This is a genomic window from Bradyrhizobium erythrophlei, assembly GCF_042430365.1.
Classification (GTDB): domain Bacteria; phylum Pseudomonadota; class Alphaproteobacteria; order Rhizobiales; family Xanthobacteraceae; genus Bradyrhizobium; species Bradyrhizobium erythrophlei.
In genome coordinates, this window is sequence record NZ_JBHMET010000229.1 from 298,824 (window position 1) to 353,237 (window position 54,414).

General features: G+C 60.8%; 50 protein-coding genes and 8 pseudogenes. 29 read left to right on the forward strand and 29 right to left on the reverse strand.

What is annotated here, in order from left to right:
• From ACFFWD_RS33890 to ACFFWD_RS33945, 12 genes and pseudogenes are all read left to right on the forward strand, one after another.
• Positions 1-326 (forward strand): annotated as a pseudogene (locus ACFFWD_RS33890) (NAD(P)/FAD-dependent oxidoreductase); the annotation flags it as partial.
• A 95-nt stretch (positions 327-421) separates the two neighbouring features.
• Positions 422-1,345: an MBL fold metallo-hydrolase gene (locus tag ACFFWD_RS33895; RefSeq protein ID WP_376972930.1), complete on the forward strand. Its 924-nt coding sequence runs from the start codon at positions 422-424 to the stop codon at positions 1,343-1,345.
• Between the two features lie 119 nt (positions 1,346-1,464).
• On the forward strand, positions 1,465-2,265 hold the full coding sequence (locus ACFFWD_RS33900; protein WP_376972932.1) for an acetoacetate decarboxylase: 801 nt from the start codon (positions 1,465-1,467) through the stop codon (positions 2,263-2,265).
• 31 nt (positions 2,266-2,296) lie between these two features.
• Positions 2,297-3,475 (forward strand): DUF3734 domain-containing protein, encoded by a 1,179-nt coding sequence (locus tag ACFFWD_RS33905; protein ID WP_376972934.1) that lies wholly within the window; start codon positions 2,297-2,299, stop codon positions 3,473-3,475.
• Between the two features lie 29 nt (positions 3,476-3,504).
• On the forward strand, positions 3,505-3,861 hold the full coding sequence (locus tag ACFFWD_RS33910) for a hypothetical protein (RefSeq protein ID WP_376972936.1): 357 nt from the start codon (positions 3,505-3,507) through the stop codon (positions 3,859-3,861).
• Positions 3,862-3,927: 66 nt separating this feature from the next.
• Positions 3,928-4,710, forward strand: coding sequence for a 3-hydroxybutyrate dehydrogenase (locus ACFFWD_RS33915; protein ID WP_376972938.1), 783 nt, complete (start codon positions 3,928-3,930; stop codon positions 4,708-4,710).
• A 52-nt stretch (positions 4,711-4,762) separates the two neighbouring features.
• The gene (locus ACFFWD_RS33920; RefSeq protein WP_376972940.1) at positions 4,763-5,794 is read left to right on the forward strand and encodes an HlyD family secretion protein; all 1,032 of its coding nucleotides are present in this window, start codon (positions 4,763-4,765) and stop codon (positions 5,792-5,794) included.
• Positions 5,791-7,568 (forward strand): annotated as a pseudogene (locus ACFFWD_RS33925) (DHA2 family efflux MFS transporter permease subunit). Before ACFFWD_RS33920 ends, ACFFWD_RS33925 begins: the two are co-directional and overlap by 4 nt.
• Before the next feature lie 737 nt (positions 7,569-8,305).
• Positions 8,306-9,136 (forward strand): alpha/beta fold hydrolase, encoded by an 831-nt coding sequence (locus tag ACFFWD_RS33930; RefSeq protein ID WP_376972942.1) that lies wholly within the window; start codon positions 8,306-8,308, stop codon positions 9,134-9,136.
• A gap of 43 nt (positions 9,137-9,179) precedes the next feature.
• Entirely contained in the window at positions 9,180-9,992 is an 813-nt protein-coding gene (locus tag ACFFWD_RS33935) for an isochorismatase family protein (RefSeq protein WP_376972944.1), read from the forward strand.
• Between the two features lie 271 nt (positions 9,993-10,263).
• Positions 10,264-10,395 (forward strand): annotated as a pseudogene (locus ACFFWD_RS33940) (alpha/beta fold hydrolase); the annotation flags it as partial.
• Positions 10,396-10,409: 14 nt separating this feature from the next.
• Positions 10,410-10,922, forward strand: coding sequence for a hypothetical protein (locus ACFFWD_RS33945; RefSeq protein ID WP_376972946.1), 513 nt, complete (start codon positions 10,410-10,412; stop codon positions 10,920-10,922).
• A 136-nt stretch (positions 10,923-11,058) separates the two neighbouring features.
• Here ACFFWD_RS33945 and ACFFWD_RS33950 read toward each other — a convergent pair whose 3' ends face one another.
• The 5 genes and pseudogenes from ACFFWD_RS33950 to ACFFWD_RS33970 form a co-directional block, all read right to left on the reverse strand.
• Entirely contained in the window at positions 11,059-11,757 is a 699-nt protein-coding gene (locus ACFFWD_RS33950; protein ID WP_376972948.1) for an IS110 family RNA-guided transposase, read from the reverse strand.
• Positions 11,758-12,023: 266 nt separating this feature from the next.
• Entirely contained in the window at positions 12,024-13,805 is a 1,782-nt protein-coding gene (locus ACFFWD_RS33955; protein WP_376972950.1) for an adenylate/guanylate cyclase domain-containing protein, read from the reverse strand.
• A 521-nt stretch (positions 13,806-14,326) separates the two neighbouring features.
• Positions 14,327-15,037 carry an SDR family NAD(P)-dependent oxidoreductase gene (locus ACFFWD_RS33960; RefSeq protein ID WP_376972952.1) on the reverse strand — a complete coding sequence of 237 codons (711 nt, stop codon included), beginning with the start codon at positions 15,035-15,037 and terminating at the stop codon, positions 14,327-14,329.
• Positions 15,038-15,143: 106 nt separating this feature from the next.
• Positions 15,144-15,317: pseudogene (locus tag ACFFWD_RS33965) on the reverse strand (thioesterase family protein); the annotation flags it as partial.
• A gap of 234 nt (positions 15,318-15,551) precedes the next feature.
• Positions 15,552-16,304 (reverse strand): SDR family oxidoreductase, encoded by a 753-nt coding sequence (locus ACFFWD_RS33970; protein ID WP_376972954.1) that lies wholly within the window; start codon positions 16,302-16,304, stop codon positions 15,552-15,554.
• Positions 16,305-16,475: 171 nt separating this feature from the next.
• On the opposite strand from ACFFWD_RS33970, the gene ACFFWD_RS33975 reads away from it, so the two are divergent.
• Entirely contained in the window at positions 16,476-16,685 is a 210-nt protein-coding gene (locus ACFFWD_RS33975) for a hypothetical protein (RefSeq protein ID WP_376972956.1), read from the forward strand.
• Here ACFFWD_RS33975 and ACFFWD_RS33980 read toward each other — a convergent pair.
• The 8 genes and pseudogenes from ACFFWD_RS33980 to ACFFWD_RS34015 form a co-directional block, all read right to left on the reverse strand.
• Entirely contained in the window at positions 16,682-17,836 is a 1,155-nt protein-coding gene (locus ACFFWD_RS33980) for a DUF3734 domain-containing protein (protein WP_376973080.1), read from the reverse strand. The genes ACFFWD_RS33975 and ACFFWD_RS33980 overlap by 4 nt on opposite strands.
• A gap of 844 nt (positions 17,837-18,680) precedes the next feature.
• The gene (locus ACFFWD_RS33985; protein WP_376972958.1) at positions 18,681-18,914 is read right to left on the reverse strand and encodes an HNH endonuclease; all 234 of its coding nucleotides are present in this window, start codon (positions 18,912-18,914) and stop codon (positions 18,681-18,683) included.
• A 23-nt stretch (positions 18,915-18,937) separates the two neighbouring features.
• Positions 18,938-20,242 carry an HlyD family secretion protein gene (locus ACFFWD_RS33990; protein ID WP_376972960.1) on the reverse strand — a complete coding sequence of 435 codons (1,305 nt, stop codon included), beginning with the start codon at positions 20,240-20,242 and terminating at the stop codon, positions 18,938-18,940.
• Positions 20,243-20,252: 10 nt separating this feature from the next.
• A complete protein-coding gene (locus ACFFWD_RS33995; protein ID WP_376972962.1) occupies positions 20,253-21,806 on the reverse strand; it encodes an MFS transporter in 1,554 nt (517 codons plus the stop codon).
• Between the two features lie 330 nt (positions 21,807-22,136).
• Positions 22,137-22,526: a cupin domain-containing protein gene (locus ACFFWD_RS34000; RefSeq protein ID WP_376972964.1), complete on the reverse strand. Its 390-nt coding sequence runs from the start codon at positions 22,524-22,526 to the stop codon at positions 22,137-22,139.
• Between the two features lie 66 nt (positions 22,527-22,592).
• A complete protein-coding gene (locus tag ACFFWD_RS34005) occupies positions 22,593-23,342 on the reverse strand; it encodes an SDR family oxidoreductase (protein WP_376972966.1) in 750 nt (249 codons plus the stop codon).
• 29 nt (positions 23,343-23,371) lie between these two features.
• A complete protein-coding gene (locus ACFFWD_RS34010; protein WP_376972968.1) occupies positions 23,372-23,584 on the reverse strand; it encodes a hypothetical protein in 213 nt (70 codons plus the stop codon).
• A gap of 100 nt (positions 23,585-23,684) precedes the next feature.
• Positions 23,685-23,894: pseudogene (locus ACFFWD_RS34015) on the reverse strand (helix-turn-helix transcriptional regulator); the annotation flags it as partial.
• Between ACFFWD_RS34015 and ACFFWD_RS34020 the strand changes: the two are divergent.
• Positions 23,888-24,247, forward strand: a pseudogene (locus ACFFWD_RS34020) (IS3 family transposase); the annotation flags it as partial. The pseudogenes ACFFWD_RS34015 and ACFFWD_RS34020 overlap by 7 nt on opposite strands.
• Positions 24,248-24,435: 188 nt before the next feature.
• Here the strand turns inward: ACFFWD_RS34020 and ACFFWD_RS34025 are convergent.
• Positions 24,436-25,017, reverse strand: coding sequence for a sigma-70 family RNA polymerase sigma factor (locus ACFFWD_RS34025; protein WP_376973082.1), 582 nt, complete (start codon positions 25,015-25,017; stop codon positions 24,436-24,438).
• Positions 25,018-25,976: 959 nt separating this feature from the next.
• Here ACFFWD_RS34025 and ACFFWD_RS34030 point away from each other — a divergent pair.
• Together ACFFWD_RS34030 and ACFFWD_RS34035 are read left to right on the forward strand one after the other, a co-directional pair.
• Entirely contained in the window at positions 25,977-26,639 is a 663-nt protein-coding gene (locus tag ACFFWD_RS34030) for a response regulator transcription factor (RefSeq protein ID WP_376973084.1), read from the forward strand.
• 267 nt (positions 26,640-26,906) lie between these two features.
• Entirely contained in the window at positions 26,907-29,024 is a 2,118-nt protein-coding gene (locus ACFFWD_RS34035; protein ID WP_376972970.1) for an ATP-binding protein, read from the forward strand.
• 208 nt (positions 29,025-29,232) lie between these two features.
• On the opposite strand, the gene ACFFWD_RS34040 is transcribed toward ACFFWD_RS34035, so the two are convergent.
• The gene (locus ACFFWD_RS34040; RefSeq protein ID WP_376972972.1) at positions 29,233-30,927 is read right to left on the reverse strand and encodes a sensor histidine kinase; all 1,695 of its coding nucleotides are present in this window, start codon (positions 30,925-30,927) and stop codon (positions 29,233-29,235) included.
• A gap of 232 nt (positions 30,928-31,159) precedes the next feature.
• Between ACFFWD_RS34040 and tnpA the strand changes: the two genes are divergently transcribed.
• From tnpA to tnpC (ACFFWD_RS34055), 3 genes are read left to right on the forward strand one after another with little or no spacing between them, the layout of a single operon-like run.
• The gene (gene tnpA / locus ACFFWD_RS34045; RefSeq protein ID WP_376972974.1) at positions 31,160-31,561 is read left to right on the forward strand and encodes an IS66-like element accessory protein TnpA; all 402 of its coding nucleotides are present in this window, start codon (positions 31,160-31,162) and stop codon (positions 31,559-31,561) included.
• Positions 31,558-31,905 (forward strand): IS66 family insertion sequence element accessory protein TnpB, encoded by a 348-nt coding sequence (gene tnpB / locus ACFFWD_RS34050; protein WP_050421752.1) that lies wholly within the window; start codon positions 31,558-31,560, stop codon positions 31,903-31,905. The genes tnpA and tnpB overlap by 4 nt, the downstream gene beginning before the upstream one ends.
• Positions 31,906-31,949: 44 nt before the next feature.
• The gene (gene tnpC / locus ACFFWD_RS34055; protein WP_376972976.1) at positions 31,950-33,590 is read left to right on the forward strand and encodes an IS66 family transposase; all 1,641 of its coding nucleotides are present in this window, start codon (positions 31,950-31,952) and stop codon (positions 33,588-33,590) included.
• Between the two features lie 94 nt (positions 33,591-33,684).
• Here tnpC (ACFFWD_RS34055) and ACFFWD_RS34060 read toward each other — a convergent pair whose 3' ends face one another.
• Together ACFFWD_RS34060 and ACFFWD_RS34065 are read right to left on the reverse strand one after the other, a co-directional pair.
• The gene (locus tag ACFFWD_RS34060; protein WP_050421751.1) at positions 33,685-34,122 is read right to left on the reverse strand and encodes a hypothetical protein; all 438 of its coding nucleotides are present in this window, start codon (positions 34,120-34,122) and stop codon (positions 33,685-33,687) included.
• A 181-nt stretch (positions 34,123-34,303) separates the two neighbouring features.
• Positions 34,304-34,735: a response regulator transcription factor gene (locus ACFFWD_RS34065; protein WP_376972978.1), complete on the reverse strand. Its 432-nt coding sequence runs from the start codon at positions 34,733-34,735 to the stop codon at positions 34,304-34,306.
• Between the two features lie 537 nt (positions 34,736-35,272).
• Here ACFFWD_RS34065 and ACFFWD_RS34070 point away from each other — a divergent pair.
• From ACFFWD_RS34070 to ACFFWD_RS34085, 4 genes are all read left to right on the forward strand, one after another.
• Entirely contained in the window at positions 35,273-36,277 is a 1,005-nt protein-coding gene (locus ACFFWD_RS34070) for a helix-turn-helix domain-containing protein (RefSeq protein ID WP_376972980.1), read from the forward strand.
• Between the two features lie 481 nt (positions 36,278-36,758).
• The gene (locus tag ACFFWD_RS34075; protein WP_376972982.1) at positions 36,759-37,976 is read left to right on the forward strand and encodes an NAD(P)/FAD-dependent oxidoreductase; all 1,218 of its coding nucleotides are present in this window, start codon (positions 36,759-36,761) and stop codon (positions 37,974-37,976) included.
• A gap of 71 nt (positions 37,977-38,047) precedes the next feature.
• A complete protein-coding gene (locus tag ACFFWD_RS34080) occupies positions 38,048-38,188 on the forward strand; it encodes a hypothetical protein (RefSeq protein ID WP_376972984.1) in 141 nt (46 codons plus the stop codon).
• Between the two features lie 42 nt (positions 38,189-38,230).
• Positions 38,231-38,362, forward strand: coding sequence for a hypothetical protein (locus tag ACFFWD_RS34085; protein ID WP_376972986.1), 132 nt, complete (start codon positions 38,231-38,233; stop codon positions 38,360-38,362).
• A 402-nt stretch (positions 38,363-38,764) separates the two neighbouring features.
• Here the strand turns inward: ACFFWD_RS34085 and ACFFWD_RS34090 are convergent, their stop codons facing one another.
• The 4 genes from ACFFWD_RS34090 to ACFFWD_RS34105 all read right to left on the reverse strand — a co-directional run bounded on the left by ACFFWD_RS34090 (position 38,765) and on the right by ACFFWD_RS34105 (position 43,246).
• Entirely contained in the window at positions 38,765-39,694 is a 930-nt protein-coding gene (locus tag ACFFWD_RS34090; RefSeq protein ID WP_376972988.1) for an AraC family transcriptional regulator, read from the reverse strand.
• A gap of 284 nt (positions 39,695-39,978) precedes the next feature.
• A complete protein-coding gene (locus ACFFWD_RS34095) occupies positions 39,979-40,212 on the reverse strand; it encodes a hypothetical protein (protein ID WP_376972990.1) in 234 nt (77 codons plus the stop codon).
• 222 nt (positions 40,213-40,434) lie between these two features.
• Positions 40,435-41,967, reverse strand: a complete 1,533-nt coding sequence (locus ACFFWD_RS34100; protein WP_376972992.1) for a DHA2 family efflux MFS transporter permease subunit — start codon at positions 41,965-41,967, stop codon at positions 40,435-40,437.
• Position 41,968: 1 nt separating this feature from the next.
• A complete protein-coding gene (locus ACFFWD_RS34105; RefSeq protein ID WP_376972994.1) occupies positions 41,969-43,246 on the reverse strand; it encodes an HlyD family secretion protein in 1,278 nt (425 codons plus the stop codon).
• Positions 43,247-43,463: 217 nt separating this feature from the next.
• On the opposite strand from ACFFWD_RS34105, the gene ACFFWD_RS34110 reads away from it, so the two are divergent.
• Positions 43,464-43,790, forward strand: coding sequence for a hypothetical protein (locus ACFFWD_RS34110; RefSeq protein WP_376973086.1), 327 nt, complete (start codon positions 43,464-43,466; stop codon positions 43,788-43,790).
• A pseudogene (locus ACFFWD_RS34115) lies at positions 43,705-43,881 on the forward strand (TetR/AcrR family transcriptional regulator C-terminal domain-containing protein); the annotation flags it as partial. The gene ACFFWD_RS34110 and the pseudogene ACFFWD_RS34115, both read left to right, overlap by 86 nt.
• A 298-nt stretch (positions 43,882-44,179) precedes the next feature.
• Here ACFFWD_RS34115 and ACFFWD_RS34120 read toward each other — a convergent pair.
• Positions 44,180-44,518, reverse strand: a complete 339-nt coding sequence (locus ACFFWD_RS34120) for a hypothetical protein (protein WP_376973101.1) — start codon at positions 44,516-44,518, stop codon at positions 44,180-44,182.
• 821 nt (positions 44,519-45,339) lie between these two features.
• Between ACFFWD_RS34120 and ACFFWD_RS34125 the strand changes: the two genes are divergently transcribed.
• A complete protein-coding gene (locus ACFFWD_RS34125; protein WP_376972996.1) occupies positions 45,340-45,978 on the forward strand; it encodes a TetR/AcrR family transcriptional regulator in 639 nt (212 codons plus the stop codon).
• 174 nt (positions 45,979-46,152) lie between these two features.
• Here ACFFWD_RS34125 and ACFFWD_RS34130 read toward each other — a convergent pair whose 3' ends face one another.
• Together ACFFWD_RS34130 and ACFFWD_RS34135 are read right to left on the reverse strand one after the other, a co-directional pair.
• Complete coding sequence (locus tag ACFFWD_RS34130) at positions 46,153-47,121, reverse strand: adenylate/guanylate cyclase domain-containing protein (RefSeq protein WP_376973088.1); 969 nt, start codon at positions 47,119-47,121, stop codon at positions 46,153-46,155.
• A 61-nt stretch (positions 47,122-47,182) separates the two neighbouring features.
• Entirely contained in the window at positions 47,183-47,539 is a 357-nt protein-coding gene (locus tag ACFFWD_RS34135; RefSeq protein ID WP_376972998.1) for a hypothetical protein, read from the reverse strand.
• A gap of 219 nt (positions 47,540-47,758) precedes the next feature.
• Here ACFFWD_RS34135 and ACFFWD_RS34140 point away from each other — a divergent pair, with 219 nt between their 5' ends.
• A complete protein-coding gene (locus ACFFWD_RS34140) occupies positions 47,759-47,938 on the forward strand; it encodes a hypothetical protein (protein ID WP_376973000.1) in 180 nt (59 codons plus the stop codon).
• Positions 47,939-48,143: 205 nt separating this feature from the next.
• Complete coding sequence (locus ACFFWD_RS34145) at positions 48,144-48,770, forward strand: antibiotic biosynthesis monooxygenase family protein (RefSeq protein ID WP_376973002.1); 627 nt, start codon at positions 48,144-48,146, stop codon at positions 48,768-48,770.
• 273 nt (positions 48,771-49,043) lie between these two features.
• Here ACFFWD_RS34145 and ACFFWD_RS34150 read toward each other — a convergent pair whose 3' ends face one another.
• The 4 genes and pseudogenes from ACFFWD_RS34150 to ACFFWD_RS34165 all read right to left on the reverse strand — a co-directional run bounded on the left by ACFFWD_RS34150 (position 49,044) and on the right by ACFFWD_RS34165 (position 52,183).
• Positions 49,044-49,403, reverse strand: a complete 360-nt coding sequence (locus ACFFWD_RS34150) for a CobW C-terminal domain-containing protein (RefSeq protein WP_376973004.1) — start codon at positions 49,401-49,403, stop codon at positions 49,044-49,046.
• A 41-nt stretch (positions 49,404-49,444) separates the two neighbouring features.
• A complete protein-coding gene (locus ACFFWD_RS34155; RefSeq protein WP_376973006.1) occupies positions 49,445-50,605 on the reverse strand; it encodes an adenylate/guanylate cyclase domain-containing protein in 1,161 nt (386 codons plus the stop codon).
• Between the two features lie 284 nt (positions 50,606-50,889).
• Entirely contained in the window at positions 50,890-51,495 is a 606-nt protein-coding gene (locus ACFFWD_RS34160) for a TetR/AcrR family transcriptional regulator (protein ID WP_376973008.1), read from the reverse strand.
• A 509-nt stretch (positions 51,496-52,004) separates the two neighbouring features.
• Positions 52,005-52,183, reverse strand: a pseudogene (locus ACFFWD_RS34165) (DUF2798 domain-containing protein).
• 144 nt (positions 52,184-52,327) lie between these two features.
• Between ACFFWD_RS34165 and ACFFWD_RS34170 the strand changes: the two are divergent.
• Entirely contained in the window at positions 52,328-52,828 is a 501-nt protein-coding gene (locus tag ACFFWD_RS34170; protein WP_376973010.1) for a hypothetical protein, read from the forward strand.
• A gap of 409 nt (positions 52,829-53,237) precedes the next feature.
• On the opposite strand, the gene tnpC (ACFFWD_RS34175) is transcribed toward ACFFWD_RS34170, so the two are convergent.
• Positions 53,238-54,414: IS66 family transposase (gene tnpC, locus ACFFWD_RS34175; protein WP_376973012.1), on the reverse strand; the 1,177-nt coding region annotated here is incomplete at its 5' end.

Genomic DNA, 54,414 nt, shown 5'->3' on the forward strand with positions numbered 1-54,414 from the left:
ACAATGTCGGCAACTATGCGCTGATGTCGTGCCAGCACGCCACGCGAATGGGCGCCTTTGCCGGCAACAACGCCGCCGCCGAGTTGATTGGCGTTCCGACCAAACCGTACCACCAGAAGGGTTACGTCACCTGCCTCGACCTTGGAGAAGCCGGCGCGCTGTTCACGCGCGGCTGGGAGCGCGAGGTGGCGATGGTCGGCGACGTCGCCAAGAAGACCAAGCAGGAGATCAACACCGTCTGGATCTATCCGCCGCGGGCCGAGCGTGCCGCCGCGCTGGCCTCGGCCGATCCGGAGCGTGTGACTGATGTGACTGGCTTCTTCTAGAAAGTTCACGCGAAACGGGCCGCGCTCTGCGCTGGCTACGCGGCCTGCTCAACCGAGACCAGCTAGGAGCCTTTACCGTGAAACAGGAGACAAACATGAGCCAAGAAATCTCACACACCTCACAACCAGGTCGGCCGAGGCCCGACGAGTTGGTTCCGTCGCGCTACGCGCTGCGGGTCGGCGAGATTGACGTGCTGGTGGTCAGCGATGGCGTGCTACCGCTGCCAACCGCAATGTTGGCACACAACGTCGACCCGACCCTCCGGGCGGCCTGGCTGGACGAGATGTTCTTGCCGCCGGACGCGTTCGATTGGGCGCTGAACGTGGTCGTGGTGCGTAGCGGCGGTCAGACCATACTCGTCGACGCTGGGCTAGGGTGCGACCCGGACTTGCACTTGCCGCGAGCCGGTCAGTTGATCAAGCGACTGGAGGCCGCCGGCATCGATCTCGCATCCGTGACCGACGTGGTGCTGACCCACATGCACATGGACCACATTGGCGGGCTGCTCGTGGACGGGGTGAAGGATCAACTGCGTCCGGACCTGCGGATTCACGTGGCGGCCGCCGAGGTCAAGTTCTGGGAGGCGCCCGATTTCTCCCACGTCTCCATGCCGCCGGGGTTCCCGGACGCGCTTCGGTCGGCCGCCAAGCGGTTTATGAAAGAGTACCGCAGCCATCTGCGGCCGTTCGAGGAGGAGTGCGAGGTGGCGCCGGGGGTGGTCGCCTCGCGCACCGGCGGCCACACCCCCGGGCACAGCGTGGTCCGCGTGGCCTCCGGCGGCGACCGGCTGACATTCGCCGGGGACCTCGTGTTCCAGGTCGGGTTCGAACACCCCGAGTGGTACAACGGCTTCGAACACGACCCCGAGGAGGCGGCCCGCGTCCGGGTCCGTCTTTTGCGGGAGCTGGCGGCGACCGGCGGCCTGCTGGTGGCTACTCACCTGCCGTTCCCATCCGTCGGCCATGTGGCGGTCGACGGCGACGCCTTTCGTTGGGTACCGGCCATCTGGGACTACTGACCGCTTGTTGGGTTAGGGCCGAACCAGGGCGCGCAGTAAGCACGTCATCCGATACGGGCCGCGTTTCCTGCGCCGGAGCGCGGTCCACTCATCCAGAACTCTTTTGGAGCTCGACCTCGATGAAACACGAGACCGTGCGGACGAGCGCGTTCGCCATGCCGCTGACAAACCCGGCCTTTCCCGCCGGCCCCTATCGCTTCGTCAACCGCGAATACTTCATCATCCAGTACCGGACCGATCCCGACGCGCTGCGCCGCATCGTGCCGGAGCCGCTCGCGATCACCGAGCCCGTGGTGAACTACGAGTTCATCCGCATGCCCGACTCGACGGGCTTCGGCGACTACACCGAAAGCGGCCAGGTCATCCCGGTGAGCTACCAGGGCCAGGCCGGCAGCTTCGTCCACCAAATGTACCTCAACGATCATCCGCCGATCGCCGGCGGGCGCGAGCTGTGGGGCTTTCCCAAGAAGCTGGCGCAGCCCAAGCTGGCGGTCGAGATCGACACGCTGGTCGGTACCCTGAACTACGGGTCGGTGCGCATCGCAACCGGCACCATGGGCTACAAGCACCGCGCCCTCGATGCGGCCGCCGAAGCAAGAAAGCTCGCCGCGCCGAATTTCCTGCTCAAGATCATCCCCCATGTCGATGGCACGGCGCGCATCTGCGAGCTGGTGCGCTTCCATTGCGAGGACATCACCGTGAAAGGGGCGTGGACCGGGCCGGCTGCGCTCGACCTCTACTCGCACGCGCTCGCTCCCGTCGCCGAGCTTCCGGTGCTGCAGGTGCTGTCGGCCAAGCATGTCGTTGCCGACCTGACCCTCGGGCTAGGCATGGTGGTGCACGACTATCTGTGCCCGGCGACGGCCGCACGATGGCGCGGGGCCGGTTCCGAAATCCTGATCGAAGCCAACGCCGGTTGATCGGATCAGCCGCCATGCAGGGAGTTAGGCAATGTTGAACGTGATGCGCGAGCAGACCAGTCCCGTGCTTCAGCAAACCAAGCCACTGCCATACGATGTCGTCGCCCTGGTGCTGCAGGGCGGCGGAGCGCTCGGTGCCTATCAGGCCGGAGTCTATGAGGGCCTGCACGAAGCCGGCATTCGGCCGAACTGGCTGGCCGGCATTTCGATCGGCGCGCTCAACGCCGCGATTATCGCCGGCTCGCCCGAAGACAAGCGCGTGGACCGGCTGCGCGAGTTCTGGGAGACGATCTGTGCATATTCGATAGAGTGGCCCGCCGGCGAAGGGTTGGCCAATGCCCTGCCCTTTGCCTTCGACATCAAATCGATCCGCAACGTGCTGGCGGCGATGCGGGCGCTGGTCCAGGGCCAGCCGGGTTTCTTCAAGCCGCGCCTTCCGTCGCCGCTCTGGTCGCCGTTCTCGGGCGATTTCGCGACCAGCTTCTACGACACGGCACCGTTGCACCGGACCCTGGAGCGGCTCGTCGATTTCGACCGGCTCAATTCGGGCGACGTACGCGTTTCCGTCGGCGCGGTCAACGTCCGCACCGGCAACCTGACTTATTTCGACACCGCCGAACGCCGGCTGGGACCGAAGCACTTCATGGCTTCAGGCGCCCTGCCGCCGGGATTCCCTGCCGTCGAAATCGAAGGCGAGCACTACTGGGATGGCGGCGTGGTCTCGAACACGCCTCTTTCCCGCGTGCTGTCCGACGAACCGCGCGACACCCTGACATTCCAGATCGATCTCTGGTCGGCGAAGGGCCGCGTTCCCTACGACATGATGGAAGTGTCGAGCCGCCAGAAGGACATTCAATATTCAAGCCGCACGCGCGCCGTCACCGACCAGGCGCTGCGGATGCAGAAGATGCGCCAGGCGCTGCAGCGGACGCTCGACAAGCTGCCGGAAAGTGCGAAGGCGGATCCGGAAATCCGCGCCATCGCGGATTTGGCCCGCCATCGCTCCTACAACATCATCCACCTGATCTATCAGACCAAGCTCCACGAGGGCCAGTCGAGGGATTACGAGTTCGGGCTGAGCGCGATGCGCGCGCATTGGCAAAGCGGGCTGGAAGACATCCGCCGCACGCTGGCCGACGGGCGGCGCCTCGACCCGCCGGCGCCCGAGGTCGGCATCGTCACCCATGACATCCACCGCCGCCGCGATTGAGCTTTAGCCAACAGCATTCGGAGAATGCCATGCCGACCCTTTCTCATGCTCCTGAGCAGAAAGCCAAAACCAGCCTTCGTCCATCGCATCAGCCATCTGCGCCGGCCCGTCTCGGCGCCGGCTCATGGATGATCATCTTCGTGCTCCTTTTGCTCCTGGCGGCGACTGGCTTCGTTGCCTACCTCGGCTGGACACTTGCGGACGGGATTGAGGTTTCGACAGCCGGCTACGTCGCGATGGCTGCCGGCGTGCTCTTCTCGCTCATCGTCGGGTGCGGCCTCATGGCCCTCATCTTCTACAGCAGCCGAAGCGGGTACGACGAACCACCCGTGCTGATCACGTCGGAAACGAACCCGAAGCGAGCGGATCGTCCTCCGAGCGATTGAAATCACAGGCCAAGCCTCAAACTTCGAGAACTTCCTGCAAGACCACCTACGTTGAAAGGAACTGCCATGTTGAAGGGCAAGGTAGCCAACGTCACCGGATCGACCAGCGGTATTGGGCTCGGCATCGCCAACGAGCTTGCCAAGCTCGGTGCCGACATCGTTCTGAACGGTTTTGGTGATACGGGCGAAATCGAGAGAATCCGCAGCGGCATCGAACGCGAATACGGCGTGCGCGTCGCCTATGACGGCGCCGACATGTCGAAGGGCGAGGCGGTACGTGGCTTGATCGAGGCGACGATCGAGAGGTTCGGACGCCTCGACATCCTCGTGAACAACGCCGGCATACAGTTCACCGCGCCGGTGGAAGAATTCCCACCCGCCAAGTGGCACGCCATCCTCGACATCAATCTGTCGGCGGCGTTCCATGGCATCGCGACCGCGGTGCCGCAGATGAAGAAGCAAGGCTGGGGGCGGATCGTCAACATCGCCTCCGCGCACGGCCTCGTCGCTTCCACTCACAAGGCGGCCTACGTCGCGGCCAAGCACGGGCTCGTCGGCCTGACCAAGGTGGTCGGCCTGGAGACCGCTGGCAGCGGCGTGACCTGCAATGCGGTCTGTCCCGGTTGGGTGCGGACGCCGCTGGTCGAAAAGCAGATCAGCGACATCGCCGCCGAGAGAGGCATCAGCCACAAGGAAGCGACCGAAGAGCTTCTCGCGGAGAAGCAACCGTCGCTGGATTTCGCCTCGCCGGCGCAGCTTGGTGGCACCGTCGCCTTCCTGTGCTCGGCTGCGGCAGACCAGATCACCGGCACCGCGATCTCCGTCGATGGCGGGTGGACTGCGCAATAGCCACGAGAGAACGAGCATGGGTGTCTGGTCATAACCGTTGCCAGAGGGTGTCATGGCGCATCTCAACAGGAAAAGGATGATTGGCTTGCTGCTGTGCCTCGGCTCCGTCGCCGTCGTGGCCTGCGGATGGGCCTACGCTCATTCCGGCGAGACGTCGACCGACAACGCTTACGTTCGCGGCGACGTGACCTCGCTCGCTCCGAAGGTTTTGGGCTACGTCACGGCGGTGGAGGTTCAGGACAACCAGACTGTCCAGGCAGGTGACGTCCTGTTCCGAATCGACGATCGGGACTATCGCGCGCGGCTCGCACAGGCAGTAGCCAATGTCGAAGCCGCGCAAGCCCGCCTCACCAATGTCGATGCTGAGATCCAGCTTCAGCATGCCCTCATCCGGCAGGCCGAAGCTCAAAGACTTGCGAGCGTGGCCGAGATGAATCTGGCTCGCAAGTCCTCCGACCGTCGCCGCGAACTCATCCGCACCAATGCCGTCAGCCAGGCTCAGGTCGATGAAAGCGACGCGGCGCTGTCGAAAGCCGAGGCGGCCGTATCCGCGGCGGCGGCAACGATTGAGGCCCAGAGGCAGCGCGTCGCCGTCCTCGCCAGACAGCTCGAAGCTGCTGTAGCTGCGGTGGCGCAGGCACAGGCCGCACGCGACCTCGCTCAAATCGATCTCGACAATACCGTCGTGCATGCGCCGGTCGACGGCGTTATCGGCAATCGCCAGGTCCGCATCGGCCGCCTTGTCGCGCCTGGCGCCTCCCTGCTCGATATCGTTCCGGTCAGGGACGTGTGGGTGGTGGCGAATTTCAAGGAGACCCAGGTCGAGCACATCCGGCCCGGTCAGCGGGTCCGCATCAAGGTCGACGGCTATCCGGACCTGGCGCTTGTCGGTGTGGTGGACAGTTTTGCGCCCGGCAGCGGGTCCGCCTTCAGCATGCTGCCCACGGACAATGCAACAGGGAATTTCGTTCGCGTCGTTCAACGCGTTCCGGTGAAGATCCGCTTCGCCTACAATCCATTGCCCGGCCGCATCGTGCCCGGCCTGTCGGCGCGTGTCGACGTCCATCGGGGGAGCGGCTCATGACCACCGCCGTCGCCGCTAAGCTCAGCCGCGATCGATCAGCATCAGGAGCTATTCTCGTCGCGGGCATTGTACTTGCCACACTGACGGAGGCAATCGCTAGCACCGTGCTGTCGCTCGGGCGCGGTTACATCATCGGCGACACCCATGTAACGCCCGATGAGTTCGCCTGGCTGGACATCGGATACGTCGCTCCGAAGCTGATCGGGTTCATGGTTGCTCCCTGGCTGATGCATCGTATCGACCCGCGCCGCCTGATCATTGTATCAACGCTGGTCATGGGCACCGCATGCGGTATCACCGTCGTCACAGCCTGGCTGGACCTGCTCATCGTGCTCCGCATCATGCAGGGCTTCTCCGGTGGCATCCTGCTTGTCGCTGGCCAAACGATCATTTTTCACGCATACCCGCGATCCCGCCAACCGATCCTGCAAGCCTTGTTTGCGATGGGATCGGTCGTCGTTCCCGCAACAATCGCCTCTGCCTTGCAAGGATGGTTGATCGACTGCCGATCGTGGACGTGGATTTTCTTCAGCGCTGTTCCGGTGGCGCTCGCAGCGGCCGGCCTGCTGTTGATCGCTGACAGCCCGAAGCCCGTTGCGCAGGTGCGCCGCCCGCTTGACTGGATCGGCCTGTCCCTGATCTCAGTCGCACTCTTCTGCTTCACCTATGTCCTTAACCAGGGCAGCCGATGGGACTGGTTCGCCGAATCCGGCATCCTCTGGCCAACCGTGATCGGCGCAGCCGCGCTGCTGGCATTTCTCGGGCAACAGATACTGGCCAAGGGCCAAGGCCTGCTCGACTTCACCTTGTTCGAGTGCGAAGATTTTTGTTTCGCCTTCGTGGTCAGTTTTGTCGCCGGCGCCGCACTGTTCGGCAGCGCGTACCTGATCCCGTCTTTTGCCGTATCCGTTCTCGCTTTCAGGCCGACCGACGCCGGCCTGCTTTTGTTGCCAAGCGGCGCGTTCTTCATAGCTACGCTGCTGGCAGCCGCCATCCTCATGCAGGTTCGCCGCGTTCCTCCGGTCGCCACGGTTCCCTTCGGCATCCTGATGATCATGGTTGGGATGTGGATGTTGTCCGGTTCGTCCAGCGAAAGCGGCGCGCATGACATGATGGCCGCTATCCTCTTGCGCGGCCTCGGCCTTGGCTTCCTGTTCCTTTCCATCAACCTGATCGCCTTCAGCGACCTCAACGAACGCAACCGCGCCGCCGGCATCGGTCTCTTCAATACGGGTAGACAGCTTGGCGGCCTCATCGGCGTGGCCGGCCTCGAGACGCTGATCGAGCACAACGTCGTCGCCAATTTGACGGTGCTCGGCGCCAACATCACATCAGGCGTTCCTGCCGTCAGCGAGCGGCTGACCACCACGGCGCGGTGCTCGCCGCAAGAGGAATGGACGCGATGGCCGGCCGGGCCGCCATCAGCCTCTTGGACCGGGTGGTGATCGGTCAGTCCACCGTGATCGCCTTCGACACGGCGTTCAACGCGGTCGCTCTGCTTTTTATGGTTGCAGCGCCCGTGCTGGTCACCGTCAAGATCGGGCTGCACCGATATGCGCATATGCACGCGCCCCAATTACCAGGGACGGAGGACCTGCTGGTCACGGGTATCGCGATCTCTGTCGACGGCGGCCGGACCGCACGGCGGCCCGACGCAAAGGAGCCATTGTTCACAAAAACGGAGAAGTACCATGAAAACGCCTTCGCTCTGGATGATTGTAACCGGTTGCTTCATCGCCCTGACATCGGCCGCACAGGCGCGATCGGCCTATGACGGATCCTGGGACCTCGTCTTCGTGACGCGAAGAGGCGCTTGCGAGCCCACCTACAATTTCACCGTCAATGTTTCCGACGGCATCGTCTCGCACCCGAATCTGCTGAAATTCAAAGGATACGTGGCACGATCCGGCGCGGTGCACGCGTCAGTCACAGTTCATGACAAATACGCCTCTGGCTCCGGCAAGCTCGCCGGCACCACCGGCCGCGGCAGGTGGAACGGCCGCGCCGGGAGCTCCATATGCTCGGGCTATTGGACTGCTCAACGCAATTGAGCGGGGCCGGTGGCGATCGCGTACTAGAGGCCGGCGGATTCGGCGGGTGACGCAGCAAAATTGTCGCGCCTAGAAGCGCAGCTGTCCTCGTTGCTCAGCATCATTGAGGCGACATAGTGAAACTCCCTTCCGGTGCTGATCGCCATCGGGACGCGTTCGATGACAAGCGAAACCCGAGCAATTGGCGACGACGCTCAAGTTAACAGCAATCCCTCTACAAGTGCGTCAATTGCTCTGGGGCAGGGGCACACCTGGTTCGCTAGAAGTCGTCGTGCTCACGCCAATTACACGGATGCGAACAATGGCCTGGAACAGTTCCGTCAGCCGGCTTGCGAACACCTCGCGGCGGAAAGTACTCGCGGCCACGTTCATGTACGTGGTTTCGCTAACCATTCGCTCCACTTCGGCGACCGGCAAAGAAACAGAGGTTTTGACTTCTTCTACTCAACGGAGGGATCCTATGACCACAGTCACCACCAAAGATGGCGTCCAGATCTTCTACAAGGACTGGGGACCGAAGTCCGCCCAGCCCATTGTTTTTCATCACGGCTGGCCGCTGAGCTCCGACGACTGGGAGAACCAGATGCTCTTCTTCGTCGACAAGGGTTATCGTGTCATCGCCCATGATCGCCGCGGTCACGGCCGCTCCAGCCAGGTGAGCGACGGCCACGACATGGATCACTACGCAGCCGATGTTGCGGCGGTCGTCGACCATCTCGATCTTCGCAATGCCATTCACGTCGGCCATTCCACCGGCGGCGGCGAGGCAACGCGCTACGTCGCGCGTCACGGCCGGGATCGCGTGGCCAAGCTGGTCCTGATCGGCGCTGTGCCGCCGCTGATGCTGAAGACAGCAGCCAATCCCGGCGGCTTGCCTATTGAAGTGTTTGACGGCTTGCGCAAGCAGCTCGCCGACAACAGGCCGCAGTTCTATCTCGATTTCGCGAGCGGTCCATTCTACGGCTACAACCGCCCGGGCGCCAAGGCATCGCAGGCGGTCGTCTGGAATTGGTGGCGCCAGGGCATGATGGGCAGCGCCAAGGCGCACTATGACGGCATCAAAGCGTTCTCGGAGACCGACTTCAACGAGGACCTGAAGAACATTACGGTGCCTACGCTCGTCGTGCACGGTGATGACGATCAGATCGTGCCCGTTGCCGACTCCGCGCCGCTGTCGGCGAAGCTGCTGAAGCGCAGCACTCTCAAGATCTACGAGAGGCTGCCGCACGGCCTGTGCACGACCCATGCTGACCTCGTCAACGCCGAGTTGCTCTCGTTCATGGCGGCCTAGTGGTTGACGCCTATTGCAACACTTCTCAACTGAGGGACTAGACATGCGCGACGATGACTGCTGCAGACCGCAACGACGATCATTCCTAACGGCCCTGGCCGGCGTCACGGCGGCGACGGCGTTCACGGCAACAAGTGCGGGTACCGCCCACGCCGCGACGGTGGATGCATATGCCGATCCAACCAACCCGGCGCTTCAGAAGGGGAGCATGAAGTTAGACCCCTCCCGGGCGGCCTTGGTTGTCATCGATCCGCAGATCGACTTCATGAGCCCGACAGGTAAGGCATGGCCAGTTGTCGGCGAGAGTGTGACCGAGCACAACGTCGTTCCGAATCTCGGTCGCCTGTTCGGAGCTGCGAAGGCGGATGGAATCGTCGTCGCAATCTCGCCGCATTATTATTACCACTGGGATCACGCTTGGAAAATACAGGGCCCACTTGAAGTCTTCCAACACCAGATCGGAATATTCGATCGGAAGGGGCCATATACGTCGGACGGCTTCAGGGATTCGGGCGCGGACTTCTTGCCGGAATTCAAGAAGTATATCGAAGACGGGAAGACCATTATCTGTTCGCCACATAAGCTATATGGCCCACAGGTCAACGATCTGCCTTTCCAGCTCCGCAAGCAGCGCGTCGACCAGATCATTCTCGCGGGGATGCTTGCGAATATGTGCGTCGAGTCCCATCTGCGCGAATTTCTGGAGCTGGGTTTCGAGGTTGCGGTAGTCCGTGATGCAGTGGCTGCACCCAAACTGCCCGAGGGAGATGGCTACCTCGCGTCCCTCATCAACTTTCGATACATGGCAAACGGCCTTTGGACTACGGACGAAACCGTCCGGATGCTGCAAGGCTAGTCACATGCCTCCGTTGTCCTGCTCGACTCGCAACGATGGGGGGCGCGCCCCCGGCATTCGGTCTAACCGCGATGAACCATCGAAAGCCGTGAGCGAACTTGTCGCTGGATTCTTGAAGTTTCGAGATATCAGGACCGAGGATTCTTGTTCCGAGCCTGCGGACACGCGTGGCGCCCCTCAGGAACACTATGCGTCCATTCGGGGTGACGACCCGAAGACCGGCCCATTCGCCGCGTCACACAGAGGTTTATCTACTCAACGGAGCGATCCTATGACCACAGTGACTACCAAAGATGGCGTCCAGATCTTCTACAAGGACTGGGGGCCGAAGTCCGCCCACCCCATTGTTTTTCATCACGGCTGGCCACTGAGCTCCGACGGCTTGGAGAAGCAGATGTTCTTCGTCGGGGGTGCATCATGATATTGGGTATGAGCTTGGCGACGTTCACGATAGTCCACGTGATCATCAGCCTGATTGCAATCGTGGCGGGTCTGGTCGTGATGTTGGGGATGCTCGGCTCGAAGCGGATGCCGGGCCTCACTGCGACCTTCCTTGTATTCACTATCCTGACCAACGCTTCAGGGTTTCTGATTCCACCGCTGTTGTTCGAGAAGCCGTTGCCATCCCATATGATCGGCATTCTCTCGCTGGTTCTGCTGGCGATCGCCTGCTTTGCGCTTTACGGCGTGAAGCTCGCCGGTGCCTGGCGCTGGATCTACGCGCTAACCGCGCTGGTCTCGCTTTATCTCAACGTATTCGTGCTGGTGATCCAGTCCTTCCTGAAAGTGCCGGCGCTGCATAAGCTGGCGCCAAGCGTGCCGCCGGCCGAGCTGCCGTTCGCCATCGTCCAGGGCATTGTGCTGGCATTCTTCGTCGTCGTGATCATCGGCGTGATCCGGCGATACCGGCCAACGCCGACGTACGCTTGATCCGCCGCATCGGGGGCCGTGGTGGGACAGGATTCCTGTGGTGGAAAGATGACGCGATATCATCAATTCGCGATCCTGTTTCCGTTGATGGTTGGCATAGGCGCAGTCACACCGGCGTGTCCGGCTGTGATCTCCTTTACGCCGTGAGAGCGGCGGGTTCCTTGTAGCGTTCGTTCCTGGCCATCATCGCCCATGCCATCCTGGCGAGCTTGTTGGCGAGCGCGATGGCAGCGACCTTGGTGGGTCGCCGCGCCAACAACGCGGTGAGCCAGGGCCGATGCAGGGTGCCATGGATCTTGGCATAGCGGATCACGGCGAGTGCGCCTGCCGTGAACAGGCTGCGCAAATAGCGATCGCCTTGCTTGCTAATACTGCCAAGCTTGTCCTTGCCCCCGCTCGAGTTCTGCTTCGGCACGAGCCCAACCCAGGCCGAGAAGTCCCGTCCCGATCGGAAGGCCTTGGCATCGGCAACGCTCGCGACCAGCGCCGTTGCCAGCGCCGGACCGACGCCGGGGATCGCGTCCAGCCGTTTGCTCGTCGCGCTTGACCGATGCCAGGCGATGAGGCGTCGGTCGAACTCCAGGATTTGGGCCTTCAGGGCCCGCAATTGACTGCCGAGAGCCGCAAGACACGCGCGGGCTGCAGCTCGCGCCCAATGGTGCGAAGACGCGCAAGCCTCGATCCCCACCAGGCAGGGCGGCAGCTTCTGGAAAAACGCCAGGACATGCCGGCGCCTCAACTGCCGGCGGATGACCACCTGGCCGGCTGCATCAACGCCGTGCACTTGGAAGACCGACTTCGCGATATCCAGACCGATCGTCGAAATTGACTGCATAGGCTGCTCCTCCGAATCGTGGGAGCCTCAAACGGCGCCCACTCCTTGGCACTCTCGTGCCCGTGGAGGAGCCGTCCACAGCATCACTTCCGGACTGACGCACCGCTGCAAAGCGTCCAGTGGACCACCTCGTCGTCGCGGGCGATGAGCGAGGTGGGACGATGATCCTTGGCCGTCTTCAGGTTTGTGATCGGAATCATCATAGCCAACGGCCTTGCCCTAATGGGAGAAGGCACGGAATGTGGATGGGTCGAGCGAGATTCGGTCTATTGCGGAAATCCTGCTCGAATTAGCCCCTCCTTCCACCGCTCACGATCCTCTGGCCGACGCAATGGGATTTCCGAAGCCAACACCGATACACTTGCAGTTGGATCCAGCTCCAAAGCCTTTTCGGTTGCCTTAGCAACAAGTGTTTGATCGCCACCCAATGCATTGCTGACGGCCATATACCGCCAAGCCGGGAGGAAAGTGGGATAGGCGCGAGTCATCGCCTCTGCAAAACATGCTGCTTCCTCGTACTGCCCATCGAAAAAATGAGCCGCCGTTACAGCTAATTGCACGTGGATCATGCTTGGCGAGCGAGGGTTCAACCGCTCCGCTCGATGCAGGTGCTCAAGGGCAGTCTGAGGCTTGCCAAGGAGAATATGTACATAACCACTAAACTCCCAACCCATGGCCAGATTAGGATTCATGGAAAGACCACGCCTAATGCACTCCGCGCCAAAGTCCAATTCACCGCCGATATAGGCGAGGACAAATCCACCCATGCACAGTGCTAAATCATCTCCGTGACCCAACTCGATTGCGCGACGCGCGAGACGAATGGCCTCTGCACTCTCTCTCGCTACATCCTCCATCCACCGGTTCTGTTTTCGAAGATTGTACGTTAGCCCAGCCCACGCATGGGCAAGGGCAAAATGTTCATCTAGTTCGATGGCCTGAAGAAAATAAGCAAACGCTGCTTTCGCATCATCCTTGTTCCATTTTAATTCGTGCGAAAGGCCTCTGAGATAGCAATCGTAGGCATCTAGGCTTCCAGTCGGCTTTCGCGCGACGCGTTCCATTTCCGCAAATTGCATTTCGGTCACCAATTCCCCAACCACGCTCGTTGCCACCTCGTCTTGCAACTCGAAAACATCCTCTAACCTGCCTTCGAACCGATCCGCCCAGAGGTGTGCGCCTGTCGTGCAATCGATCAACTGACCTGTTATGCGCACGCGTCCACCTGCCTTCCGCACGCTGCCTTCGAGCACGTAGCGGACGCCCAGCTCCCGTCCAACCTGCTTGACGTCAACAGACTTGCCTTTGTAGGTGAAGCTTGAATTGCGCGCGATCACGAACAGCGATTTGAAACGGGACAACGCGGTGATGATGTCTTCCACCATGCCATCGGCAAAGTATTCCTGCTCTGGGTCGCCGCTCATGTTCGTGAACGGCAGCACGGCGATCGACGGCCTATCTGGCAGCGGCAGCGGCTTGCCAGGCTCGACAGGGGACTTGACAGCTGCAGCGACGGAGTATGCAGCCGAGCGAACCGCGTAAATCCGAACCGGCCGGTCGATATTCTTCAACAATCTCTCGCCAAGATCATCGAACGCAAATGCCGTCTTGCTGCGCACTTGCCGATAGGCATCGTCCGACAGGCAAACGCCGCCTGGCGCGCATTCATTTTCGACGCGAGCCGCGACGTTGACGCCATCGCCAAAGATGTCGCCCCCGTCGATAATGATATCGCCAACGTTTATTCCCACTCGGAACTGGATACGCGGTCCGCTTCCTTCGGCCACTCGTTCGGCCATTTTCTCCTGAAGCGCAACCGCACAGGTCACGGCGTCCACTGCGCTGGCGAACTCGACCAGCATGCCGTCACCGGTGGTTTTGACGATGCGGCCGTGATAAGCCGCGATGGCGGGATCAACGACGTCTCGGCGGTGCGCTTTCAGGGCCGCCAGGGTGCCTACCTCATCAGTGCCCATCAGGCGCGAGTAGCCCGCGACATCGGCTGCGAGGATGGCTGCAAGCCTGCGTTCAACCCGCGCCTCGGCCATTTGGTGCGCTCCGGTCCAGGGTATTAGCGGGGACAATTCTATGGATCAAAACCGGCGGGTGTCCATCAGGTTCGCAACGACCGCTGTGGGTCATGAGCGTCGTCGTTAGCGATTGACGGCGGCCTGCCGATTTCCGCTGTGGCCCGTTAACGACCGAGGTCGTGTGGTCGGTGCAATATGTAGCGAAGAGCCACAAGCAGACATGCGCCTTCATTCTGCACAGCTTGTTCTGGTAGACGAGGGTCACCTTGGCGCTCTTCGACTTCGGTGCATTCGCGAGGACGCTTCCGAACGGCAGGGAGGCGACAAGCAGCGAACAGCGGATACGTCATGGGGCCCTCCTCGCCGCGGTCGACGCAAGCGACGGGTGGTGCCGGACCTCACTGCCGGTTGATGGGACGCGAGGCTCGTCTTGTCATAGTCCTCACGCATGATCCGCATCGCCTCCCTCGCTTGGGATATTCTAGGGGCGTGAACCTTCGAGACGTGGTCGTCGCGCTCAGGTGGCTCGGCCGGGGCGACTACGTCGCCGCCGATTGGGAGGAAGCCCCGAAGACCGGGACCACGCCACCCCGGCTCACCTTGTTCTCGGGCGAGGCGAGGAAGAGGATCGTCGCCGCCACCTCATCCACCTTGGGCCAGGCATCGAAATTGGCCTTGGGCATGTCGCGCCGGTTGGTGGGGGTATCCATGATCGAGGGCGCCACGGCGTTCACCAGGATTCCCTCTCCCGCCAGCTCCTCGCCCAGCGCTGCGGAGAGCGCGGCGACGCCGGCCTTGGCGGCGGTAGAGGCGCTTATATTCGCCCCGGTGCGCGGCTCCAGGGCCTGGCGCGCCGCCACGTTGACGATACGCCCGCCGGCCTTCCCCCGGCGCATCGCCGCCACCGCTTCGCGGCAGCAGAGGAAGCAGCTCACGAGATTGTCGTCGATCAGCCGACGCAGCAGCTCCCCGCTGGTATCGGTCAGCGGGGCGAAGGCGAAGCCGCCGGCGATATGGATCGAGGCCCAGAGCGCCGGGAGCCCGCCATAGAGCTTCGCCACCGCCGCCTCATCCGCCAGGCTCGGCACGGGGATCAGGCTCAGCGCCCCGCTGGGAAGGCCTCCCTTCTCCCGCTCCTGCCGATAGGGCACATGGCAATGGGCGCCCGCCGCCAGCAATGCGCCCACCACCGCGCGCCCCAGGGCGCCGGTGCCGCCGGTTACCACCACGTGACGATCGCGAAAATCCATCCGACCCTCCTGTTTCCTCTGCCTCGATCCGGCGGCGCTGCCGCCGCTGATCCTGTCGCCTTCTTCTCCAGCCCGCCAGGGACCTGGCCGGATCTATGACGGCGCGCTAGTGGAAGCCCGTGCCGATAATCTCCTTCTCGTCCCGGCATTCCACCTTGAAGCGCAGCTTGCGGTCGTCCACGGCGACGAGCTTCACCGGGGCGGTCACCCGCATGCCCACGGGCGTCGCCGCCACATGGCTGAGATCGAGATGGGTGCCCACGGTCTTCTGCCCCTCCCGAGAAAAGGCTTCAGGGCATCGATGGCCTCGACGAAACCCACCATCACGCCGTCACCAGCATCGGCGGCATGTCGGTGAGCGAGCGTCAGCGCGGGCACGATGACGCTCGGGTCGACGATCAGGGACCGGCTATGGGTCAGCCCCGCCTGCGGTCCTTGTGCCGTCATTCTCTCCCTCTCTCATGCGCGCCCACGGGTCCGCCCGCTTTAGGACCTTCGGTTGGCGGATGCGGGATCAGGCTTTTGCCTGTGAGCGGCGGAGCCATTCGTCCAAACCGATGCGGCCGAGGCGCGCTTCGCCCAACGGCACCAGCGATTTCTCCTCGACCCGGCCGCCGAAGTATCGGGCCTCGGGATCTCTCACGACCTCACGCGGATCGCCGAGCGCCTTCAGATAGCGGGCAACGATTTCGTTGAACGGTGCTCGTTCCGGGCCGGCAATCTCAACGATGCCGTTTCGCGGCGCCGCGAGCGCCACCTCGGCGACGTTGGCAGCAACGTCGTCCGACGCGATGGGCTGGAACAGGCCGGGCGAAAGCCTGACCACATTTCCATCCGCACTTGAAGCGGCGATGCCGCCGAGGAATTCCATGAACTGGGTCGAGCGGATGATGGTGTAGGGGATGTCGGAGGCCGCGATCAGTTTCTCCTGGGCGACCTTGGCGCGGAAATAGCCATTGTCGCTCCGGTCGGTTCCGACGATGGATAGCGCGACATGGTGCCGGACGCCGGCTGCGGCCTCCGCCGCAAGAAGGTTGCGCCCGGAAGTCTCAAAAAATTCCAGCACCGCCTTGTCTTCCCATGAGGGCGCGTTGGCGAGGTCGATCACCACTTGCGCGCCGGCCAGGGCCTCTTTGAGCCCTTCGCCGGTGATGGTGTTGACGCCGGTATTAGGCGAAGCGGCGACGACCTCATGGCCGCCTTGGCGCAGAATGGCGACGGTCTTCGAGCCGATCAGGCCGGTGCCGCCGATGACGACGATCTTCATGTGATGTCTCCCGAGTTCGGTCCAGCGACGTGCTGGACATTTGTTATCGGTTCAGCTGGCGCAGAACGGTCATGGCGTTACGGCATGAACCAGCCGCGGCTTACAACCAGCGAGAGGCCGACGAGCCCGTGCTACGCCGTGACGTGAAGGCCTTTGAGCAGCGAGCCTCCCTTGGAATGGACCGAGCAGATCGGCGATTGCGATCTTGGCGCCCTCACCACGAAGGTACGGGCGATTTCCTTGCCAATGACGCTCGCGGCACTCGTCATCATCGTCAACGGCATCGCAAACGCTCGCTCGTGGACGTCGCATTCTCTCATCGCTGAAGCTCCTGATATTGGTGTGTCGAAGCGTCGCCGCGTCTCACGGCCCGCGGCTTAATCGCGATCACCGGTAAAGTCGAAGATGGTCAACTCGTCGCCATTGCCGGCGCGCTCGAGCACCTCCGGATGGCGCAGCGTGCGCATGGCGTCGTGGTAGCCGGAACGCCAATGCTCCGCCATAGACATGCGGGAGAACTCATAGTCCTTCGAGTCGCCTTCGTAGCCTCTCGGTCGATAGATGAGGTGCACGAGGTTGTAAGCGCGGCGTCGCGCGCGCGAGGCCAGGAACTTGGCTTCCTCGCTTCGCTTGAACTCGTCCGGCAGCTGGTCCAGGAGCGTGGCGACGGAATATTCCACCCTGTGCAGTAGCTTGAGGAAATTCGTGAAGGCGCGCGTGCGGCTCGAGTATTGGATCTCCTTCTGACGGGTCGCGACTTCCGCGAGGTTGCGCGGGAACTCGCCGCGTGCGCTCCAGAGATCGACCTGAAACACGAGCGCGTCAGGCATCCGCTGGCCCGTCACGCGCGTGTTTGTCACAAGCCACTGGAGCGGCGTGTTCGAGACGAGGCCGCCATCCCAATAGTGCTCGCCCTCGATCTCGATGGCTGGGAAGCCGGGCGGCAGCGCGCCGCTGGCCATCACATGCTCGGGTCCGATCACCTGCGTCCCGGGGTCGAAATAGACCAGGTTGCCGCTGCGCACATTCACCGCGCCGAGGCTGAGACGCGTGTCACAATTGTCGGAGTTTACGCGGTCGAAGTCGACGTAGCGCGCGAGCGTGGCTTTCAGCGGCCGCGTGTCATAGTAGCTCGTCGCCTCGATCGTACCGGGCGGATGAAACCACGGATTGGGGAGTCGCGGCCTGAAGAAGCCCGGCGTTCCGGCGCATGCAACCGTGACCGCGCTCACCTGATTGGCGAGCGCGCGCGCAGCCTCGCCTCGTTCAAAGAGGCCTACGACGCCGGCGTCGAAGCCCATGGCAGGGGCGGTGATTTCCTCCCAGAATTCGCGCAGCCTGTCGACGCGCCTCTCGGGCGCATTGCCGGCGATGATGGCTGCGTTGATGGCGCCGATCGAAATGCCGACGACCCAGTCGGGATGAAGTCCGGTCTCGGCCAAGGCCTGATAAACGCCTGCCTGGTAGGCGCCGAGCGCGCCGCCCCCCTGCAGCAGCAGCACGACGCGATCGAAAGGGAGCCCCGCGCGCAGGTTCCGGCCCTTGCTCGCTGCGCGCGGTTTCGGGACGAGCGGTTTTTCCGCAAGCGGCGTGTCGGGCACGCCCTGATCGCGCAGCGCTATCGTCGGCATGCTCTGCGAGATCGTGCTCTTGGCCATGTTGACCCTCCCTCGTCGATGACCGGAGTTTCTTTGATGACCGGGGCGCCTTAAATGGGGTTCGAAAAATGGGTTCAAATGCTAATGAGAAGAAATTATCCGGTCGCCCCTTCGCACTCAACACCAGGATAACATGCCGCGCCGCTTTCTTAGACGTGTCGACTGGTCAGCCATACTGATCTATTTGTGGGAGGCACCCGGATGGCTCTGTCCGAGTTGGATCGTGTGTCACGAGCATCGCCGGTCCACACGCGCGGTGCGAGAGATCAAGGAGGGCCCTTCGGAAATCAGGTGTTGACCTCAAAGCGAACGCACGCCGATGAGATCGAAATGATTTTTCCTTTCGGGGGCCAGCTTACAAGTCCATCAGACGGCGTTCACATCGGCCCGCGGTTCAGGCTATTTGGCCAAGCGTGCGAGGCCGTCATCCGGCGGAAAGATGCACGGCCTCATTGGCCCGCGTCATGGCTGAGGTAAATCGTATCACTCCGTCCGAGCGCGAGTTGTTAAGCTAGGCACACTCCGGTTTTCCGTCATCTCAAACCGGCCCAGACGTTGGCCCGGTCCGCGCGACACTCCGCGTAGCCGGGCAATCCAGGCCGTCGGACGACGGGCCGGATTTGCCACCCGAGTCAGGTAGCTCTCACGGGTCTGCCTAGCCAAATCCATATCGAGCGCGGTGGAATATGAGGTTTGCTCTGTGCTGGTCTCGAAGACCTCATATTGGTGTTACCGCTTTCATTTGGAGCGCAGTTCGAGCCATCTCTGTCAACTTTGGGCTCGCAAGTGGAATCCCATCGTCCGTGAAGCTGACGAGGCCGCGATCGAATGCGGCGTCCCAAAGTGCAGAAAGTAAAAGACCGCTGTGGACGTTGAGGCGCTGCTCGTCTGTGCAGTCGGACCACGGAACGATGTGTGAGACGCGCAGAAGTTGTGAATCGGCGCCCAACATTGACCCTACACCTGCGATGTCAATCAATCACTTAGGGCGCCGATCCGCGTTCTGACCCCACGCCGAAAAACAGGCAAGATCCCAGACGACGCAGCGTGAGGTGAGATAGAAGTATTGTCAGGGCTTCTGCGATCCCAGAATTCCTTCCTGGATAGGTCAGTCAAGGCCGCATCGAACGTACGATGAGCGCCGACAACGTCTTCCAAGCCTGTCTCGATCGTCGTCTCAACCGAGAGGCCGACGCGGAGGAGCCGCGCGAGTGGTTGATTCGGAGACAGCATGATCTGGACCGGCAAGCGTTGGACGATCTTCGTGAAATTACCCGTGGCATTGTCGGGCTGAATCGTGGCGAAAGTCGCCCCGGTGGCTGCGGGCACGCCGACCACCGTGCCATCGAGATCGATGTCATAGGCATCGACGTGGATGCGGGCGTGTTGCCCCGGCTGGACGTGTTTCAGCTGGACTTCGCGGTAGTTCGCCTCGACATAGACATCGGACAGGGGTACGACCGCCATCAACCCGGCGCCCGGGCTGACGTAGTTTCCTACCTGTACGGCGCGCTGCCCGACCATACCGTCCACCGGTGCGCGAATCTGAGTGTAAGAAAGGTTGAGTTGCGCCTGCGTCAACTGGGCTTCGTCGGCCTTAACCGTGGCCATGGCCGCTTCTTCTTCCGCGTTGGCGATTGTGAGCTGCGTAAACGCAGCCTCCAGCGCGGCTTTGGCACCGTCGGCCAACGCTTGGCCTGTCAATAGGGAAGTGTCAGCCTGCTGTTGCATCTTCACAGTGCCAGCGCCTGTGGAGGCGAGCTGTTGATAGCGGCTGGCATCCTTCTCTGCGAAGCTGAGCTGCGCTCGTGCCATTGCAAGCTGCGCTTTGGCCTGGGCGATCAAGGCCGTTTGACGGCTGACATTGGCGGCGGCATTCGCAGCCGCGGCGCGGTCACGCGCCAGCGTGGCCCGAGCTGTATCCAGGGCGGCAAGAAAATCGCGATCGTCAAGTTGAACTAGGAGATCTCCGGCCTTGACCATTTGATTGTTATCGACGGCTACCGAGGTGATCTGACCAGCGACGCGTGATGCGATTGTCGCATAATGTACACGCACATAGGCATTATTTGTCCAGACATCAGGCGTCGGCATGTAGATGCGCCAAAGCAAAGTGGCAGCGGTTGCTGCGATGATGCCACCTGCCAGAAGCCATGGCCAGCGGGTCCGCCATTTCTTCGCGGGAGGCTCTTCTACCTTGTTGGGCTGGATCGGAGCACCCGCCGGCGTGGACTCATCAGGTCGGATGCGAAACGAAGTGTCGGAAGGGTGGACCGACATCATAGCCTCCTTATTTCTTAGGAAACAGAACGCGTGGCGGATAAGTGCGCTCGGGGAGGATCACCACCAGCGCCATAAAGGCGACGATGAGGGCAGCCATGACGAGATAGGCGTCGGCTGTCGTGAGCACGTGCACCTGCTGCGTCACCGCCTCGGCGAACCGTTCGAGGCTTCCCGCTGCGCGTGGGGTTCCGTTCGGCAGGAGCGGTGCAGGATCTTGCGGTAGCAGCCCGTGGGCTTGGATGGTCCGAAAACGATTGAGTCCAATCTGATCGACAAGCCGCTCGGAATGCAGGGCGCCACGCCAATGCTCGATGAGCTCGATAAGCCAGATCCCCACCGGCTCGGCCAGGGCGCGGGTCGTGTTGATCAATGCCGAGGCGAGCGGTCCCTCGGCGTGGGAGCGCACCGTATTCGTCGCCATCATCAGCAGAGGCATGACGATCATCGGCTGGCCAACCATCTGGAGAACCTGCCAGACATAGAACTGATCGCGATGCCAGGTGACGTCGACGGATGAGGAGCCAAGGCAGGCGATCAACATCAGCGCAAGGCCGAGAAGGGTAACTGCCCGCGCATCCACGTGCCGATGGTCGAGTAGGAGCGCCATCGCCGGTAGCATCACAAACTGACCGAGCGCGACGATCAGCGTGATCAGATGAGCCTGGACCGGTCTGTAGGCTTGCACACTTGTCAGAAACGTCGTCGGGATCAGTGTCGAAGAGGCGCTGACCACTATGAAGGCAAAGAGGGCAAGCGTTGCATATGCGAAATTGCGCCGTAGCAGCATCTGCAGCTTAAGCAGCGGCATTGGATGGAACCACTCGTTGATGAGGAGCAACGGGATGGCAATGCTACTGATTAGCGCGAGGACACAGATGAGCGGAGATTCGAACCAGTCCAGCCGATCGCCCTGCATCAACATAGTGGTGAGGGCTCCAAAGCCCAGTATCATCAGCAGCGCGCCGCGCCAATCGAAGACCTGAAGCCGGTCGTATTCGGGTTCGCCGACCTCCATGCCGTACCAGACCAACACCGACGCTAGAGCGCTCAAAGGGAGTGCTGCCAGGAAGACGAAGCGCCAGTCGCCGACGACATCGGTCCAGAGCGCGGCGAGCGAGGCACTGAAAGGCGATGTGAACGTCGCTGTCAGCCCGTACACGGCCAAGCCGTAGAGACGGATCGGTGGCGGCAGGACCATCAGCGCCGTTGTCATGAGAAGCGGGATCGTGAGTCCGCCGGCGAAACCTTGGATCACCCGCAGGATCAGGATCGCTGGCAGGTTGAGCGCCAATGGGATGAGGAGGGTCGATGCTCCGACGATAGCGACGACGCAGAGGGTGAATCTGCGAAGCGTGAACGTCACCGCGCACCAGGGAGCGAAAGCCATCCCAATGGCAAGTCCCGTGCTGTAGAGGCTTTCGATCCAAGTGCCAGAATCATAGTCGATACCAAGAGAGCCTCGAATATCGACGAGCGCGGTTGAGGTAACCGTGTCGTTGAACTCACTGCTCATTGCAGCGATCAGCACGCCGAGTAAACCTAAGAGTGGCTTCATACTCATGGCAGGCGCCAATCGTCATCGAAGAGAACTTTGAGTGCGGGGTTGGCGACGGCGGCCAACCAAACCAAGGAAGAGCTCTTCGTTCGTTGCCCTGAACATGACGAAATCCCTCTTCGAGTGATTGAACCAGTTTTGACGATCACCGCGGACATGGCCTCACGGCGATGTCGCGGTCGGGCGCCGGATGAAAGGCCCCGTTGAGGAGATTGCTGCCGGAAGGCGCCAGAAGCGCGAGCGACTGGCCTTCCTTCTCGCGTTGCATCCGATCTCGCTTGATCGCAACGGCAAGGCCTTTCCCGCCGTCGGTTTCATATACTCGGGTTGCAACAGTCACTGTGCGGGCATGAGCGCCGGTGCGCCCTTGTCCTTGATCAAGAGCACCAGGAATTTCGCCGGCCGGGTGTCGCTTGCGTTCCGGTCGACGACATGAACATCATCAGGGCCTTCATAGAAGGTCTGTCCTGGTGTCAGTGTCACCGGTTGCCCATCCTTCAGCTGCATCACGACGGAGCCCTCCAGCACGTAAACAAACGCTTGTGCATTGTGCCGGTGGATAGCGTTCGACCCGCCTGGCGCATGCTCGACTGTGATCATCAGAGCTTCCTTGCCGGGACTCACCGGAAGATCCTTGGACATGAGTGGCGTGACCTTAGGCTGCTGAGCTACCGCCGTGCCGGTCATGAGGCCCAGAAACGCCAACGCAACGAGTTTGATCGTCATAGTCGCCTCCTTCGTTCGTTGCCCAGGACCCGCTCGTGACGGACCGGGCGTACCTTCGATGCGGAATCAGGCTGCCCTTGAGCGGCGGAACCATTCGTCGAAACCGATGCGGCCGAGGCGCGCCTCGCCCAACGGCACGAGCGAGTGCTCGCCAACCCGGCCGCCCCAGTATCGGGCCTCTGAATCGCTCACGACCTCGCGCGGGTCGCCAACCGCTTTCAGATAGCGGGCGATGAATTCGTCGAATGGGGCTCGTTCCGGGCCAGCGATCTCCACGATGCCGCTTCGTGGCGCCGCGAGTGCCACATCGGCAACGATGGTAGCAGCGTCGTCCGCCGCGATGGGCTGGAACAGGATGGGCGGGAGCCTGACCGTTTTTCCATCTGAACTTGAATCGGCGATGCCACCGAGGAATTCCAGGAACTGGGTCGAGCGGACGATGGTGTATGGGATGCCGGAGGTCTTGATCAGTTTCTCTTGGGCGACCTTGGCGCGGAAATAGCCATTATCCGTCCGGTCGGTCGCGACGATTGATAGAGCGACATGGTGCCGGACGTTTGCTGCGGCCTCCGCCGCGAGGAGGTTGCGGCCGGAGGTCTCGAAGAATTCCAGCACCGCCTTGTCTTCAAATGAGGGCGAATTGGCGAGGTCGATCACCACCTGCGTGCCCGCCATGGCCTCCTTGAGCCCTTCGCCGGTGATGGTGTTGATCCCGCTTTGGGGCGACGCGGCCACGACCTCGTGGCCGCCTTGGCGCAGAATGGCGACGGTCTTCGAGCCAATCAGGCCGGTGCCGCCGATCACGACGATCTTCATGCTTTGATCCTCCGTTGTCGTTAGATGCGCTATTGATGCTTGGCGCGCCATTTCGGGCCGGGGCCATGCATGTAATGCAGCTCGGGCTGGAAGCTATCGCGTACGTCCAGAACCAGGTTGTGAACGACGTTGGCGAAGTCGGAGACTGTCTCAGCCGTCTTCCGGGCAAGACCAGACATTGCGGACCGGTGCACAGAAGCCGGTGCGATCTCTCGGGGGCTGACGATGCTTTTCCAGATCATCCTATTTCTCCGTCCGGTTGGATGTGAGCACCATGATGATCTAGCGGATCGGAGCTGCGGCTGCGCCAGAGCGATTGCCGTACCTGTAGAGCGATTGCTGCTAACGCATGCGCCGCCGCCGTTCGCTCGGCGTTACCTCGGTCAGTTTCCTGAACGCTGCGGCGAAGGCGGTTTGCGAGGCGTAACCAAGCGCGGCTGCAATCGACACGATTGAGTCATCGGTGTCGCGCAGCATGTTCATGGCCTGCTCGAGCTGGTGCTGGCGCAGCCAGGCATGTGGCGAAAGCCCGGTGCTTTCCTTGACAACTCGTGACGGATGCACTGTTGATGGCCGTCTGGCGACGTGGCAAGCCGGACGCGCTGTTGCATCATTCCGACCAGGACAGCCAGTACAGCAGCGAGCAGTTCCAGCGCTTGATGGCCGATCACGGCATCGTCTGCCGCGTGAGCCGGTCCGGCAATGTCTGGGACAATGCGGCGATGGAGAGCTTCTTCTCCTCGCTCAAGACCGAACGGACGGAAAGCAAAACCTACAGGACCAGGGACGAGGCACGAGCCGATGTGCTCGACTACATCGAACGATTTTACAACACGATCCGCAGGCACTCGACCATCGGCTATCTCAGCCCGGTTGAGTTCGAGCGCACGGTGGGATTAGCTTAACCTGGTTTCCATCAAATGATCTTTTCAGGAAACCGCTTCGCACTTCTCGTGATCGTGCTCTAGGAGTAACATCGCGGAACTAGACCGGCGGATCAGTACTATTGCCGCGCCGGTCGCGCCATTGACGACGTGGATAAGCGAGGGGCCATCCAGCGGAACCATGGCACGAATGGTTTTCCGCTGCGATTTCAAGGTGTCGCCGCGGCGTCAAGACCTGCGCCCACGAGGATCCTTGCAAGCTGCTTGCGCGCGTAAAAGATTCTGCTCTTCACGGTCGCCTGTGGAATCCCGATTATCTCGCTGACCTCCGCGACGGAACTTTCACGATAGTAGAACAGGTCGATGATCTCCCGATGAGCCGGGGACAGCTTATTGATGCACGCGCGCAGAATGTCCTTCGTTTCTTTGCGATCCAGTGCTGCATCGGGTGTATCCCCTTCGTCGACGATTCCGAGCGCGTCTTCCTGGTCGATGCCCTCATGCAATCGCTCTCGTCGCGAATTGAGGGCCTTGAATCGAGCGATCGATAGCAGCCATGTGGAAACGCGCGACCGACTTTCGAACCTGTTTGCGGAGCGCCAAACATCGAGGAACACTTGATTGACGAGATCGTCTACAATCGCCGGATTGCGGACCAAGCGCTGGATGAATCGGAACACCCTTTTGCGGTGGCGAGCGAAGATGATGTGCATGGCCGCCTTGTCGCCCTCCGCAACACTCTGTAGCAACTTCTCGTCGGAAACGTCTTCCTCGACGAGCCCGTGCCCCATCCTGAGATTGCGGGATGCGCGTTTCGGTGCACGTGTGGGCTCTGAGCTCGTTGCCTTGTAAACGGCGAAGGCCAGCCCGTCATGACCTATGGCGTCAAACGGCCTTTCCGAGGACTGAAGACTGGGGTCGATGCAACTGATTGAGGATGCGACGAAGCGGGTTGGCGCGCGGCGAGATAAAGGAGCGTTTCGCCGAAGTCGACGTGACGATGAAGTTGGCCTCTGCGCATATTGCCGTTCCTCAGTGATGGACATTACCCTCTCCGTTTTCTGACGAGATGGCGATGAGGATGTGTCGCACGAAGCGGTTCGGGCTATCCTACGAGCGGGTCGTGTTTCTAGTCTCCTGGTCTAGGGTGAATTGGCCGGTCGGCAGAATGCAGCACTAAGCCGCGGGCCATTTGCACGGTCAATCTCGCCTCCCGGGGCGCCGCGCGCTTCGCGGCTCCACGCTCCCGGTTGATACCGACCACGGCCGAAACATCCGCGTGAAATGACTTTGATTCGCCTCCCCCCGCACATCGGCAGTTTCCTTGATGGTAACCGGAGCGGACAGCGTGAAGTGATCCTCGAATGCGATTTCAATGCTGTTTGGTTCGTTTGGCATTGATGCGAGAGCCATGTGTTTGGCCTCTCAGGCGACTCATTTTCGGGGTCCACCGAGCATTTGTGAGAAGGCCGGCCGCTGTTCCACGTCTCGTGAAATGCGTCTTTTGATCGCATGCGTGCGCGTGGAGCGGGATTGGGCAAAGCATGCATGCTTTAGGAAAGACGACGAAACGGAGGTGCCATTAAAGTCCGCAAAACCCGGATGGCAGTGACTGCTCCGGGAGCAAGAGGAGCAACCTCCTTGTAAAAGAACGGAGAGAAACCGCTGAGCAGGAAGCGATCAAGAGGGCCACGCCATGCTCGAGATAACCGCCGGTTCCCATGCGTTACCCTACCTACCTTGCTATCCCATGAACCTGGACGCCGATACCACTGACCGTCCACTCGTCCTGATCGTGGATGATGACGAAGAGGTCCGCTTCGCGCTTCGCGAACTGCTCCTGTCGGTTGGACTCGATGCTTGCTGCTTTGGATCGACGCAGGAACTGTTACGCGCCGATCTGCCGCAGCGGCCGGGCTGTCTGATCCTCGACGTCCGAATGCCTGGCGCAAGCGGTCTGGATCTGCAGCAGCATCTCGTCATGAACGGCAACACACGACCGATCGTCTTCCTTACCGGTCACGGCGACATAGCAATGACTGTGCAGGCGATGAAGGCCGGAGCTGTTGACTTCCTGACCAAGCCCGTCAGGGACCAGGCGCTGCTTGATGCCGTCACGGCCGCGATCGAGAAAGATATCACACAACGGACGACGGCTCATCGCGTCAGAGAACATATCGACCGCTACGCGACCTTGACGCCGCGTGAACGCGAGGTGCTGCGGGAAGTGGTCAAGGGCCGCCTCAACAAGCAGATTGCGTTCGATCTTGGCATCAGCGAGATCACCGTCAAACTGCATCGCGGCAACGCGACGCGGAAACTACAGGCGGGATCCGTCGGCCAGTTGATCCGGATATGGGAATCACTGCCGGCGGAACTTCGAGGAAAGTTAGCGGACTACACCAAAGGATAGATACAACCCGGCCGGCAATGGGCGGATGCTCGTCGAGCCATGCCTGCGAAGCGATCCGCCCGTCCAAGCCACCCATAGTTGCGGTCGCAGATGACGACTAGGCTATGCCGGAGGCGCTTTCAGATCTTCTCCTGGTGTTGGGACCCACGTGCAGGACATGCGATCAAACGGAAGTCTTCACGGCAGGCGATCTCCTTTGCCTTCTAGAGTCCGCGCCGAACGGCGCAGACGGTTCGCGCGACGACGATCGATTGGAAACGTCGTCAGATGAGTAACCTTTTCCAGGGGCCCCCTTTCGCTTCTCCTCATGCCATGGAGCTGGCCGATCTTGCATCCGAAAGCGTCATCGTCACCGACCTGCACGGCGTCATAAGATACTGGAATGCCGCCTCCGAAGTGCTTTATGGATGGCCCGCGATGGCGATAGTGGGGCAACATGTCCAGGCGATCGGCTCGCTCGCCCACGATGGTACCGACCATTTCAGCGCACTGCTGCGCGAAGGCCGATGGGAGGGAATGGTGCACCGGCGCGGGCTGACCGGAGCAAACGTCGTGGCTGACGTGAGGCAAATCATCAGGCGCGATACGGCCGGCAACCTCCTCTATATTGTCGAGTTCGGTCGGGACGCAGGGTCTCTCTCCCAAGCGGCGTACCTGCGCGTGGACGCCGAGTTGCAATCCTCCCTTGCCGCATCCTGGGAGCTCGATGCGTCGCCCGCGCGCCCCTTGCTTGATGCGATCGCGGCACATCGAGGCAGCGGCGTCACCATCGATCTCGACCAGCACCCGGATTGGGTCGACAGGATACTGACCGAAACCCGCATCCTGGCCGTCAATGATCGCGCGGTCCGTATGTTCGGCGCCTATGCCGGCTATGAACAGATGATCGGCCGGCCCGTCGGCGCATTCTGGCCGGTCGAGGGCCGCTCGGTGCTGGCCGCGCTGCTCGAAAGCGTCGCCAGCGATCGCACGCGTCTCGAGACGCGCAAAATGGTCTTGAGCGGAAGCCTGCGCAATCCCGTCATCAAGGCTTGGCATTCGGCAGAGCCGAAGTCTCCCGGCACCGTGTTCGTGACGATCAATGGCGTGACGAATGACGACCGGACGTGCTGGGAGTTGCAGGCGAGCGAGGATAGATACCGCAGGCTCATCCAGTATCTGCCGACCGCGCTTTGGCAAGTCGACTCCCGTCGTGTGGGCGAGGCATTCGACCGACTGAAGGCGGACGGTGTGCGCGATATCGCGGGCTACCTCGAGCGCAATCCGGGCCTTGTCGAACACGCCAAGGACGTCGTTCGCGTCACCGACGTCAATCGGGAGGCTGTATCGCTGTTCCACGCCAACAATCCTGCCGACCTCATCAAGCCGGTTCGGTATATCTTTGCTGTCGCTCCCGGGCTTGCTGAACGAGTCATGGTCGCGCATTTCGAAGGCTGCCGAAACCTGATTGAGGAAACGAGGATCCGAGCCTTCGATGGCTCGATCACCGACGTCCTGTTCACCGTGACATATCCGGCCTCCCCCGAGAAGCTGGATAACACCCTCATCACCATCCAGGACATCGGCGAGCGCTTGAATGCTGAACAGCAGCTGCGGAAACTGCAAGCCGACTTCTCGCACGCAGCGCGCATCGCAACGCTCGGAGAACTTACGACATCGATCGCTCATGAAATCAACCAGCCACTCGCGGCCATTGTGACCAACGGCGAAACCAGCCTGAGGTGGCTGGCGCGCGCCGATCAAAACACAGAAAAGGTAACGCAGCTCACCTCGCGAATCGTATCGAACGCGCGTCGGGCCAGCGACATCATTCGTCGCATTCGGGACATGGCAGCGAAACACGAACCGCAGATTCGCCTCATCGACCTGAACGAGGTGGCCGAAGAGGCGCTCCTGTTCATTCGCCATGACATCGATTCAAAGTCGATTGTCCTGTCGGCGACTTTTGGCGCTGGACTTCCCAGGGTCATGGGTGATCGGATTCAGTTGCAGCAGGTGATCATCAACCTGCTGGTCAACAGCGTTCAAGCGATCGTACGGTCGGATCAGCCGACGCGCCGGATCGATGCCTGCACGTCGATCGATGATGAAGGCTCGGTCGTCTTTTCCGTTCTCGACAATGGGCCGGGCGTTCCCACCGCGGATCTGGCCCATGTCTTCGACAGCTTCTTCAGCACCAAGGATGCTGGCATCGGCATCGGCCTTGCCATCTGCCAGTCGATCATCACTGCGCATGGCGGCCGCATCGCGGGCACGAACCGTCCGAATGGCGGAGCACATTTCTGCTTCACGCTTCCAGTGCCGATGGTTACCCGCCCCGACTCCGTGTCGGCGACTTCACCCACTATGGGCATCACGACCGGCCCCAACCCGAGGTCTAGCTGAGTCTATCCGCTGAAACCAGCGCGCGACCAGACCACCCATACGATACCGCCGCGCGCCATTTCCGATCATCGTGACCGGCACGGACGAGGCAATCGCCCCTGCACAAGCTCAGCGGAGCCCGAAACATCTACTTCGACACGGCGGACCTAGCAATCCTTCGCGGCGCGGAGCCGCGTCCCAGGCACCAGCCACGACAGTCCTACCAGTTCTACGAGCTGCATCTATCCTGCTTCGGCAGCGTCGGTATCGAAAAGACAAACTGCGCCCCGCCGCCTTCGTGATTCCCGGCGAAAATCGTGCCGCCATGGTCCAAGATAATCGATCTACTTATTGCAAGCCCTAGTCCCATTCCATTGGCTTTGGTCGAGAAGAATCCCTCAAAAAGTCGATCGACGGCGTTCGGTTCGATGCCAAGTCCGTTGTCGCGGATGGTTATACTCGGATTTCCATGTGAATCCAGTCTGCTCTCAACGTGAATCTCTCGACGCGAGGCATGCTTCACTGAAAGCGCCTGGATGCCGTTGATTAGCAGATTTATGATGACCTGTTGAAGCTGGATCGGATCGCCGAAAACGTGTGGCAATGTAGGGGAAAGCGACGTCGTTACTGCGATGCACTTTCTTTCCAGGTCATGTCGAACGAACAGCAGCGAGTCGCGCAGCAACCCGTTCAGATCGAGTTTGACCCGCTCTGGCCCTGCTTTCGTTGCCATGCGGCGGATACGGCTGATTATCTCGCTTGATCGGCGGGTATCCTGGAGAATGCGGGTCGCGCGAACCTTCGCTTGTTCAATATTTGGTTTGTCCTTCGAGAGCCATCGCAACGCAACTTCAGCATTGGTACCTATTGCGGTCAGCGGTTGCGTTATTTCATGCGCGATCGTGGCCGCCAGCTCTCCGAGAACCGATATACGCACCGCGTGCGCAAGGTCCGATTGCATCTTTTGCACCTGCCTTTCCGCACGGAGTCTATCCCCGATATCAAGCGTGGCGTTTAGACTTAGTCCGGACGAATCTAGCGCCGGAGGAAACCCGAGGAGCAGAAGAACATCGATCGTCCTTCCGTCCAGGGTTCTCATGCGAGTTTCTTCGATGAGCTGGCTCCCGCCATCGTATCTGGTGATTAGCGCGCGTCGAAACGTGTCAGGCGCGTCGCTCCAGAATAGACGGACAGGCTGGAGCATTTCTTTGGGATCATTGGCGCCGAACTGCGTGACAGCGTGCTGATTGACGTCGGCAACCCTGATCAGGTCAAGTGCTTGCTCAAGTACATCGGGGTGGGAGTCGAGGTATGACGCAAGATCGACGACTCCATCTCGCTTCAGCCGCCTAAACATGCCGACGATTGCCGACCCGTCAATTAATGTGAGAGATACCGGCAGATTATGAAATAGCGTTTTGTATCTCGCATCGGCGAACAGTCCCACAGAACTTGTCCTGTCGGGCGAAGGCATCGAGAATGCAACGCTGGCGCGACCATCTCCGTCACGTATCCATATCTTCATGCGGCAAGATACTTTATCTCCAACGGCCAATGCGACGCCGGTAGAGGATACTCCGAGATCAATCGCGCCCAGTAGCGACTCAACGCAAGCTCGTCGGCTTCCATCTGAAATTACGTCGATCAATGTGGCGCCAACGAGATCTGGCGATGCACGTACGCCAAGCAGCGCCGCCGCCTGTTCGTTGCCCTTCTCTATCCGAGCGGATCCGAGTAGGCGCCTGATAACTTGCTCATCTGCGAGGCTTACACTCGCTAGCGGCTTTGAAGTCCGGCTCGCCACGTAAGCGTGTATCGCATCGATATCCAGTTCGAGATACGGCGCAAAGTCCCAGAGTAGCTCTTCGTAGTCCTTGGACTTCTGTCGTACGGACTTGGTTGGTTCAAGTAAGGCTTGCCGCATCAGTTCTATCTTCGGCCTAGGCACATCCTGATAGGAAAGTTGTGCATCTTAACAATCCCCAACAACCGATTGGCTACCTATACGGAAGGATAGATTGATCCAGCGGGGCGACCGCATCTGAACGCAATCTTGAAAACGATCACGGTGGATTGATTGAATTCCTACGGCGTGGGCCGCCTTGTCTGACGTGACGGGACGGTGAAGACATAGGCGTATGACTGGTCATACGCCTATGTTGAAGGTCGCGCGGCTCGACGTAATTTCGTCGGGTGCGCGGCGCCGTTGGACGCTGGACGAGAAGCAACGGATCGTGGCGGAGAGTTACGCCGCGCCGCGGCAGGTGTCGGCGACAGCGCGGAGGAACGGGCTGTCTGCGAGCCAGCTGTTTACATGGCGCCGGCTGGCCCGGGATGGTCGGCTTGCGGAAGCGGACGGGGGGACGACATTTGCACCGATAGTTATATCGCCGGAACAGCCTGAAGCTGCGGATCGGAGCCTGTCACCTCGGGCATGTGCGCCGGCGGTGGCGGGTCGGATCGAGATCGTGCTGATGCGCGGACATCGGGTGATCGTCGACAATGACGTCGATGCGGCCGTGCTGGCGCGGGTTGTGGCGGTGCTGGAGCGGCGATGATTCCGGTGCCGAGCAATGTTCGGGTGTGGCTGGCAACCGGGCACACCGATATGCGCAAGGGATTTGCGAGCCTCTCGCTGCAGGTGCAGGAAGTGCTGCGGCGCGATCCGCTGGGTGGGCACCTGTTCTGCTTCCGCGGACGCAGCGGCAATCTTCTGAAAGTGATCTGGCATGACGGCCAAGGGGCATGCCTGTTCACCAAGCGGCTGGAGCGCGGGCGGTTTTTGTGGCCGAGCCCAGCCGACGGCGCGATCACGATCTCACCGGCACAGCTTGGTTACCTGCTGTCCGGAATTGACTGGCGCAATCCTCAGGAAACCTGGCGTCCGACGTCGGTCGGCTGACAGTTTTGGCTTGTGGATCGCGGCGGATGTGATTCCATCGTCTAATGAAAGACGCAGCTGAATCGCTCCCATCCGATCTCGCCACCGCTCACGCGATGATCCTTAAGGAGCGCGCTGCGCGTGTGGAAGCCGAGGCGGTTGCAGCCCGCGCCCAGGCTGTGAACGCGAACACGGAAGCGCTGATCGCCCATCTCAAGCTCGAGATCGAGAAGCTGCGGCGCGAGCTTTACGGCAGCAGCTCAGAACGCAAGGCGCGGCTGCTCGAGCAGATGGAATTGCAGCTGGAGGACCTGGAAGCAGCCGCGACCGAAGATGAGATGGCGGCCGAACAGGCCGCGGCCGGTGCACAGACGGTACGCTCATTCCAGCGCAAGCGGCCTTCGCGCAAACCCTTCCCCGATCATCTGCCGCGTGAGCGCGTGGTGATTGCTGCGCCCGAGAATTGTCCCTGCTGCGGCTCGGCGAAGCTGTCGAAGCTCGGCGAGGACGTCACCGAAACGCTGGAGGTCATCCCCAGGTCCTGGAAGGTGATCCAGACGGTGCGCGAGAAGTTCTCGTGCCGGGAATGCGAGACGATTACCCAGCCGCCGGCGCCCTTCCATGTTACCCCGCGCGGCTTCGCTGGGCCGAATTTGCTGGCGATGATCCTGTTCGAGAAGTTCGGCCAGCACCAGCCGCTGAACCGCCAGAGCGAGCGATACCGGCGCGAAGGCATTGATCTCAGCCTCTCGACGCTGGCCGACCAGGTGGGGGCCTGCACGACGGTGCTGCAGCCGCTGCATGCGCTGATCGAGGCCCACGTTCTGGCCGCCGAACGGTTGCATGGCGACGACACCACGGTGCCGATCCTGGCGAAGGGCAAGACGGTAAAGGGGCACATCTGGACCTATGTCCGCGACGACCGGCCGTTTGGCGGACGTGCACCGCCGGCGGCGCTGTATTACGCCTCTCGGGACCGACGCCATGAACATCCCGTCCGGCATCTTCGAAACTTCGCCGGCATTCTGCAGGCCGATGCCTATGACGGGTACAACGAACTTTACAAGGCGTCCCGCTTGCCGGGGCCGGTTACGTCGGCCCTGTGTTGGGCGCACGCAAGACGGCAGTTCTTCGAGTTAGCGGATATTGCCGCCAATGCCCGGCGCGGCAAGAACGCAGCGGCGATCTCGCCTGTCGCGCTGGAGGCGGTCAGGCGCATCGACGTGCTGTTCGATATCGAGCGCGGCATCAATGGCCTAGGCGCCGAAGAGCGGCTGCGGGTGCGACATGAACAAAGCGCGCCTCATTTGACGGTCCTGGAAGCCTGGCTGCGCGATGAGCGTGCCCGCCTGTCGCGCTCTGCCTCCGTCGCCGAACCGATCGACTACATGCTCAAACGTTGGGACCGGTTTGCGCGATTCATCGACGACGGCAGGATCTGCCTCACCAACAACGCGGCCGAGCGCGCGCTGCGCGGCTTTGCGCTGGGGCGCAAATCGTGGCTCTTTGCCGGTTCCGAACGCGGGGCCGACCGGGCCGCGGCCATGGCCACGCTGATCATGACGGCCAAGCTCAACGACGTCGATCCGCTGGCCTGGCTCGCTGACGTGCTCGCTCGCATCGCCGGCATTCCGCAAGGCCGGCTTCACGAGCTACTGCCTTGGGAATGGAAGTGCGCGGCGTCCGCTATCGCTCAGGCGGCCTGATCACTATCACGCCGGGTCAGAACGATCATCGACGGGCTGCGCGAGCTTCTGGCGTGCAATTGGAGAGCTGTACGCGAGCGGGCCAGGATGCGCGTCATCGCAGGCTGGCCGGTTCGACCGTCGTCTCGGCGTCAGCAGTATCGGCGTGGATAGCCTCCCGGATCAGCCGTTCTGTGGTCTGCTCGAAATACAGCCAGAGGTCCGTGTGCAGGTCGGAAAACTGCCGCCACACCACGGTGTCGAAAAAGCGGCGCGGCGCCCTGACCATGATCGTCGTCGCGCGCTGCCGCGGATATCGGAACGGCCGAATGCCATAACGCCGGCACAAGGCAATGAACAGCCGGACCGACCATTGGTCTGGCAGGCTGAACTTCATCTCGATCGGGGGATCGCGACGACTGACCTCCTCGAGCTTGGCCTTCAGCCGCTCTGCTGCGGCTTCAGCGGCGTCGCGTTCTCCCGCCGTGGCCGCGCCGAAATACAGCGCCTCCACCTTCTTCAGCCGATCGCGAAGCTGGTCTTCGATCCGCATGCCCTCGCTCCTCGAAAGCAACGAGGCCATCGCACGAACCGGCCGTCAACCGCGGAAAACAAGCCATCCACACATCATCGCACCGGAGGCTAGGCTCCGCGGCCCTGGGCGAATGCTTACGATTGATTAGCAGCAAGCCGACCCAGCAGGCTCGTTGCCCGCATGCACTGGGATACGCAGGCTAATCGTCGAGGTGATCTCGCCATGTCCTTGCATCGGGAAGCACACGCAAACCAAGCGCAGACTGCAGATGGCCAAGAAGCTCGTCACCATCTACTGGCTTCATGAGATAGGCGTGAGCGCCGCAGCTTGCAGCGCGTAGACGCGTTGAGGGGCTTGCGTCGGCAGTAATGAAGATGACTGGCATCGAAGAGCCGAGCTTACTCAGATGCTGACAAAGCTCGAGTCCGCTACGCCCCGGCATTGTCACATCAGTAATCAAGCAATCAAACTTTCCCGGGATGAATTCAGTCATGAACTCCTCCGCTCCGGGAAAGGCGCGGCACGGAAAATCCAGCACCACGAGGAGATCGCAAAGCGCATCTCGCACTGCTTCATCATCATCTACGATCGCCACTATTGGTGCTCTGGACACGCGGAAGCTCTCGCTCATGTTGCGGTCGAAAAGTCAATTTGGCTTTCTTGGGCGAAATTGTAACTATCCTTTGGTTTAGGCAAAAGTGTTTCCGGATATTGCCTAGGACGTCTCGCGCCAGTTCGCTCACGTTCATCGCCCGCATCCGGGGGCGCCTCATCGACCTGAACGAGGTGGTCGAGGAGGCGCTCCCGTTCATTCGCCATGACATCGAAGTCGATTGTCCTGTCGACGACCTTTGGCCCTGGACTTCCCAATGTCATCGGTGACCGGGTTCAGTTGCAGCAGGTGGTTATGAACCTGCTGCTCAACAGCGTGCAAGCGATCGTTCAGTCGGCGCCAGCCGACGCGCCGGATCGATGCCTACACGTCGATCGATGATGAAGGCTCGGCCGCCATCCTATCCCGAAGGACAGCTCAATCTATCCGCTGAACCAGCGAGATCAAACTGGCCGCACGATACCGCCGCGCGCCATTTCCCATCACCGTCACGCATAGGGAAGAGGCAACCGCTCCTGCCCCAAACACAGGTCCTCCTGAACGCGAGCAATATCCATGAGCAAGCCGATCGTCGATCCTCAGGAAATTCTGCTGGTCCCGCCCAAGGCGCATGAGAAAGATTTGCCGGCCGCCGAGAGGCGCCCTGCCGGGCAAGAAATGACGCGCGTGCTCAAGACGGTACCGCGCCGCATGGCTTCAGACCCGTCCAACGGCGCGATCGCCTGTTGGAAACATGACGCCGTGCATGACGTCGTTGGACCCATGGCCGACCACGTCCTCATGGCTTTCCCCTCCGGCTCACTTCGCTTCGAGCGGCGTTCCGGGAAATTAGTTGTCAAGGGAACGACGCGGACTGGGGCCGTGACGGTGATTCCCGCTGGCTCGTCGTCCCGGCGGGATATTCCAGCGCCGTTGAATGTCGTTCACCTCTACCTTCCAAAGACAACGCTCCAGCGCGCTGCCCTTGAAGCAGGAATGGCTGCTCCCGGCGATCTCGTGGAGCGGTCGGCATATCCCGACCCCATTACATCCTACCTGCTCCTAAGTGCGGCGGATGTGCCGGAAAGCAGCGCAGCCCTGGATACGCTGTTCAGGCAGCAGATAACAGACCTTCTAGCGACACGTCTGCCGGTTGCCCACGCGGGTTCGCCTGGCCCAATCCAGCGGGTTATCGGTGGACTATCACCAACGGTCCTGCGCCGCGCCATCCAGCGTCTGCGTTCGGACAGCGATACGGACGTCTCGCTCGCGGCGCTGGCGTGCGAAGCCGGCCTGTCGCGCTTCCACTTCTGCCGCGCCTTCAAGGAAAGCACCGGCTTGTCGCCGCATGCCTGGCTTCGCCAGTACCGGCTCGGGCTGGCGATGAACATGCTGCGCGACACCGATGACTCGATCGTGTCGGTGGCGGCGGAGCTTGGCTACGCCTCGCAGACAGCATTTGCGGCGGCCTTCAAACGGCTGACCGGCGAAACCCCGAGCGATTGGCGGCGACGCATGCGGTCACAATCGCCCTGCAAGCACCGCAATCGCTCTGGCGCGACGGCAAGCTCAATTCGCTAAATCGTCGCGGTACCCACGCCAACCAACGGAGACAAGCGATGGCTTGGAAGGATTTCGGCAAGTCCTTTGCAATTACCCGGCGGCGCCGAGCCGTCGCGACCGCGATCGTATACGGGCTTTCATTGACTGTTCGCTTCACCTCGGCGGCTGGCGGAGAATCCCAAGCTCCGGCGCCGGCCGCGCAAGGCTCCGATCCCATGATATCAATCATGGTCAATGGCGGCGCCAGAACCTACAGGTTCGCCCAATCGGTTGCCTTTCAGCATGGTCCATCGCTCAGCTCAAACGGCTGCCGCGCGGCATGTGAAGGCCCCATGCCGGCGCCGTTCATGTCGAGCTGCGTTGCGCCGCCGTAGCGGGCCTGGCGTCGTTCGTTTCACGTCCTCGCGTCATCCTTGAGTGCAACTAGCATTACCGCCAACGCCAAGCGGCGGCGGTAACGCGTCCACGTCTGGAAAAGTCCAACCACAGGAGAACTTATATGAGACTCGTCATCATCGGCGCCGGCTTCGCCGGCATGTATGCCGCCCTTTCCGCTGCCCGCCTGCGCGACATCCAGGGCGTTTTGTCCGAGGAGCTCGAGATCGCGCTGGTTGCGCCGGAGCCGACGCTGGTGGTGCGCCCGCGGCTTTACGAGGAGAAGCCCGAGACCCTTTCGGCGCCTTTGCTGGATGTGCTCAAGGCGATCGACGTTGTCTACATGCAAGGTAGCGCCGAGGCGATCGACACCAAATCGCGCATGGTGCAGATCGCCACGGGCAAAGGCACGCGAAAGACGCTGTCCTACGATCGCCTCGTGGTGGCCACTGGCAGCCGGCTGTTCCGTCCGAACATTCCGGGCCTCGCCGAGCACGGCTTCAGTGTCGACTCGCTCGACGATGCGGTCGCCCTCGACAAGCATCTGCATGCTCTCCCCGACCGGCCGGCCGTGAACGGGCGCGACACGGTCGTCGTCGTTGGCGGCGGCTTCACCGGCATCGAGACGGCAACCGAAATGCCGGCGCGGCTTCGCGCGATCCTCGGCAAGGATGCCAAAACGCGCGTCATCATCGTCGATCGCAACAAGGCGATCGCTCCCGACATGGGCGAAGGCCCCCGCCCCGTCATCGAGGACGCCCTGCGCAAGCTCGGTGTGGAGACCCGGCTCGGTGCCGGCGTCGCCTCGCTCGACGAATCTGGCATCACGTTTTCCAGCGGCGAACACATCGAAGCCGAGACCGTGATTTGGGCCGCGGGCATTCGCGCCGCGCCGTTGACCCAGCAAATCCCAGCTGAACGCGACAATTTCGGCCGGCTGCTGGTCGATCGCGATCTACGCGTGCCGGGAGTGGACGGCGTCTTCGCGACCGGCGATGCCGCCCGCGCCGCCTGCGACAATGTCGGCAATTACGCGCTGATGTCGTGCCAGCACGCCACGCGAATGGGCGCCTTTGCCGGCAACAACGCCGCCGCCGAGTTGCTGGGCGTTCCGACCAAACCCTACCACCAGAAGGGTTACGTCACCTGCCTCGACCTCGGCGGGGCGGGCGCGCTGTTCACGCGCGGCTGGGAGCGCGAGGTGGCGATGGTCGGCGACGTCGCCAAGAAGACCAAGCAGGAGATCAACACCGTCTGGATCTATCCGCCGCAGGCCGAGCGGGCCGCCGCCCTGGCCTCGGCCGATCCGGAGCGTGTGACTGATGTGACTGGCTTCTTCTAGACCCTTCACGCGATACGGGCCGCGTTTCAAAGCGCGGCCCGCTCATCTCAGATCAATTTGGAGCCACCACGATGAAACACGAGACCGTGCGGACGAGCGCGTTCGCCATGCCGTTGCCCAACCCGGCTTTCCCGCCAAGCCCCTACAGCCGCCTCGATCCGCCATCTCCGGACGTCGGTATCGTCACCCATGACATCCACCGCCGCGACTGAGTGCGCGGCCGGCTCATCTCTCAAGCATAGAAAGGAAATCCCATGTTGAAGAGCAAGGTAGCCATCGTCACCCGATCGACCTGCGGCATCGGGCTCGGCATCGCCAACGAGCCTGCCAAGCTCGGTGCCGACATCGTTCTGAAGGGTTTCCAGAACGATTGCCGTACCTGTTGAGCTAGTGCTGCTAAACGTAAATGCCTGGACCTCCACCAATCGCTCGGCGTTTCGCTGGTTCCGCGGCTAGTTAGACCAGTTACCCGCCGGTTTGTGTTCATTCGCGTATGGACCTCATGCAGGGTATGGCGCTGTTCTGAACGCGTCCATCTGTCGAGGAGAACTGGACGGTGACGGGGCGCCTTCCAGGCCGTGACTCAACTCTGACCTCCGGTGACGTCCGCATTCGCGCCGCCGCCGTCAGCATCACGTCAATCCAGTGCACAGCTGGAAGAAGGGCGGTCGCCGTGGCGGTTTTGTGGTCTCCACGCATTGATTCGGCGGCCCAAAGCTTTGACGAGCGGACGTCGCTTGAGGTCGCCGAAGGGCCAGAAGACCACATGCCGAGGACTTTACCGTAGATCACGTCTCGCTTTCCGGCGCGCCATGCGCGCGACGCCACGCGCCCGGGCTGACGCCAACCAGGGTCGAAAACACCCGCGTAAAGTGGCTTTGATTTGCAAATCCCGCCGATAGCGCAATATCCGCCAGCGGCAGATCGCGAGCGGCCATCATTTGCTTGGCAGCTTTCACACGCTGGTGAAGAAGCCACTGATGCGGAGGCATGCCGGTCGAGGCTCGAAACGCGCGGGAGAAGTGACTAGTCGAGAGGTCGAGTTCGGTCGCTATTTGCGCCAATGGAAACTTACCGCCGAGGTCGGACTCGAGCCTTTCGCAGGCCCGCTTCACCTGCCATGGGGCTAGACCCCGGCGCATCAACTCCGTGGTGTGCCGCATTCCGCCGTAGGCCTGGGCGACATGTGCGGCGAACGCAAGCATCGTGTGATCGATGAAAAGCTGATTGGCTTCATCCGGTCGGCAGAGGCCTTCCATGAGTGACGCGCCGATGTGGCGGATGATCGCGTCATCGTGGCCGGTGCCAGGCTCACAGCCGAGATTGCCTATGCGCGGCGCACCGGACTGTGCCGCAATGTCGTCAAGCACCGAGCGCGAAAGGTAGAAAAAGAGAGAGTGGGACGGCTTGCCGATTACATAGCGCGGATCGTGTTTGAGGTCGTACAGATACGTCGCGCCCGCGCGGACATCCGCCTTCTTGACGCATTTGCTGCGCTCCCAGAGCTCGCAGTCCGGGTAATCACGAAGTTTCAGGCTCACGAGGAATGCATCCTCGCGGGCGAACGAGCCGGAGAGACCTGGTACGGGATTGTCATTCCGCGTTTCGGTCACCTCGAGTTTGATGCCGCGCAAAGAACGCGTAATCAGCGAGGGGGGCACCTGCTCCAGGCGGAAGGCCTGCCCAAGCTTCCGACCGTAGCCGACCGTTTGTGTCATGTGGATTAGTCCGTCAATAAGTAACGATCAATTCTGCGCCCTGACACGTCCAACGAATGCGCCGCCGCGCATGTCGTGCAGCTCAGGCCGGTAGCTATCGCGTACGTCCAGAACCGGTTGTGAAGAATGCTGGCGAAGTCGGAGACTGTCTCAGTCGTCTTGCGAGCAAAACCAGACATTGCGGACAAGCGCGGAGAAGCCTGTGCAATCGCCCGGGGTCTGACGATTATTTTGCAGATCATCACCTTTTCTCTCCATCCGGTTGGATGTGGGCATCGTGATGATCAAGCAAGTCGGGCCTTGCTCATGGGCCCGACGACGTCGTGCAATGGCTCGTGTTTCCGGTGGGCGGTCCCGGCATCGGTCGGGTCCAAAGCCATGCGAAATGGTGTGGTCCCGAGCACCCGCGCCATCTCCACATCGGCAGGACGACGCTCGGCATTGGCCGGAGTGACTTGGCGCGCCTCAGGAGCGACTGACGGGTCTTCCAAGGAACCGCGCAAGACATGTTTACTCATGAACGTATCCTCGCATTGGGAGGCGGTGTACGTTGGCGCGGAGAAAGCTCTCCATCCATGATCCGGAGTGGTCAGATTTGTTGCGTTGATTGCGAAGCTCAGTGCACGTCGCGTGCGGAGCCAGGTATTTCCGCGCGAACTCGTCGAGGCTGAATCGTTCCGTTCCGGGCCGTCCAAGCACGTCGGACTCCTCAAGCCCGGCTTCTGCACGACCATGCCGCTCTAATGGCTCACCTGCTTCAGGGGGCCTTTCGGTCGCTTCGCCAGCCAGACGACACCAGCGAATATCAGAATGAGGATCGTCGCCATCGCGTAGAAATCATTGGTGGCGAGCATCACCGCCTGCGCATCGACCATCTTGGAGAACATAGCGAGGCCGGAGTCGGCCGGAAGTCCCGATGGTGCCGTCAGAGTTGTCGCCGGATCGATGATCGATACGAGATTGGCTCGGTTCTCCTTTGTGGCATCCTCCCAATATGTGGAGGTGAGCGAGGCTCCGACCGCCATCGCCATGATGCGAATGAAGTTCTGCAGCCCGGAGCCACTCGCCACTTTCTCCGGCGGAAGGTCAGAGACGGCAAGCGACGTCAGGGTCACGAGACAGGCCGGCACGCCTGCCCCCAGGACGAGCATTGCGATCGCGACGGACATGTAGTCGGCTTGCGCGTTGAGATGTGCCCGCATGTAAAAGGAGACCGCGAGGACCGCCATGCCATAGCTGACGATCAGTCTCGGATCTATCCTCGTCATGAGCCGGCCGACGATCGGAGCTGTAATGACCGCAAGAATGCCCATCGGCGCTGTCGCGAAGCCCGCCCAGGTCGCCGTATATCCCATCATCTGCTGAAGCCACAGCGGCGTCAGGACGATGTTGCCGAAGAACAGCCCGAACATCAGGCCCAGCGACACCGTCGACACAAGCCAGTTGCGGGATCTGAACACCGAAAAGTCGAGCGCCGGCTCTTCGTCGGTCAATTCCCAGATGATCAGGGCGCCCAGCGCAATGAAAGCCACGATGGCCGACCCGACAATGAACGAGGACGAAAACCAATCCAGCTCACGTCCCTTGTCGATCATCGTTTGGAAGGCGCTGACGAAGACGACGAGGAGAAGCAGGCCGACGATATCGATCCGCTTGCGTTCGATCGGCGTCTCCCGGTTCCGCATCAACCACCATGTGACGCTGCCGACCGCCGCGCCGAACGGGATGTTGATGTAGAAGATCCAGCCCCAGGCGTAGTTATCCGAGATATACCCTCCGAGGATTGGTCCGAAGATGGGCGCTACGACAGTCGTCAAGCCCCATATCGCCAATCCGATGTTCGCCTTTTCCTTCGGGAAGATCGACATCAGCAACGTCGAAGACAGAGGAATGATCGGCCCGCCCACGACCCCCTGCAGAATCCGGAACACCACCAACAGGCCAAGGCTTCCCGACAGGCCGCACAGGATCGAGCAGATCACGAAGGCACCGACACAGGCAGAGAAGAGGCGGACCTCCCCGAACCGTCGCGCCAGCCATCCTGTCAACGGCACCGTAATCGCCTCGGCGACGGCATAGGCCGTGATGATCCAGGTCCCCTCCGTCGTCGAAACGCCGAGGTCGCCCGAGATCGTCGGCATCGCGACGTTGGCGATCGTCGTGTCGAGGACCACCACGAAGTTGCCGAACGACAGCGCGGCGGCCGCCAGCACGAGGGTCACCCCGCGTAGCGGCGGATAACCGGATTCCTGATGTTTTGCCTCTTCCGACATTCTAGCGCGCGCCCGACAGATCGATCGTGGTGTGCATCGAGAGGCCCACTCGCAAGGGGTGTTCGTTCAATTCCTTCGGATCGAGCCGCACCCGCACGGGAAGGCGCTGAACAACCTTGATCCAGTTGCCGGTCGCATTCTGCGCCGGGATTGCCGCAAATGCAGAACCCGTGCCGCCAGCAAAGCCGGCAACGCGACCGTGATAGACAACGTCTGCCCCATAGAGGTCCGACTTCAGCAGCACCGGCTGTCCGGGTCTGACACGGCTAAGCTGCACTTCCTTGAAGTTGGCGTCGACGTACATGTCCCGCAGGGGCACCACGATCATGATGGGGGTGCCAGCCTGAACGCGCTGGCCGTCAGCAACCCGGCGCTGGTCGACAATCCCGTCGACAGGCGCACGGATCACTGCACGATCGAGATCCACCTTGGCCTGATCCAGCTTTGTTTGGGCGGCTATCACCTCAGGATTTGTATCGACGGTGGCATTGTCGAACAGCACCTGATTGGCGCGACGGGCGCCGGCCGCAGCGGCCCGAGCAGCCTCTGACGCCTTGATGCGCGCCTCCGCTTGCGAAACTGCCGCTTCGGCTTGCAGGACCGCGGTTTCGTTGTCGTCGAGCCGTTGAGCTGTGGCCCAGCCGCCGGCCGCAAGCTTTTTCGACCGCCCCTGGTCGGTAAGCGCCTTCGCGAGATCCGCCTGAGCGCGAGCGAGATCTGCACGCGCCGTCGCCTCGTCCGCGGCGCGAACATTTTCCTGGCCAGCAAGATTGTCGTCGTTCGCAATGATCTGGCGGACTTTGCGCCGTGCCTGGCCGAGAGCCGCCTCGGCCTGCGCAGCGGCCAGCCGCAGATCTGTCTCGTCGAGCTCGACCAGGGCGTCGCCGGCTCGAACATGCTGGCTGTTGACCACTAGAACTCGCTTGACCGGCGCACTGACGAGCGGCGTCACCTGGGACACCTCAACGTTCGTGTAGGCGTTCTCGGTGGTTTCAGTGTCCGAAGCAATGAACGTCGCCCAGCCCCACCACGATGCTCCGGCTATCGCCAATCCACCTGCGAACATCAGAAACAGCCGCTTGCGCCGTTGTCCTTTGTGCAGGGCTTGATCGACTGAGACATCTTCCTCCGGTTTCAAGGTGGCTGTGCCCGCCATCGATCGGTTGTCGTTCATGCGTTCCGCTTTTGGGGCGTGATCGGCACGGGGCTTTGGAAGATCTGGCTCGCGCTCAAGATCCACGTCATAGCCCATCGATGCTGTCTGCTTCGCGAGTTCCATGTTCACCATCTACAACTGGTAATGACCCGTACCGCTTAGGTAAGGTAACGTACCGTACCAGTCAAGTAGAAAATATTGGACGAAGTTCCCATGGCCACACCCATTCACTCAAAGTAGTCGCCTCGAGAAAATCGCCGCACCGCCATTCTCGCGGCGGCCGCCACGTCTTCTTTGAGCAGGCTATGCCGCGACCAGCATCAACACGATCATCGAGCGGATCGGCGGCTCGAAGCGAAACATCTACAGCGAGTTCGGAAACATGGAAGGCGTATTCACCGCCCTGGCTTCCGAGAGCGCGGACGCCGCCCTTGCGGCGCTCTCCGTCGAGCGATTTGCTGGGCGGAACCTCAGCGAAATCCTGCTCGAATTTGGGGCGGCGAGTGCTGGCGATCTATATGTCGCCCGCCCACATCGGCGTCTACCGCTAGATTGTGACGGAGGCGCCGCGGTTTCCCGACCTGGCGAAGGCTTTCTACGACAAGGGACCATGCCGCGCCTCAGACCGCCTCGCCGAGGTGCTGGAAGAAGCAAAGGCCCGCGGTGAAATCCAACTCGACGACTGCCATTCCGCGGCGGACCACTTCGTTGGCATGCCACGCAACAACCTCCATCTGCGGGTCATCCTCAGATTGCGGCCGCCGCCATTGCCTACGGAATCGGAAGCCGCCGTGGTCTCCGCCAGCAACATGTGCCTTCACGGAATCTATGGCGCGGATGCCCTCATGCCCCGAAGGGAAGCACGCAATGACGGAAATTCCTGGAGTCTCGCTCGGTATCCACGCCCCTGCGCCGGTCGCGCCACTTCCCTTCCAGTATGGCGACGGAGGAAACGCCCTGGTAGACCTCCTCGACCGTGTGACCATACCAGGAGGGAGGGCGCCATCCACCGGGGCGCACGCATCACCAACTTCGCGTCGTCGTCCATTCGATGGATCAACCTGCCACTGCGCACCGAATCAAGCTCATGTGGATGTCCTCGCACGGAATACCCGGGTTTTCGGCTAGATTCTGCTCGACTGTGTCGAGCAGCACCGTCTGAACGCCCGAGGCAACATCGAACGAAAACGAAATGACCACCGAATTTTCGCCTGCAAGGCAGGAACACCCGCGATCCTGACGCACATCCGGCAGCTCCTTTTCAAAAACGAAGACCCGATAGCCGTCCTTCGGGATACCAATCGCTCTCAGAACTGCACGGCGAACACTGTTTACGATCGCCAGTCTATACTCGGGACACCTGCCCTTCCCCAGCCAGATGCTGACGATGTACATAGAACCTCTCCGAGAGCGCGATGTCAGTTTTACTGTGCGATCCAGTACTCAACGCATCTGGCGGAGCCCGAATGTCCCCTCCAGCTACCTCTCAATCGATCCTTTTCCAAGAATGTTCGATGGATAGTCACACATGTGTGCGATTCATCGAACCGTACCGGCAACTGCCACCCCAGCATGTTTGCAACGATAAGAGCCCTGCGGTCGCCATATCGAGCATGACGAGTGCGTCCAAGGTTACTCATCCGAACCCTGTCGCCAACTTCCAATTTTTAACTGATCCCGAGCTCGCCGGCGGATTCGAGTGTGGAGATAGAGCTGTGCTGCATCATTAAGATGCCTTCCGATGCTTTCAATTCGCCTGAACGCCGCGCTTGAAGAATACTCTACCAGGCAATCCCGGTAGACCTGGGTTGTCTACGCATTCCATGGAATGGATCTGCCGACAACCACCAAAGTGTACGGTACCGTATGTTACCAAGGAAAGCAACGCCAGCCACTTATCGAATCGTCCCGTTCACAAGAAGCGTCAAACGTCAACAGCTTCAGATTTTCGACGGCATCAACGGGTTCAAACGACACCGAACACCAGCAAAGTCTTAACCCTTCTTCGCGGCATACCTGAGCACGTAGTGTCAGATTAGACAGGTGTCGGCACTGAGCGTCTCCGCACAGTCTCGTGAGCAGGTTGCTGGAAGACTACTCGAGAGCTCTCGAGAGCTCGCGGTGTAGCAGCGGTATCGAACCAATTTGCTTTGACATCGTTGGTAATGGACGTTACCTCTTTGACTAGCCTGAAAGTTTCGCTCGTAGGAGAAAGTATGGCGGTTGCAAAACGACGACCTCCTGAAGATCGACGAGAGCTCATTTTGGATGCGGCCGGAAAAGTTTTCTTTGAACAAGGCTTTTCGGCGACAAGCGTCGACGCGGTCATTGCCCGCGTAGGTGGATCCAAGAGGACAATCTATAACGAGTTTGGGAGCAAGGAGGGCTTGTTTACGGCTCTGGTCGAAAGGTGCGCGGATACAGCGATCTCAGCTCTAATCCAAAATGAAGCGCAAGGTCACGATGTAAGGACGACGATGATAGCCTTCGGTAGTCAACTGCTGCAGGTATACCAGACGGACGACTTGATCGGAATTTTCCGAACTAGCCTGGTCGAAGCGGAGAGGTTTCCACGGTTGGCTCGGACCGTCTATGAAAAGGGGCCCGGGCGGGCTGCCTCTTATCTTACACGTGTTCTGGAAGACGCGAAGGCCAGAGGCGAGATAAAGGTGATCGACTGTGCAAGCGTCGCAAACCATTTCGTGAGCATGATACGTGGAAATCAGTATCTCAAGGTAGTGCTCGGCCTGCGCGCGCCGCTCACAGGCAGCGAAGCAAATGCGTTCGTTAAGTCTGCGGTGGATCTCTGTTTGTATGGGATCGTCGCGCCAAATTCCCCGAAACGAAAGAAGTGACTTCACCTCCGCTCCGGTCGAGCCTGAGGAGGGAGTGGCAGTAGCTGCGATGTCCAGGGATCATGGCGCAACGATCATAGACGTGTCGGCAGGTCAGACGTCACGTTGGGCCTGGTGAGCGACTTTCAGCCGCTGCTGCTAACGGAGGAGAGTATCGGCCGCGAACATATCAGACTATTCATAGAGGTTAAGCGCGAGCATCCGGACTCCGACGTCCGCAGCGCCGTCGTTTCCGCAATAAAGAACGCCTTCGAAGTGGTTCCCCCGGGTCGAAGTGCTTCCGAAGGAAAATTGGCTGCGAAATTCGAGCGAACCGTGAAGGCGCCTCGTTTTGTCGATCAACGCAAACAGCCCTCTCATCGACTGAGCATCGTAGATGCCATGCGACGCCGCTAGATTTGGCCTGGTCGTGTTTGAGCGTAAAGGTGAACCGGCTCCTGAAAGCCCTTGACGGAGTGACGACCGACGCTCCGAGACCAAAACAGGCTCGCCCGTAGCTGCGCAAACGGCTTGAATCCGGCTCATCAGGTTCACATCCGGGCCGATAACGGTGAAGTCCAGCCGCCGGCCGGAGCCGATGTTACCGTAGCTCATCTCTCCATAATGTAACGCTATAACGGCATTCATCGGAGCGCCGGATACGGGTGGGCCGACCAGATTGCCGAGCGCGGTCCGCGCGGCCTGCATTGCGGCTCTGCAGGACTCGGCCGCCTCCTCACGCTGAAAGAACGCAAGGACAGCGTCGCCCATGAACTTCACGATCTCTCCGCCCCCTTCGGTAATTGCGGGCACGACGCGGTCGAAATAGCAGTCCAGCACTTCAAGTACCCGCCCTCCCGGCAGGCGATTTGAGATCTCTGTAAAGCCGCGCAAATCGCGGATCATGAGCGCCGCTTCCAATGACTCGATCTGGCCGCGACGGATCCGGCCGGCGAGAATGCGCTGCGCGGTCGCCTTTCCCGTATACGTATCGAGAAGGGTCAATTCAAATTTGCGCAAGGTTCGCAATTCGCAGACATTGCGCAGGGCCGGAACGATCCGCTCGATGGCCTCCTTTTCCTCACGAGTGAACCCGCCGGACCGCCTCGTACAAAACGCGGCCGCACTCACGGGTCCGTCCACGTTGGCGAGCAGAACAATCATCAATTCGACAAGCCCCCGGTGTTTATAGACATCCAGGTACGTCCACCGCTGCGAGCTTGGTTTATCGATTCGGATCGATAGAGTGCTCTAACGTTTGCATTACATGCCGCACCGGACTACCGACAAAGTCGGTGGACAGATCGAGTCCGTTTTCCCGATCCATGATCTGGACGGGTTCTTGCGGGGACCACGCCACGGTGCGTCCCAAGATCTCCGGATGCAAAGTTCTGAGGTGAAGGGTAAGGCGATCAACAGGAAGTCCGGCCGAGCGCAATCTGCGGCCAAGGCCAACTATCAGGTTTGCATCGTCGCTATCGTGGCATTCGTCGCCAGCGAGCGATTCCAGCACCTCTAAGGTTCTGGCCAGCTTAGGCGATTCCATCACGTCATCAACCCGGATGAAGTTTTCGGTACACACAGGCGTCCTCGGCGGCAAGGTGGTGCAGAGTAAGGATAACGCGTGATGGAGCGCATCCCCACCGCCTTCTGGCTGTTCGCCGGCATCTCGCTCGTCATCCTGGCGATGGGCTTCGCCAATTACCTAGACAAAAAGAAGTGATCGACACAAAGTTGACGACGCCGTTGCTTCACCTTAGCACCTTGGCCGCGGTACGGTACGTTACCTTATAGGTGATTTATGCCAGCTTCCCAAACCGATCTCGGGAGACCGGGGCCCTCGATCGTTCCGGGCGATCTTCCGGATACAAGTGACTGCGAATGCCTCCAGAGGCTCGCCGAGGTGGTCGCCAAACCCGATCCGGAGCATCTGGCCGAAGTGGCGCGGCTGATTGGCCGGCTCGCCGTCACGATCGAATAGCTGGATGCTCTCTTGGCCTCCTGGCTTGGAGGGCGATGCCTTCTCACGCCAGGGTACGTCCTCGCGGCCTAGGCCGGCAGCGGTCTGCGATCGACCGAAACGCTACGGCCGCACAGCGTTGCGGCCTATGGCCTGCTCCGCTGACAGACCAGCGAGCGGTTTACCAGCGTAATAGAACTTTGCGCAAACGTCGGGGCACCTCTTGATGATTTCTCAGTTCTTTGAAGTCCAGATAAAGGAAGGACACAGAGACCGCTACATGGATCTTGCGGCTTCGCTGAAGCCCGCGCTTAACGCTATGGGTGGCTGCCTCTTCATCGATCGATTCAAGAGCTTGACCCGCAAAAACCTTCTCTTGTCCTATCAGATCTGGCAAGACGAAGGAGCTATGACCGCATGGCGAGTGGATGAGAGCCATCATGTGGTCCAAAGGATCGGCCGCAAGAAGGTCTTTTCCGACTACCGCATCCGGATTGCCCAAGTGATCCATGAAGCACGGCCGGGCAGCCCGATTTGGCAACCCGAGCGACGCACGGCATACAATGACCCCGCAAGACGTCCGCCGACGTACGTCATTGCGTCGGAGTCGACGAACCCTGAGCTGCCGGTAACGACTCAATGGCGACGCGATTCTTTCGAGAGCATGTATCGCGACGGTCGTTTCGCGCACCTCGTCGATCTGCCGGATTATCAATCGGGCTTGGAATTCGGTGCCCAGCTCTTCGCCGATCCGACAACCGAATACTTTCGCATCTTCGAGGTCATGCGTGACTACGGAATGTACGATCGCAGCGAGGCGCCGCAGTACTATCCACCCGTAGATAGATCATAGACAAACGGAGCGCTCGATGACACGCTGTCAACTTTCTCGCCATCGCGCCCAGGGCCTCCAACACATAACGGTATTGAATGATCGTTTCGTCTCTCGAGCGGGAGTTGCGTTGAACTGTGTCGAGCGGTTTGAAGCCGAGGTTTGACCAGAACTCGTCCAGATGCAGGGTCGTCGTAGGCGTGTCCAGCATAGCCCCCTCCTTTCGTCGGCCACGACAACACGGTCAGCACGCATCTCGATGATGCAGCCCAGCCGGCTTGCGAGCTCAGGCCTTCATTGGCCTGCGCCCAAGCTGCCGCGCTTGCGTGCCTTGAAGGTGCGGGCGCTGACCCGATCGAGGAGTTCAACCATGTCGCGCAAGTCGACGCTGGCGATTCCTTGGATAATGAACACAATCCGGGTTCGTTGGTCGGCGTCCGGCCATTTCGCCAGCCACGTCATGGTATGCAGCAAGTGTTGGACTCCTTGTATGACGGCCGGGCGCCCCGGCTCGTCGACAATGTTCACCAGCCCTTTCACACGGAGCAGGTTGGGCCCGAGATTTTGGCTGATCCCATCCAGGAGGAATTGCAGTTCATTGCGAGACAGAGGAGCCGTTCGAACTAGGACAATACTTTTCGTTGACCGACGCAAATAGCTCGATCTAACAATCTGAGGAGCTGTACGACGAGGAGCTAGGCTTGCCCTTGTGGCCGAGTTTGAGCGTAAAGATGGACGGGTTCCTGAAAGCCTTTGACGGAATAATGACCGACGGAGACGAGATCGTCCGCCCTGAGCAACTCTGCAAAACGCTGCGAAACCAAGAGAGGCTCGCCCGTAGCTGCGCAGACCGTCTGGATCCGGCTGATCAGATTTACGTCCGGACCGATGACGGTGAAGTCGAGCCGCCGGCCGGACCCAATACTACCGTAACTCATCTCTCCATAATGTAATGCTATCCCGGCATTCATAGGACCATGGGAGGCAGGCGGGCGACCAAGATTACCGAGTGCAGTCTGTGCGGCCTGCATTGCGGCTCGACAGGAATCCGCCGCGACGTCGCGTTGAAAAAATGCAAGCACTGCGTCGCCCATGAACTTCACTATCTCGCCGCCACCTTCTGTAATTGCAGGCACGACCCGGTCGAAATAGGAGTCCAGCAGCTCAAGGACCTTGCCGCCCGGTAGGCGATTCGCAATCTCCGTAAAGCCTCGCAAATCGCAGATCAAGAGTGCTGCTTCCAAGGATTCGACCTGCCCCCGGCGGATCTGGCCAGCGAGGATGCGCTGGGCTGTCGCCTTTCCGGTGTACGTATCAAGAAGGGTCAAATCGAACTTGCGCAGGGTTCGTAGCTCGCAGACGTTGCGAAGGGCCGGAACGATCCGCTCGATCGACTCCCTTTCGTTACGAGTGAACCCATCGGGCCGTTTAGTGCAGAACGCCGCCGCGCTCACCGGGCCATCAACGTTGGCGAGCGGAACGATCATCAGCTCGACAAGTTCCCGACCCTTGTAAACGTCCAGATACGTCCAACGCTGGGAGCTCGGTTTATCCGTCCGAATCGATAGGTGCTCCAGCGTCTGCATCACGTGTCGAACCGGACTCCCGACAAAGTCGGTAGACAGATCAAGTCCGTTTTCCCGGTCCATGACCTGGACGGGCTCGTTCGGGGACCACGCCACGGTGCGTCCCAAGATCTCCGGGTGTAAAGTTCTCAGGTGCAGCGCAAGGCGATCGACAGGAAGCCCGGCTGAGCGCAATCTCCGACCGAGGCCAGCTATTAGATGAGCATCGTCATTATCGTGGCATTCGTCGCTGGCGAGCCATTCCAGCACCTCTAGGATCACTGCCCGCATCAAAGGAAGTTCCTCATTTCGGACTGGTTCTTACGTTAAGGTTTTGAGTTTCGATCGCGCGGAGGGCGACAGCGTTCCGTGCAGGTATCCTGCTGCGAGAATTCTTGGAATGATAAGGCGGATGCATCTTCCGTCGCGCGTTGATAGGAGCGATGTGGGGCGCCTACGTGATTGCCGCCTCTTTGCCGCAAGCTTGACCTCTGCTTCTATGGAATCGTTGCGCTTGAGGCGGCGGCCCATCAAGCAGGCAAGGGACGACGTACCACATAGGCTGCCTGCGGCCTTCATTGGACCAATAGCCTCCGACCTTCCAAGCCATAAAGAAAAATATGAACCGCCGACTCTACGGCTGCCGCGACCTCGGACTCTGTCGGGTTCGAGTGGAGCGCAAGGACGGCGTTCAAGTGAAGATTGCCGCGAAGCATACCAACGAAGACATCGGCTGCGGTCACGCAGTCCGCTAAGTTTGTCTCTCCCGCATGTCGGGCATTGTGCAACACTTCGGCTAGTCGGGTAACGGCGCGACCGGGCCCTTTATCGTAAAACGCTTGTGCCAGGCTCGGAAAGCGCTGTCCTTCGGCGACAACAATACGATAGACGCCGACCAAGTTCGGCGACAAATAGATATGCGCTAGTCGGTGCCCGAGTCGCCTTAGGGTTGCCTCCAAATCTCCGTCAATCTTCTCGAGTTCAAGACTGGATAACGCAGAGTCGGCGATTTCGGAAACCAAGGCGGTAAACAGCCCCTGTTTGCTCCCGAATTCATTGTAGATGTTTCTCTTGGAGCCGCCTACCCGCGCAATAATCGCATCGATACTTGTAGCGGCGTATCCCTGTTCGAAGAACGCGAGAGCCGCCGCCTCCAAGATCTCCACACGCCGGTCAGACATTGCACCATCTATAAGGATGTACGGTAACGTACCGTACCCGCTCAAAGCGATCAAAGTCAAGGCGCGTGATGAGGATCGTACGTAATCTGGCCTTCTTACGGAATTCGTGTAAGGCGGCCTCCCGGACGAACGCAGGCCCGCCGCTCGCAAAAGTCCAGCGGTTCAGACCGCCGGCCTAGCTGGCTGGGCTGCCTCGAATTGTCCGGACCGTAGATTGTGTAGTTCCGTACGGTGTGCCGCCGGCGATCTCGTCCATTCGTATCTAGCCTCGAGCCGCGTACGGTAGACCGACCACGTTCATACCGTGGTGCAGGAAGGGCATGCTGCCGAAAATAGTCACCTCCTGGCGCTCGGTATCATGACTTACCGACCAAGCCGCATCTCGCTCGATCACCTGCTGAGCGAGCTCATGGTCCTTCCGGGCAGACGTGCTTGGGGAATTCTATCAGTTCGCAGACCAACGCCAGACTTGCGCATCGGTCCGCGAGGAAATGTCGACCCGTTGACGCTTAGTTCGCGGGTTCATCTCTGGTAAGAGCGAGAGATAAGGATCTTATTGCGGGGGCGGAAGGACCACTGGTGACAGTGCAACCCACGACATCAACCATGACGCAAGCCAATTCCATAGGAAATGGCCAGTTGCCGCAGACGGCAAACTCGCAATACCGGCGGCAACAAAGGAGGTCATTCCTGACTGGATGACCCCAAAGACGAAATGGCTATAGCGCCGCGGGATTAACGCATGCTCCAGCCGAAGACCGTGTCAGGGTCCTTCTGGATCTGTTCGGGAACGCGAACTACGAATGTTGGAACCAACTTAGGAGAGACGAGAGTGACCAAAGCACTGGCGCCGGACGACATCCGGGATTTCTTAAATCGCTTTGCTTCAGCTATCATGCGGGATCAAGTCCATGTCGACGCATTGTCGCCGGAGAAATTTCACCCCCAATACAACGGCGACATGTGGCTTGCGTGGCGTCTCGATCACCTGGCGTATATCAATACGCTGCTCATGACCCTTGATACGATCACGCCGAATCTGCTGAAGGAACTGACGCAGATAGCCGTCACTAAGAAGCCAGCCACGGTCCGGCGGATCGCGATCGAACTTCTTGCCAAACGCGCGAGCGGCAGTTGTCCGCGGGAGGATGTTGCAACGGCGCGCCTTTTTTTCGGCCGATTGATACACGAGCTGAGCGACAGCTCTAAAGCCATTCCAACTGATCGCGATGCCAAGACTTCCATGTTTCTGTGGCTGGCTGCCACCGATCCTCTTCGCATTAGCCGCGACCCTAAATGCGGCTATGGCGACGCCGCCGGATTGACCGGTTGAGGACCGCATCGAAGAGACCGCATAGCAATGCCCCTAGCAAGCTCTCCTTGGTCAAGATGCGGTTGGCGTTAGCCAACCGCATTGAGGACGTTGAAGGCGTTGGGAAGGACCAACTGGCCTGGAGCGCGAGCTTCAAGAAACGATTGCTAAGGAGTAACTCATCCGCCAAGGCGAAAAATTCCAAAGCTGTGGAAGCTGCTATACGGAACCTCATCCGAAAGGGCTTAGTAGTTGCGAGGAAGGACGTTAATGACAAGGTTAGCTACTTCCCCACTGAGTGTGCGCCGCCTCTCGAGCCTTTCGAGCTAGAATCCTATCGCCGCAGACTCAAAGTACGCATACGACGAGGACCGCCTGATTGACGCATGCGCGCGGGCACGGCGAGCTCTATGATGGCGTTGCGTGAAGGTCAGGCGGCCGGCTGATCGGCGGGCTTGTCGGCTTGGCGCAGGAGCTTCCATTCCCAGGGCAGCAGTTCGCGCAGACGCGATGCGGGAAGATCGGCGATACGGGCGAGGACGTCGGCGAGCCAGGCCTTGGGATCGACGTCGTTGAGGCGACAGGTCGTGATCATCGTCAGCATGATGGCGGCACGGTCGGCGCCACGCTGGCTGCCGGCGAAGGTCCAGTTGCGCCTTCCCAATGCGATGCCTCTCAATGCGCGCTCAGCACAATTGTTGGTCAAGCAGATCCTGCCATCGTCGAGGAAGCGGGCGAAGTCGTCCCAGCGCCTGAGCATGTAATTCATGGGTTTCAGGACCTCGGAGGAGCGCGAGAGGGTTTCGCGCTCACGCAGCAACCAGGCGTGCATGTCGTCGAGGAGTGGCTTGCTCTTCTCCTGGCGCACGGCACGCCGCTCGTCCGCACTGCGGCCGTTGATGGCGCGCTCGATCTCGAACAGCGCGTCGAGGCGCCTGACCGCCTCCAACGCGATCGGGGAGACCGGTTTGCCTTTCTGGCCTTCCCGGGCATTCTTCTCGATGTCAGCCAGTTCGAAGAAGCCCCGCCGCGCATGGGCGAAGCAAAATGCCGGCGTGATCGGCAGCACCTTCTTCTGCGGGTCGAACAGCGGCTCGAAGCCATTGTAGCAGTCGGCTTGCAGGATGCCGGTGAAGGCGGCCAGATGCTTCTGCGGATGCTGGCCGCGTCGGTCGCTCGAGGCGTAATAAACCGCCGCCGGCGGCGCAGGTCCGGCGAAGGGGCGGTCATCGCGGACATAGGTCCAGATGCGCCCGGTCACGCACTTACCTTTTGCCAGGATGCGGATGGTGGTGTCGTCGCCATGCAGGCGCTCGGCCGCGAGCACATGACGCTCGATCAGGTGGAAGAGCGGCATGACGGCGAAGGTCCCGTGGCCGACCTGGTCGGCCAGCGTCGACAACGGCAGGTCGATCCTCTCGCACTTGAAGCGCGCGCTCTGGCGGTTGAGCGGGATATGCATGCCGAACTTGTCGAACAGGATCGTCGCCAGCAATTGCGGGCCGATGAAGCCGCGCGGCGTGGCATGGAACGGCGCCGGCGGCTGACTGATCTTCTCGCAATCGCGGCAGGTGAACTTTTCGCGCACCGTCTCGATCAGCTTGAAC

Bases quoted from the DNA above. Each gene is read 5' to 3' on its own strand.
- ACFFWD_RS33895 (WP_376972930.1), top strand. From the start codon at position 422: ATGAGCCAAGAAATCTCACACACCTCACAACCAGGTCGGCCGAGGCCC.
- ACFFWD_RS33900 (WP_376972932.1), top strand. From the start codon at position 1,465: ATGAAACACGAGACCGTGCGGACGAGCGCGTTCGCCATGCCGCTGACA.
- ACFFWD_RS33905 (WP_376972934.1), top strand. From the start codon at position 2,297: ATGTTGAACGTGATGCGCGAGCAGACCAGTCCCGTGCTTCAGCAAACC.
- ACFFWD_RS33910 (WP_376972936.1), top strand. From the start codon at position 3,505: ATGCCGACCCTTTCTCATGCTCCTGAGCAGAAAGCCAAAACCAGCCTT.
- ACFFWD_RS33915 (WP_376972938.1), top strand. From the start codon at position 3,928: ATGTTGAAGGGCAAGGTAGCCAACGTCACCGGATCGACCAGCGGTATT.
- ACFFWD_RS33920 (WP_376972940.1), top strand. From the start codon at position 4,763: ATGGCGCATCTCAACAGGAAAAGGATGATTGGCTTGCTGCTGTGCCTC.
- ACFFWD_RS33930 (WP_376972942.1), top strand. From the start codon at position 8,306: ATGACCACAGTCACCACCAAAGATGGCGTCCAGATCTTCTACAAGGAC.
- ACFFWD_RS33935 (WP_376972944.1), top strand. From the start codon at position 9,180: ATGCGCGACGATGACTGCTGCAGACCGCAACGACGATCATTCCTAACG.
- ACFFWD_RS33945 (WP_376972946.1), top strand. From the start codon at position 10,410: ATGATATTGGGTATGAGCTTGGCGACGTTCACGATAGTCCACGTGATC.
- ACFFWD_RS33950 (WP_376972948.1), bottom strand. From the start codon at position 11,757: ATGCAGTCAATTTCGACGATCGGTCTGGATATCGCGAAGTCGGTCTTC.
- ACFFWD_RS33955 (WP_376972950.1), bottom strand. From the start codon at position 13,805: ATGGCCGAGGCGCGGGTTGAACGCAGGCTTGCAGCCATCCTCGCAGCC.
- ACFFWD_RS33960 (WP_376972952.1), bottom strand. From the start codon at position 15,037: ATGGATTTTCGCGATCGTCACGTGGTGGTAACCGGCGGCACCGGCGCC.
- ACFFWD_RS33970 (WP_376972954.1), bottom strand. From the start codon at position 16,304: ATGAAGATCGTCGTCATCGGCGGCACCGGCCTGATCGGCTCGAAGACC.
- ACFFWD_RS33985 (WP_376972958.1), bottom strand. From the start codon at position 18,914: ATGTTGGGCGCCGATTCACAACTTCTGCGCGTCTCACACATCGTTCCG.
- ACFFWD_RS33990 (WP_376972960.1), bottom strand. From the start codon at position 20,242: ATGTCGGTCCACCCTTCCGACACTTCGTTTCGCATCCGACCTGATGAG.
- ACFFWD_RS33995 (WP_376972962.1), bottom strand. From the start codon at position 21,806: ATGAGTATGAAGCCACTCTTAGGTTTACTCGGCGTGCTGATCGCTGCA.
- ACFFWD_RS34000 (WP_376972964.1), bottom strand. From the start codon at position 22,526: ATGACGATCAAACTCGTTGCGTTGGCGTTTCTGGGCCTCATGACCGGC.
- ACFFWD_RS34005 (WP_376972966.1), bottom strand. From the start codon at position 23,342: ATGAAGATCGTCGTGATCGGCGGCACCGGCCTGATTGGCTCGAAGACC.
- ACFFWD_RS34010 (WP_376972968.1), bottom strand. From the start codon at position 23,584: ATGATCTGGAAAAGCATCGTCAGCCCCCGAGAGATCGCACCGGCTTCT.
- ACFFWD_RS34025 (WP_376973082.1), bottom strand. From the start codon at position 25,017: ATGGGGCACGGGCTCGTCGAGGAAGACGTTTCCGACGAGAAGTTGCTA.
- ACFFWD_RS34030 (WP_376973084.1), top strand. From the start codon at position 25,977: ATGAACCTGGACGCCGATACCACTGACCGTCCACTCGTCCTGATCGTG.
- ACFFWD_RS34035 (WP_376972970.1), top strand. From the start codon at position 26,907: ATGAGTAACCTTTTCCAGGGGCCCCCTTTCGCTTCTCCTCATGCCATG.
- ACFFWD_RS34040 (WP_376972972.1), bottom strand. From the start codon at position 30,927: ATGCGGCAAGCCTTACTTGAACCAACCAAGTCCGTACGACAGAAGTCC.
- tnpA (WP_376972974.1), top strand. From the start codon at position 31,160: ATGTTGAAGGTCGCGCGGCTCGACGTAATTTCGTCGGGTGCGCGGCGC.
- tnpB (WP_050421752.1), top strand. From the start codon at position 31,558: ATGATTCCGGTGCCGAGCAATGTTCGGGTGTGGCTGGCAACCGGGCAC.
- tnpC (WP_376972976.1), top strand. From the start codon at position 31,950: ATGAAAGACGCAGCTGAATCGCTCCCATCCGATCTCGCCACCGCTCAC.
- ACFFWD_RS34060 (WP_050421751.1), bottom strand. From the start codon at position 34,122: ATGCGGATCGAAGACCAGCTTCGCGATCGGCTGAAGAAGGTGGAGGCG.
- ACFFWD_RS34065 (WP_376972978.1), bottom strand. From the start codon at position 34,735: ATGAGCGAGAGCTTCCGCGTGTCCAGAGCACCAATAGTGGCGATCGTA.
- ACFFWD_RS34070 (WP_376972980.1), top strand. From the start codon at position 35,273: ATGAGCAAGCCGATCGTCGATCCTCAGGAAATTCTGCTGGTCCCGCCC.
- ACFFWD_RS34075 (WP_376972982.1), top strand. From the start codon at position 36,759: ATGAGACTCGTCATCATCGGCGCCGGCTTCGCCGGCATGTATGCCGCC.
- ACFFWD_RS34080 (WP_376972984.1), top strand. From the start codon at position 38,048: ATGAAACACGAGACCGTGCGGACGAGCGCGTTCGCCATGCCGTTGCCC.
- ACFFWD_RS34085 (WP_376972986.1), top strand. From the start codon at position 38,231: ATGTTGAAGAGCAAGGTAGCCATCGTCACCCGATCGACCTGCGGCATC.
- ACFFWD_RS34090 (WP_376972988.1), bottom strand. From the start codon at position 39,694: ATGACACAAACGGTCGGCTACGGTCGGAAGCTTGGGCAGGCCTTCCGC.
- ACFFWD_RS34095 (WP_376972990.1), bottom strand. From the start codon at position 40,212: ATGAGTAAACATGTCTTGCGCGGTTCCTTGGAAGACCCGTCAGTCGCT.
- ACFFWD_RS34100 (WP_376972992.1), bottom strand. From the start codon at position 41,967: ATGTCGGAAGAGGCAAAACATCAGGAATCCGGTTATCCGCCGCTACGC.
- ACFFWD_RS34105 (WP_376972994.1), bottom strand. From the start codon at position 43,246: ATGGAACTCGCGAAGCAGACAGCATCGATGGGCTATGACGTGGATCTT.
- ACFFWD_RS34120 (WP_376973101.1), bottom strand. From the start codon at position 44,518: ATGTACATCGTCAGCATCTGGCTGGGGAAGGGCAGGTGTCCCGAGTAT.
- ACFFWD_RS34125 (WP_376972996.1), top strand. From the start codon at position 45,340: ATGGCGGTTGCAAAACGACGACCTCCTGAAGATCGACGAGAGCTCATT.
- ACFFWD_RS34130 (WP_376973088.1), bottom strand. From the start codon at position 47,121: ATGATTGTTCTGCTCGCCAACGTGGACGGACCCGTGAGTGCGGCCGCG.
- ACFFWD_RS34140 (WP_376973000.1), top strand. From the start codon at position 47,759: ATGCCAGCTTCCCAAACCGATCTCGGGAGACCGGGGCCCTCGATCGTT.
- ACFFWD_RS34145 (WP_376973002.1), top strand. From the start codon at position 48,144: ATGATTTCTCAGTTCTTTGAAGTCCAGATAAAGGAAGGACACAGAGAC.
- ACFFWD_RS34155 (WP_376973006.1), bottom strand. From the start codon at position 50,605: ATGCGGGCAGTGATCCTAGAGGTGCTGGAATGGCTCGCCAGCGACGAA.
- ACFFWD_RS34160 (WP_376973008.1), bottom strand. From the start codon at position 51,495: ATGTCTGACCGGCGTGTGGAGATCTTGGAGGCGGCGGCTCTCGCGTTC.